Here is a 54,795-nt window from a genome sequence, read left to right as displayed (position 1 = left end):
ACATTGCCTCGAATGTACCGGCATCGCAGTTACCTACCTTCGCAACGCGTTCGTGCGCGGGAATGCGTATTGCCGTGATCCCCGCGTTGGGTGACTGGCCGGTTGATCCGGACGTTGCCGCCAACACCGCCAAGTTGGTGGACACCCTCACTGCGCTGGGCGCACGCGCGGAGATCATCGAAGTCGACTTGTCACGCGCTGCAATCATGCGTGCGGCCGCCATTCACTACGATCACGTGTTCGGTGCATCGATCTCCGCCGAAGCGTCCGCGCACCCCGACAAAGTCACGGAGTACGCGAAGGAATTCGCGCGATGGGCACGCCGCACCCGTGGTGACGCGACTTTCCTCGACGGACTCGCGATCGAAGCCGAACTGTATTCGTCGATCGGATCCCTGTTCGACACCTATGACGCGTTGATCACTCCGGCAGTGGCGACGGAGGGCTTTCTTGCCGGCGACGACTACGTGGGGCACGGAATCAATGTGGCTGGAACAGAATTGGAGTTCTACCTCGAGGCTGTACCGGCCATCACCTTCAACATCCTGAGTAGCTGCCCGGTGCTGACAATCCCCACAGGTTTCGCTCGGAACGGAATCCCCACGGGCACACAGATAGTTACGCGACCGTACGACGACCAGACGGCCTTTGCGATTGGGCTCGCCCTCGAGAAGGTCCTGCCGTATCCCGGCAATCACCCGGACTGCCATGCGGCCCCGCAGGTATTGTTCGGCGTTTGAAGCTAGCTCTGGTGGAGGGTTGACCAGAATGTAGTTAGGTGCCATATTAGTTGCATGGCAGTGGACGGAACCGATCACGACTCACCCACGTTGGATCAGGCGCGGCGGCAGTTGGAGCACTACGGCCTCGGGTCCGATCCGCAGGCGGTGCTGGTTGCGGTGCGGCTGATCTCGGCGGGCGCGCGGCTCGGTCGAGCAACCGAGGTTCACTTCGCGAGGTATGGACTGTCGACCGGCCGTTACCGACTGCTTGCGGATCTGGAAGACCACGACGGGGAGAAATCTCCCTCGCGACTGGCCGCTGATCTCGGCGTCTCGCGAGCCACGGTCACCGGCTTGGTCGATGGGCTCGAGCAGGAGGGTTTGGTCGCTCGACGTCCGTCCGCGGAGGACGGGCGTGGTGCTGTGGTCGTCCTGACTGCTCGTGGCGCTCAGCGGTTACGTGACATGGCGCCCGAACACTTTGCTCGTCTCGAGGAAATGGTCGACGAGCTCACTGTCGACGAGCGTGCGGTTTTTTTGGATCTGCTCTCGCGGGTCGTTCGCGGCATCGGTGCGCTGACTGCGGAGTAGTCGGCTGGGATTACAAGTATTCGCGTAGCGATTCGAATCGTCTTCAATTCTCGACAGAGACTTCTCTCTTCATGCCCAAATAGTTAGTCACCTAATTATAGTCGGAAAGTTGGTCTCCTTCATGTCCGGACTCACCCCGCCGATCCGTCGCGAAAACAAAAGGGAGATAACCGATTCCAATCGAATCGACCCGGTTGCCGATCGTCGCGGCGCACGACCTTTCATCCTGTGGAGAGAGGTGCTGGTCGCCTACCTTGCCCCTGCGCTGATGGCGGGTGCGGGCGGAGTCGCATCCGGCCAATCGGGCCTCACGATGGCGGCATTTACGTCCATCGCGGGCACGTCGGCAGTGGTGGCGTTGCTGATCGGCTCCTGGCTGCAGCGTCGCGGGAGGTCACGGCCGTGGACCACGGCCCTGCCTCGCATCATGGTGGCGGCAATTCTTGCCGTCGGAGCCGCTGTGATTGCTGGTCTCGTCGGATGGTTCGCCTCCCGTTGGCTACCAGCTCACACGAGCGTGGTCGACACTGCTTGGCTTGCTCGCCTGCAACTCGATCTACCGATATCTGCCGCTGTCGCTGCCGTCATCGTCAGCTGGCGATGGCGCCGTCAGAATCCCTGACCGACAACATATGTCAACGATCCCCGGCTTCCCGGGGAAGACCGAAAGGAACACGATGATCGTCATCATGGGAGCGTCCGGAACCACAGGCGGCGCGTTGCTACACAGTCTCGCATCCTCGGGTGTGCCGAGCCGAGCGCTGTCCCGCGACCCGGACAGGCTGCGCGCCCACCTCGGCGACTTGGCCGACGGTTTGGTCGAAGTAGTGCCGGCCGATGCCGCAGACTCAACTTCGCTGCGCACGGCTTTCGAAGGGGCCGAACAACTTTTCCTCGCCATGGCCAACGGCCTCGAACAGGTCGAGCTCGAAACGCGTGTGATAGACATAGCCGCCGAGAGCGGCGTCGAACACATCGTCAAGATCTCCGACCCCGCCGCCGCGGCCGACTCCCCCATCGCTCTCTCCCGCGGCCACCACGCCGTCGGCGAACACCTGCGTGCATCCGGGATCCGCCACACTCTGCTCCGCCCTTATGCGTTCATGCAGAATCTGTTGCTCCTGGCTCCGGCGGTGGCTGCGCAAGGGGTGATTCTGGGCGCGATGCGGGACGCGCCGTGCAACTGGATCGACTGCCGAGATATCGGTGACGTCGCCGCGGCCGTGCTCACACGCGCCGACCTCGCCGGCGGCACCTACGTCCTGACAGGCAGCGAGGCAGTCGGCTATGGCGGCATCGCCGATTCTCTGACCCGCATGCTCGATCGCCCCGTCCAATATATCGACCTGCCACCGCACGAACTGCGGCAAAACCTCGTCGATCATGCCCACATGCCTCCGTGGCTGGCCGAGCACATTCTGGAGATCCAGCAACTTGCCGTCTCGCGCCCGGAGTCACCCACCGACACGGTGGCACGTGTCCTGGGGCGTGAGCCACGAAGCCTGGATGCGTTCCTGCGTGAGCATCTGGACCGTTTCCGCTGATTCACGCTGCGAGAGCAGCGCCGCCAGAAGTCACGCGGTTGATCAACGAGCCCACCGAATCCTGATCGGACCTCGTACGGATTCCGGGTCGACGACTTCGCCGCCCTGGGTGATCTGCACTTCGCCGTCGGCCACCATGTGGCGGGCAGCCTCTCGGACGGATTCCATCAGCGGACGCCAATTGTCGGGTGCCGCTGCGCGGGCCACGTCGGAGGGGCAGATGCTCGACTCGGCCGATCGGGCACTGAGTAGTTCGCGGATCTTCGCCGCCAGTTCTTTCTCTTCCACCGTGTGACCTCAGTTTCCGGTCGTGACCGTAGGCCTTCAACAGAGTATGAACCTTCGGTTCGGCGAGTTGTGGCGAAGGAATGGTGCACATCGATAATTATTGACGGCGTGGAGAATTCGAGTGCAACGCGCCGCGACGTAGTCCGAAAGTCGTATTCGGCCAGATCCCAGGAGTACACGGACCTCTTCGGCTCGATGGATTCGACGCACGTATCTGATCGGGACCTGGTGACCAGCTGGGCCGCCACTTTGACCGGCCCCGTGCTCGACGCCGGGTGCGGGCCGGGGCAGTGGACAGACTTCCTGGCCCAGGCCGGGCTGGCTGTGAGCGGGATCGATCTCGTGCCCGAGTTCGTCGAACGAGCCCGCACCCGATACCCGGATCTTTCCTTCGAGGTCGGGGGCTTCGAGGCATTGGACGCGAAAACGAATTCACTGGGCGGCGTGCTGTCCTGGTACTCGCTCATTCACCATCACCCGCAAGATATCGAGGCACCGCTCGCTGAATTCGCGCGCGTGATCCGCCCAGGTGGTGGGTTGCTGGTGGGCTTCTTCGAAGGCACAACGGTAGAGCCTTTTGATCATGCCGCGACGACTGGTTATCGATGGCCGGTGACCGAACTTGCCGAGGTGCTGGTCACAGCGGGTTTCGACGTGATCGAGACCCATACCCGGACGGGGAGCGGCTACAGGCCGCACGGCGCAATCACTGCCAGCCGGTGCGGCGTCGAATAGCGGATCGAGACAGCGGATCGAGACAGGGCGAGCAATTCTCTTTCATTCATTTCGTGTGAGTGGTGTGCTGGATGAGTCACTTCCCGGCTTTTTCAGCACCGGATCATCCACAGTTGAAAGAAGGCGCCATGACCACGATCCATCTTCACAAGACGACCACTGCGACGCCCGAACAGGTCCTTGCCGGCCTGACCGACTTCGGCCCGGGCCGTGAGGAAATCTTCGGCCGCAGTGCGGACAGCTACCTGAAAGTGCACCAACAAGGACCCCACGATGCTGATGTCACCGAGGGCTCCAGTGGTATCTGGGAGCGTCTGCACTACGACTGGACCGACCCGCACCGCGTCGTGATGACAACCACCGACTCCAACCTGTGGGGCGGGGCGTCGAGCCATACCTACACGCTGACCCGGCAACCGACGGGTCTGACCGATGTCGATGCCGTCGTGGTCCGGGACGGCAAGAACCTCAAGGGAAAGCTCCTGGCGTCGGTACTCGGACTCGTCGGCACCCAAGTGCTGGGAAAGTCGTTCACGAAGTCCATCGACGCCATCGAAGCTCGCAACGGTGGCGCGAGCGGCGGCAACCCACAGTGACAAGAACCTGACGGACGGTCAGAGCGCTTCGAGGGCTTCCGTCATCTTCTTCACCGTCTCCGGTGCCACTTTGGCTTCGAATCCCGCCTTCAGGAGAGGCGACGCAATCTTGGCGGCACCGTTGAACTCGACGTTCGCGTGATACTCGATCTCGGTCGAGTTCGGACCCACCGAAGTCAAGGTGATGTCGTCGGTACTGGTGGCAGTCTTGTTCTTTCCTTCGAGAACAACGTGATTCAGCTCGTCGGTCACCAGCGTGTACGTCAGTTCCGTGGTGACGCCGAACAGCTTCGACACGTTGTGCCATTGGGTTCCGACGCCGACAGGACCGTCGGAGATCTGCGTGCAACTCTCGGTGCCCGGATCCCACGTCGGCGCATTGGCGAAGTCGCGGAGAAACGCCGCAGCCTTCTCGATCGGTACCTCGGCGGTGAATTTGCGGGTGACGTCAACCATGCGGTGGGCCTTTCGGTTCATTTTTCGGCGGTAGTGCCGAGGCGAGACTTCGTTCCGACGCCCGGGCTACCCAAACTCGACGAACGGTAACCGCCTTCAGAAGACTGCGCGGTCCAGTGGACGTGGAAGCGGATCGAGTGCGCCGGTCTCGCGCAGGCGCTCGTACGCCCGAACGACCCCATCGACGGCCCCGATCTGTAGCAACACGCCGCCCGGTAACGCGGCAACGCCTGCTGCCAGGTCATCCGGGATCGCGTCAGCGCGAGCGGACGAGAGGTAGCCGACTCGGCCGATCACGGGATCACCGACGCGATAGTCGGACTCGTCTTCGAGAGCGTCGAGGATGTTGTCGTCGGTGACATCCCCGAAGTCCGGTTCCCACACCGCGGCGAGCATCCGAAGTAGTTCTGTCTCAGGAACTTCGGCGGCGTCCGGCGCGCTGACAGCGAGAATCATCGACTGTAGGACGATTTCCGGTTCGCCGCCGGCCAACCCTGAGAGTTCGAGCCCCCATTCGGGCCCTCCGCCGGATGCGAGCCTCAACCCGATTCCCAGACGATCCGACCAGTCTTCGGCGGCCTGCGCGATCTCGAGCACGTGTGCCAACTGGTCGACGGTCACGGCAGTAGCAGGTCCAGCGGAATGGATCTGTTGCCACGACCCGCCGACCACCTCGGGCAACAGGAATTCGACTTGCTCCAACGTCCGACGCCACCGGGAGGCCACGGCCTGCACCGATTCCGGCCGTCGTCCCCAGAAAACTCGAATAGCGCGTCGTGTCATCGAGTCCTCCGGTAAGGATCGTCCATGGGTAGCCATCTCCCGTCCTCGTGGATTCCGAGATCAGTGACGCCGCGGGTGAGAGCGTCGACGGCCGCGAGAACGGCAGGGCGCGTTTCGTTCTCACGACACAGGAGTGACCACGTCCAGATTGCCGCCGGGTCGATCATCGGGCGTGCCGTGAGATCGCTCGGCAGCGTGATGGTCTGCCCTTTGGGCGAGTTGACGACCGGACGGCCGACGGCACGGACGTGATCGAAGAATGCCGGGCCGGTGATACCACCGTCGTTGATGCGCATGATCTGTGCGCCGGTATCGCGAGCGAATTCTTCGGCGAAGACGTTCCACGAATACCAGGAGGTGGTGTCGTCGTCGACGAGCACGACGACGTCGCGTGCCCGCACCGGTGTGGTGTCCTCTCCGGTGGAGACGGCGCAGAGCCGATCCGCACCGAGCAGTCTGGCGTTCAAACCGTTTTGGGCGACATCGTATTTACGTACCCAGGCGATCGCCAGATCGAGGCTGCCGTCTGCCACCCGCGCGGCCTGTGCGTGTGATGGCACCACCCAGGCGTCGACGTGCAGTTGCGCGACCCCTGAAGTGCGCGCGATCAGATCCGTGGGGAGCCAATTGACGTAGCCGATCCGGACGGGCTCCGCTCCGGACAGACGCTCCGCGCGGCGTCGCAGATTCTCGGCACTCTCGAGTAGCGCACGGACATCAGGGAGCAAGGCCGCGCCGGCTGGCGTCAGAGCGACGGAACGGCGGTCGCGGACGAACAGCTTGACGCCGAGGTCGCGCTCGAGTGCCATGATCTGCTGCGACAATGACGGCCCGGCTATCAGTAGCCGCGCCGCGGCTCGGCCGAAGTGCAATTCCTCGGCGACGACCTCGAAATATCTCAGCTGACGCAGCTCCACGATCCTTCATGCTACGTGCGGTGGGAGGTTGTGCCTATCAGTCAGGAGCAAAGCGGTCGTGGCGGTTCGGCGCGGCCGGGGCACACGATAAGACCATGACCACAATCCACAACGGCGTCTCCCCGCGAGCGCACGCTGTCCAAGCTGCCGCTGCGCTGGCGGCGAGCATGGGAATCGGTCGATTCGTCTACACACCGATTCTGCCGTTGATGCACACGCAGTCCGGTCTGTCCGCCTCGCTCGGCGCCACCCTGGCGACGGCCAACTACGTCGGGTACCTGATCGGCGCGCTCGCGGGAATCCTCATTCCCGGCGTGGTGCGCTCGGCAGCGGTGATGCGTACGTCGTTGGTGGTCCTCATCGCGACTTTGGCGCTCATGCCCACTACCCACGACGGATCCATCTGGTTCGCCCTGCGGCTCGTCGCAGGCATTGCCAGTGCCCTCGTCTTCATGATCGCCGTCAGCGCTTTGCACGCGCACCTTCGGGGGCAGTCCCAATTCCTGGCCGGATGGGGATTCGGCGGAGTTGGGTTGGGTATCGCCCTGTCCGGGGTCCTCGTGTTGGTCGTCCGCTTCATCGGTACCTGGAGTACAGCCTGGCTGGCATCTGCGGCCCTTGCAGTGGTGTGTGCGGTCGTAGCCTGGGGATTGACGCCGGAACCGCGTCCGGCCATCACACCGGACGCGCCGGGAACTCCCACTCCCCAACGCGGGTTCACTGCCTTGTTCATCAGTTATTTCCTGGAAGGCATCGGCTACATCATCGCGGGCACGTTCCTTGTTGCCGCAATCGATCTCGCCGCTCCAGAATGGGTGGGCAGCGGCGCTTGGATAGTGGTCGGTCTGGCCGCATTTCCCTCGTGCGCCCTGTGGGCTTGGCTCAGCCTGCGTTGGTCGAGGCCGACTCTGCTTCTCGTTGCCCTGTTGATTCAGGCGGTGGGCATAGCGCTTCCTGCTGTGATCGGAGGCGTCGGCCCCGCACTGATTTCAGCTTTTCTGTTCGGTGTCACCTTCCTTGGTATCGGGTCAATTGTGTTGGCAATCGGCGCGCACCTGCAGTTCCCACGCGCCGTGGCGTTGCTGACCGCTGGATACAGCGTCGGTCAGATTCTCGGCCCACTCGTTGTCACTCCGTTGCTGCGAGACGGGTATCGCGACGCTCTGCTGTTGGGTGCGGCCGTCGTTCTGGGCGCAGCAGTGGCCGCCACGGTTTTGCGGTTCCGATTCCCTTCCGATCTCGATGCGGACCCTCGGACGGCCACCTCGACTGAGGAGGTAGTTTTTGATGTCAGATGACGAAACCGCCGGAGCACTACCCGACGTAGGACTGGAGATGTTCGAATGAGCGCACTCACAACCGATCTCGACCTGAAGGTCCCTGTCATCGCAGCCCCCATGGCCGGCGGCGCTTCCACGCCGGCACTTGTTGCTGCTGCCTCTCGCGCAGGCGGTCTCGGATTCCTCGCCGCCGGGTACAAGACGCCTCAGGCTCTGTCCGAACAGATCGACGCCGTGCGCGCCGAGGGAGTGTCGTTCGGTGTCAACGTCTTTGCGCCCAACCCGGTGCCTGTCGATGTCGATGCCTACCGTGCCTATGCCAGGGCGATCCAGGTCGAGGCGGATCGCTACGGCATCACACTGGCTGACGGTGAGCCGGTCGAAGACGACGACTACTTCGAGGACAAGATCGATCTGCTCCTGGCCAGCCCGGTTCCGGTGGTCAGCTTCACCTTCGGCTTTCCCGCACCCGGCGTCATCAAGGCGCTGCGCGCTGCCGGTTCACTTGTCGTCCTCACTGTGACTTCGGAGGCAGAGGCGCTCCTTGCCGTCGAAGCCGGTGCCGATCTGCTTGTGGTGCAATCGTCGGCTGCCGGCGGCCACTCCGGAACGCTCACTCCCCTGCAGGTTCCGGCAGAAACACCGATCACCGAACTGATCGCACAAATCCGTCATCGCACCTCTGTTCCGCTATTGGCGGCCGGTGGACTGGCGACCTCCGCCGACGTCGCTGCAGCCTTACGTGCCGGAGCGGACGCGGCAGTGGTCGGTACCGTACTGCTGCGCACCGAGGAGAGTGGTGCCTCGGCTCCGCACAAGGCAGCTCTGGCCGACACGTCACGCGGGAACACGGTCGTCACAAGAGCTTTCACGGGACGTCCTGCACGAGCACTTCGGAACGAGTTCATCGATCGCTACGACGCACGGGCGCCCATCGGGTATCCGGCCATCCATCACCTGACCAACCCGATGCGCAAAGCCGCTGTTGCGCAGGCAGATCCCGAGCGCATGCACCTATGGGCCGGCACCGGCTATCGCCACGCGACGGAGGAACCAGCCGGGGTAGTGCTTTCGCGATTGGCTAACCTGTGACGGCGCGGACACCGGAAGCCGCATTGCCCGAGGTAGTGACATACGACGGGTTGCCCGGGTCCGCCGGTGGTGCACACTCGCTTCGAGTCAAGCGTCCCGATGTTGCATTTCAGCGGCTGCAGACATTCCTGGAATCCTGCACCGAACCAGTGTCGTTGCCGTCGTGGACGTTCGAGATCTACCAGAGGGGGCCATCCGAGCCGACCGCGCAGTTGTCATCGTTCGCTACCGAGCTCTTCGGTGGGCCCCGCTACAAAGCGCAAACCCATACCGAATGGAACGTCCCACCTGGTTCTGTCAACGAAGCGCTCGATGCCCTCGTTGGTTGCGATGCGGTCACAACCCACGGACGTTCTGTGGCGGCGCTGACCTGCAGCGCGCCCGTACGCCTGATCGACCCCAACACCCGCGCGCCGTACCCCGACATCACCCCCGACGCGTTCGGCCGTTTTGCCGTGGATGGATACGGCCGGATTCTCGGCGAGTCAGGCATACGCGCAACCCTCGGCAACGCGACATCCTCACTGTCCCTGTGGCTCAACCTGCCTGCAGACGAACGGTTGTCGTCCGGTGCTCGTCACCTACAAGACCATCTCCCGTTCCGGTTGTCCGCGAAACACTGGCGTCTCTGGCGGCCGAACCGGAGCGGAGACTCGTATCGTTCCAACAAGATTCCGTCGCCGGTTCACGACCGCGTTTGAATCACGCAGCAAGCATTCCGAGTTGCGCACCACCCATACCGCGCGTGGCACGTTGTCAGAATGCGTCTTCCTCGAGTTCCATGATCTCGTTGTCGAGGGAACCCAGGATTTCTTTGGTCGACGCCAGGACGGGCAGGATGTTCTTGGCGAAGTACGACGCGATCACCACCTTGCCCCGATAGAACGACCGGTCCTTTGCCGACGCGTCACGGTCCAAGGCTGCCAACGCGACTTCCGCTTGCACCAACAGGCGCCATCCGATGAGCAGGTCGCCTACCGCGTACAGAAAGCGCACCGAGCCGAGGCCTATCTTGTACAACTCGGAGGGTTGGTCCTGGGAAGCCATCAGATACCCGGTGAGCGTCCCGGCCATCTCCTGCACGTCGGTCAAGGCGATCTCGAGCAGGACTCGCTCGGCCTTGAGTCGACCGTTCCCGGCCTCACTGTCGATGAACTCTCGTATGCGACCGGCTACGTGAGCGAGTGCAACGCCGCGGTCGCGTGCGATCTTCCGAAAGAAGAAGTCCTGCGCCTGGATTGCCGTGGTGCCCTCGTACAGGGTGTCGATCTTGGCATCGCGGATGTACTGCTCGATGGGGTAGTCCTGAAGATAACCGGAGCCGCCCAGGGTCTGCAGGCTCTCGGTGAGCAGTTCGTAGGCCTTTTCGGAACCGACGCCCTTGACGATCGGCAGCAGCAGATCGTTGACCCGCGCCGCCAGTTCGGCATCCGCCCCCGAAACCAACTCGGCGACATCGGCATTCTGGTGTGCAGCGGTGTAGAGGTAGACCGCTCGGAGGCCTTCGGCGTAGGCCTTCTGCATCGCCAGGCTGCGTCGGACGTCGGGGTGGTGCGTAATGGCCACACGGGGCGCGGTCTTGTTTGTCAGCTCGGTAAGGTCTGCACCTTGAATTCGTTCTTTCGCGTACTCGAGGGCGTTGAGATAACCGGTGGACAGTGTTCCGGTAGCCTTGGTGCCCACCATCATTCGAGCGTTCTCGATGACCTGGAACATCTGGGCGATACCGTTGTGGACATCACCCACGAGCCAGCCGACGGCAGGAACGTCCGTCGCTCCGAAGGTGAGCTCACAAGTTGGGGAAGACTTGAGACCCATCTTGTGCTCGACGCCGGTGACGTACACGCCGTTGCGCTCTCCCAGTTCAAGTGTGTCCGAGTTGAAATGGGACTTCGGAACGTAGAATAGGCTCAAACCTTTGGTTCCTGGACCGGCGCCCTCGGGCCGGGCAAGCACCAAGTGGAAGAGGTTCTCGGCCGTGTCTCCGACGTCGCCACCGGAGATGAACCGCTTGACGCCCTCGATGTGCCAGGTGCCGTCGTCCTGCGCGATTGCCTTTGTTCGGCCTGCGCCTACATCGGATCCGGCGTCTGGTTCGGTGAGCACCATCGTTCCGGCCCATCCGCGCTCGAATCCTTCTTTGGCCCAGTGTTTTTGCTGTTCGTTTCCGATGGTGTAGAGCACGCTCGCCATCAGTGGACCCATGTTGAAAAAGCTTGCGGATCCGTTTGCCGCGACCAACATTTCGCCGATCGCCCAGACCAACGGTGCAGGAGCAGGAACACCACCCATGCCTTCTGGTAGGCCGAGTCGCGACCAACCGGCCTCGTTCACCGCCTCGACCGTCTTGCGCAGAGGTTCCGGGACCACAACTGCGTGATTGGGTGCGTCGAATTCGACAGGGTTCCGATCCGCGTCGGCGAAGGACGCGGCGACCGGGCCTTCTGCCAGTCTCGCTACTTCCGCAAGAATGTTGCGCACAGTGTCGGTGTCGAGGTCCCCGTAAGCGCCGACATCCAACAGTTCGCCGATCCCGAGTACCTCGAACAGATTGAACTCGATATCACGCACGTTGCTTTTGTAGTGACCCATTGTTCTCCGACCTTGGTTCGTCAGCAATACGATTCGTCAGCAGATACGGCTCGTCAGCAGTACACAAGAAAGCCTGCCCCACAAGGAATTCAGTACGCAACCGTAGGTAGAGACGAGTGCCGTTGCTACAAAGTAGCGCCGAGTCGCTCTCAATGAAACATTCACTCGTACAATCGGTTTCCGCTGGTGGGGGCGCATATCAGTCGCGTAGCATCCTCTACGATCAAAGCAGCTGCGCACCAATTGAAGTGCCCGTCCTCACCTTCGGCATCATACGCATTCGGTGTGATCAGTGAACATGCTGATCGGTAGACCAAGAGCGCCTCTCGTTGGTAGCCGAGACGTTCCTCGACCGGCGCGTAGAGCCAGTTCTGTTTCGTGAGCCTTTGGTATCGGTCAGAGGGTGAGTAGCACTTTGGTGGCGCGCCGCTCGTCCATCGCCCGGTAGCCTGCGGCGGCGTCCTCCAACGGGAGAGTGAGGTCGAAGACGATACCTGGGTCGATCTGGTCGGTCATGATGAGCTCGATCAGTTCGGGTAGGAATCGCCTGACCGGCGCGGGACCGCCGAGCAGGCTCACCGTCGCGAAGAACAGGTTCATGCCGTCGAGTTCGACGCCGTGGGATACCCCGACGTAGCCGACATGTCCGCCGGGGCGGGTAGCTCCGATAGCCTGCATCATCGATTCTTGGGTACCTACGGCTTCGACGGTCGAGTGGGCGCCGTAGCCGCCGGTGAGTTCCTTGATCTTCGCGATGCCCGCGTCGCCCCGCTCTTCGACGATGTCGGTGGCGCCGAATTGTGTGGCGAGTGCCTGCCGGTCGGCGTGACGTGACATGGCAATGATCCGCTCGGCGCCGAGTTGTCTGGCAGCGAGGATCGCCAAAAGTCCGACTGCGCCGTCGCCGACGACGGCGACCGTTTTGCCAGGTCCGGCTTCCGCAGCTACGGCGGCGAACCAACCGGTGCCGAGTACGTCGGAGGCTGCAAGGAGGCTGCGGGCCTGCCGCTCGGTCGGCTCTCCGTGGACAGGGACGAGGGTGCCGTCCGCGAGCGGGATGCGAGCGTATTCGGATTGGGTGCCGACCGAGCCCATCATGACCTGGTGGATACAGCGAGACTGAAAGCCGGCCTCGCAGATTTCGCAGGTGTTGTCCGACGCGACGAACGAGCCCACGACGAAGTCCCCAACTTCGATGTCGTTGACGTCGGGGCCGACCTGTTCGACGACGCCCACGTATTCGTGTCCCATCGGCGTCGGGCCATTCAGCTCTTCGATGCCGCGGTACGGCCAGAGGTCGGAACCGCAGACGCAGGTGGCTGTAACGCGAATGATCGCGTCGGTCGGTTCGACGATCACCGGCGCTTCGATCTCTTCGACCCGGACGTCGCCGGGGGCATGCATGACGACAGCGCGCATGACGTGACTCCTCACCATCGGTTTTCTCGTGTCACTTCAACCTGATCATGATTTGGCGGCGTGCGGGAGTCCCACGCGATAGTGGTACTGCGAGGGACTCCCTCGCTACCGGTCACTGACTTAGGCTCGATGGCATGGACGATCGAGCGCAAGTACGCGAATTCCTGACCTCGCGGCGCGCCCGAGTCACGCCCGAACAAGTTGGACTTCCGGCCGGATCGAACCGCCGCGTGGACGGTCTACGTCGAAGTGAAGTGGCAACCCTCGCCGGCGTGAGCGTCGAGTACTACACGAGGCTCGAGCGCGGAGCGATCAGCGGCGCATCGCCGGGTGTACTCGACAGTATCGCGAAGGCCTTACGACTCGACGACGCCGAGCGCGCCCACCTTTTTGATCTCGCGCACGCGGCAAGCCCGGTAGCCAGGCCCCCGCGTCGGCGAAATGCGAAGGGCTGGAAGCCCCATCAGAGCCTGCAGTGGGCGCTCGATGCAGTCACCGCGGGACCCGCTTTCGTGCGGAACGGTCGCATGGATCTTCTTGCTGTCAACCCACTCGCGCGTGCGTTTTACAAGGACCTGTACGACATGCCGGGGCAGCCCCCGAACATCGCGCGCTTCACGTTCCTCGACGATAGGGCTTTCGAGTTTTATCCGGACTGGAACGAGTTTGCCGAGGTGACCGTCTCGATTCTGCGAACCGAGGCTGGGCGAGATCCTCACAACAAGGAATTGCACGATCTGATCGGTGAACTCAGCACTCGGAGTGAGGAATTCCGGCGTCGGTGGGGCGCGCACGACGTCCGCCATCACGGCACCGGATTCAAGACTTTTCACCACTCCGCCGTGGGCGAGCTGACGCTTGCCTTCGAAGGTTTGGAGATGGCCGCCGAGCCAGGGTTGACACTCACGATCTACACCGCGGAGCCGGGATCGCCGTCCGCGGAACGGATGCAGCTACTCGCCTCGTTGGCAGCCAGTGAGGATGCGGACTCTGCGCCTCACGTGTCGGAGCGGTCGCTGACGGACGGCTGACGAACTGCGCGACGGTTGATCGGGTCGTCAGTTGACGACTTCGACGGCGGTGCGCTTCGTGCGTTCATTGCGCAACAGGATCATCAGCGGCAGAAAGTAGAGAGCGGCAACGCCGGTGCCTACCAACACCGGCCCAGTGGCACCGAGACTCGAGGCGAACGCGAACCCGGCGATCCAGGAGCCGACCGCCGTGCCCAGATTGAATGACGAGGTGCTGAGGGCAGAAGCCATCGTCGGCGCCTGATCGGCATAACGCACAGCCATCCCGATCAGGATGGGATTGGTCGACATGCCGAACAGTCCCAGCATGACTACGAGAATCACCGTCACGATCACGTTCTGCGAGAAGAGGCAGAGCGCCCCGAGTACGAGAAACGTCATCGCTGCCGAGACGAACAAGACGCCGTACTGATGCTTCGCACCGAGTCGACCGCCGAGATTGGAGCCGACGAACGCACCGAGTCCGTAGCCGACAAGCACTAGCGGCACTGCCGACGCAGCAAGTCCCGTGTTCTCGGTCAACAGCGGAGAGATGAAGCTGTACGCCGCCAGCGACGACCCGCACACGACGGCGCAACCGAACAGAACGAGCCAGATGCGTCCGTCCCGTAGGCTCGCGATCTCCGCTCGCCAGGACGGCACCGCACCGGAGTCGGTGTCGGCGGGTACCAATCGGTGGACGACGGCCGCGGCAACGAGTGCGAGGGCGGCGAGGGCCCAGAAAGGACCACGCCACCCGATGGTCTGACCGGCCAGAGCGCCGAGCGGAACACCGATGACGTTCGCGAGCATGCCTCCGCCCAAGACGATGCCGAGCGCGCGCGAGGAAGACGCCGGGCCGGCCGCTTTTGCTCCGACCACTGCGGCGACTGCCCAGAATGCGCCCGTCGCCACGGCTGTGAGGAAGCGGGCGCCGAGAATGAGTCCGAAGTTGGACGAGAGCGCGACGATGACGTGTCCGATCGCGAAAACAATCAGAGCCGAGCTCAAGGTCACGCGTTGGGGAACCCTGAGTGTCAAGATCGCCATCGCCGGCGTGCCGACGATCATCCCGATCGCGAAGACGGTGATCATCAAGCCGACGTTCGCGATCGACGTCCCGAGGTCACCCGCAATCTCGGGAAGAATGCCGGCGACGACGAATTCGGTTGTGCCCATCAAGAAAACTCCGACGGCCAGCACGTAGATCACGAGCGGCAGGCGGCCGGTTTCTTCGACGGTCGGGGCGGAAATCATGAGGTGGTCAGTTCTCTTTCTGTTGACGACGCGCATGTCGTGGCGCACCCGTCCAGGGCATCACGCCCGTCGCCTGCGAGGGAGTCCCGGTCGTTGGGGGTACTCGAAGGGACTCCCGGTGTGGCCGATTGCGCGCTACCGTCGGCGCAAAGACTGCCTGAACCCGGGAGGCGCGCCCATGACACGACGACAGATCCGGGGGCTCGGCGCCGCCGTGCTTGTCTCGGCCTTGATGACTGCTTGCAGTACCGAGGACGCTGAGGGGCCCGGTCCACAGGCAAGCACGACAACACGATCGGCGCCCGCCGCGGCCTTCGGTGAACCCGAGACCGTCGCCGACGGCTTGGACGCGCCCTGGTCGATCGCATTCCACGGCGATACACCACTAGTCAGTGAGCGCGACAGCGCGCGAATCCTCGAACTCGACGCCGGCGGAAACAGCCGCGAGGTGGGAGTCGTCGACGGCGTCAGCCCCAGGGGTGAGGGCGGTTTACTAGGGATCGCAGTACGTGAAAACCGCCTGTACGCGTACTTCACCGCGAACGGGGAGAACCGGATCGAACGCTTCGACATCATCGGTGCTCCGGGGGAATTCGCGCTCGGGCCGGCCGAGACGATTCTCGACGGGCTCGCTTCGGCCAACTACCACAACGGTGGTCGCATCGCGTTCGGCCCGGACGGGATGCTGTATGCCACTGTCGGTGATGCCGGTAGTCGAGACAGAGCTCAGGACCTCGACTCGATGTCCGGGAAAATTCTGCGCATGACTCCGGATGGTGATGTGCCGCTAGATAATCCGTTTCCTAACTCGTTCGTCTACAGCTACGGCCACCGCAACTCCCAGGGTATTGCCTGGACCGAGGACGGCACGATGTACGCCAGCGAGTTCGGGCAGGACACCTGGGACGAGCTCAACAAGATCGAAGCAGGCGGAAACTACGGGTGGCCCGAGGTCGAAGGGATTGCGGGTGAAGACGGATTCATCGACCCGCTCCAACAATGGTCACCTGACGATGCCAGTCCCAGCGGAATCGCCATCCACGACGGCACGATCTACATCGCCAATCTTCGTGGTGAGCGACTCCGCACGGTGCCCTTGACCGATCCCGCGACCGCCGACGAGCAATTCGTCGACGAATACGGGCGCCTCCGTGATGTTGTAGTCGCACCGGACGGGTCGCTGTGGATACTGACGAACAACACCGACGGTCGTGGCGACCCCAACCCCGGTGATGACCGCATCCTTCGCGTGCCGTTGCGCTGATGTCGATTTCCGGCGAACGCAGTACTTCCAGCCCGAGGGTCCTGGCCGAAGCCTGTGATTCACTAATATCTTTACGACAGGTGCGCCGGGTACGGATCGGAGAGACAGCATGGGGACTTGGGGTTCAGGACCTTTCGACAACGACGTAGCGGGCGACCTGCTCAGCGCAGTACAGGCGGGTGACTACGACATCGACGATTACGCTAGCCACCCCGATGGCGGTTATCTCGATGCCGATGATGCTCAAACAGCAATCGCCGTCGCCGAGATTCTTGCGGTTGCGCACGGCGTTGCGCCGAAGCCTGTGCAGCTGGATGGAATTGACGCCGCCGGGTACGTCAGCACCTTGAGCCCGGAGCAGAAGAGTTGGGTCCTCTCCGCACTCGAGCGTGCAGTTTCCGACAGCGACACTTCGGAGTTGTACGAGTTGTGGGAAGAGAACGGTCCGGAAGACCTCGCAGCTTGGCGGGCACCGATCCTGAGCAGATTGGCCAGCCTCAAAACGGTGGGGTAAGCGTCACTCGTCTGCAGTCCCTTGCTTACTCGGAGTTCGACGAGGACAGACTCCCCTTGACGTACCGGGTGGTGTCGTCAGCGAGGATCTCGGCGAGCCCGCTTTCGATACCGTCCAGTGCTTGCGCGGCGACGTCGGCAGGATCGATCTTCTGTTCGGCGGGTACGCCAGCGGCCATGTCGGTATCCATGTATGCGACATGCAGTGCCGATACGGAGATTTTGCGCGGCGCAAGTTCTTCTCGAACGGCGTCGGTCATCGCCCAGGCCGCTGCCTTCGACGACGCGTAAGACCCGAGCGCGGCTGGATGGAACCAGGACAGCACCGACAGAACGTTGAGTATTGTTCCGCCGTCGTTGTTTTCGATGACGGGAGCAAACGCCCGGGTCACGGCGAGCGGGCCGTAGAAGTTGACGTCCATCTCTCGTCGAATGTCATCGATGTCGCCCCCGATCAAGGGCGCCGAGGTAGAGATACCTGCGTTGTTGACCAGCAAGGTCACATCCGATGCGATTTGCGCGGCGGCGGTTATCGATTCGGCGTCCGTCACGTCCAACCTCAGGGGGATGACGCCGGGTAGATCGACAGTTTCCGGATTGCGCGCAGCCGCGTACACCTTTGCGCCGCGCTCGACGAGTCCCGCAGCCAGATGGCGTCCGAGCCCGCGATTGGCTCCTGTGACGACCGCAACCGTCTTGTTCAGGTCCATGATTCTCCCAGAGTTGTGATTGCTCGTGACGTTTAGATTATGAATCAAATCTAAGTGTCGGCTAGGATAGATGTCAAGTGAAATCCAAACTGGAAGGCGTTGTGATGGGCCGCGTATCGCAGCAACAAGCGGAAGAGAACCGTCGGCGCGTCGTGGAAACCGCAGCCCGACTGTTCCGAGAGAAGGGCACTCACCTCAGCGTCGCCGACCTGATGAAGGCGTCGGGGCTGACCCACGGTGGCTTCTACAAGCAGTTCGCGTCCAAGGACGCTCTCATCGACGAAGCGACCACCCACGCCTTCAAGGAACTGGCTCAGCTGCATTCTGCGGGACTCGAAGAGCATGCAGGGCAACGTGACTCCGCCCGAAAAGCTTTGATCGATACCTATCTCTCGGTGGCGCATCGCGACAACCCGGCAGACGGATGCCCCGCTGCTGCGCTCGCCGCCGACATGGCGCGCGAGCCTGCAGACAGCGAGGCCCGTCGGGTTTACACGGAGGGAGTGGGGGATTTTGCCGCAGCTCTTGCCGACGACGAAGCTGTCGGTCTCCTCCGGCTCTCCACCATGCTCGGTGCACTGGTTCTTTCGCGAGCTACCAAGGGTTCCCCGCTCTCCGAGGAAATTCTCGATTCCGCGCGCGTCGAACTGATCAGAGGGCTTCGAGAGCCGCTGTCATCTTCTTGACGGTCTCGGGTGCCCCTGGCCGCGAATCCCGCTTTCACGAGGTCCAGTGCTCGCGGTTCCGAGAGTCGGACTCTCGATATGTCGATTGAACGCTCTAGTTGATTCCGACGACTTCCTGGGCGATCGCTGCGAGTCTTGCCTGGGCAGCGGATACGACGCCGTGTCGGTTCTTGTGCGCTTCCTCGTACGCAACGATGTCCCGCACCTGTGCGGCGTCGGTCAGTTCCTTCACGGCGGAGACGGCTTGGGTGACGTTGAGTTCGTCGAAGTCTTCGATGGGAAGTTCAGTGGGGTCGAGTAGCCCACTCGACTTCCGTACCGAACGGAAGACGTCGGCGGCACCGTCAGCACCTTCTCGGCGAGTGACCTTCTCAGCCGTGGCGATGGCCGCATCCCTACTGGCCGAGAGTGTTTTCACAGTCACGTCACCGGCATATGCGCCCCAGCTGATCAGCTCACCCAGTACCGGCGGTGAGGTGCGAACAGCGTCGATGGCACGGTCGAGACTGCGGGTGGACCAGGAGACCGGAACGTTGACCAGCCGTATCGCCGCGCCGGTGGCAGCTTGCATCGGTGTGCGGCGCAAAGCTGCCGGTCCACCGAGTGCCTCTTCGGCCAAGACAGTCGTGAGCCAGTCCACGGTCGCGGAGTGTGCAGCGATGAGGCGGTCGGCCAACGCCGCGACGGTCTGATCGCCGCCGGCAGTGGCCAGGGCCTTGAGGTAGCGGGAGCGGTCGAGGAGTTGATGTTCGAGCGCAAGGTCTCCCAATACCGCTTCGTCGAAGGGCTGAGCCTGTTCGACCATCGCTTTCACTCCGGCTGTCGCGCGTCCGAGGAACGGACCGACCAATTCCGGCACGCCCCCCAGATCGCGAACAGTGGACTCTATGGAACTCGCCCTTTCACGGCCGTTCTCTGCGTTTTCCGTCAATTCGCGTCGAACAGCCTCGGTTCTGGCCTGTGCGACGCGCGTTTCGGCGACCTGGATCTCGGTGTGCGTCAGACCGAGGAGGATGCGTAACTGGGTGATCAAGGCGGACGTGGTTTCGGAGTTGCTCATATCGGGGTCGTCCCTTCGTCGGTGCGTGCTTTACGTGATGTTCAGCTTCTGCTCGACGAGTGCTCCGCGGGTCGCGGAGCCACCGCCGCTACGCGGGCTACCCCGACCTACCGCGTAGTAACCACAACGAACAAGTGGGGTCGACGCACCGAGATCGTCGGCGCCAGGACGAGTGAGATCCCGGCCACCCCGAGGTTTCGATTTCTATTCGGCGGGAAGGAGGCATGTGCAGTGCATCCATCCAGAAGCCCACGAGAAACTGCGTCACCTGAGGAGTATCGATATGCCGGACCAGTACGCAATGCAGGACCCGACCACGCGGTTCCCCGCTCCTGTGCGTGAGCGGCAGGCGGAGATCGCACACCCCGGTCTCACCGCAGACATGATTTCTCCTCCCGACCACGGTGAAAACACCTATCGAGGGAGCGGTCGACTCGAAGGAAGGCGTGCGATTGTCACCGGAGCAGATTCGGGCATCGGACGTGCGGTCGCGATTGCATTTGCCAGAGAAGGCGCGGACGTTGTCCTGAGTTATCTCGACGAGGAAGAACAGGACGCTCGGGAAACCGCTCGCTGGGTCGAGGAGGCAGGTCGCAAAGCCGTCTCGGTGCCGGGAGATCTCCGAAGCGAGGAACACTGTTCTGCTTTGGTCGAAACCGCGGTGCGTGAACTCGGCGGACTGGACATCTTGGTGAACAACGCCGCGTTTCAGATGGTGCAGATGGGCGGCATCGCCGATATCACCACCGAACAATTCGACCGTGTGATGAAAACCAACCTCTACGCACTATTCTGGCTCTCCAAAGCAGCGATCGCGCAGATGGAGCCCGGATCGACGATCGTGAATACCTCGTCCATCCAAGGTGCGTCCCCGTCGCCCGAGCTGCTCGATTACGCCACGACAAAGGCGGGCATCATCGACTTCACCAAGGGGCTGGCCGCCGATGTCGCACGGAAGGGAATCAGGGTCAATGCCGTTGCACCTGGACCGATTTGGACGCCACTGATTCCGGCGACGATGCCCAAGGAGAAGTTCGAGACGTTCGGGGACGACGTTCCGCTCGGGCGGGCAGGTCAGCCGGCCGAGCTTGCTCCCGCCTATGTATTTCTCGCCTCTGGCGAATCCAGTTACACCACTGGGGAAGTCATCGGCGTGACGGGTGGAAAACCGCTCACCTGAATGTGCGACTAGACAAGGCGTACGACGACGGCGTAACGGTCAACCGTTGTCGAGGCCCGCGGCGACCATCGCTGCGGCGGTCTCTCGTTCGGAGAATGAGCCCTTCTCCAGACCCCGGATGACGCCGGAGCGATCAGCGGGGGAACGGTTTTGATTCAACTTCGCTTTTCCGTAGACACGGGCCACGTGCAGTTCGATCCCCACAATCCCTCGCAGCTGCGCATCGACGAACTGCGGCGGCGCGTCGGTGACCTTCCATTCGTTCTCACGGCCGGATTCATGTCGAGCTGTCAGTGCGGTGACGTGCGCACGCAGCCACTGCTCGTCGTCGTGCGCAACCAGTTGGCCGTAGACGTAGAGAACTTCGTAGTTCCACGTCGGGACGACCTTCCCGTGGACGCTCTTGCTCGGGTAGAACTCGGGGCTCACGTAGGCGTCGGCGCCGGGGAGGATCACTAGAGACTCCGATGTCCCGGTGTATCGCCAATGCGGATTCGTCCGGGCGAGATGCCCCTCCAACACGTTTCCTTCGGCGTTGTACAGCAGTGGCATCGACGTGACTTCGAGGGTCTCGGGGCCCGGTGTGACCAGGTGTCCGAATCCACCGGCGTGGAGAGAGTCGGCGACCGCGTCGTCGGAGAGGCGGAATTGTCCGGGCAGAATCATGTGTCTCCTCACAGATTTTTTGTCATGTGACAATGTGTCACAGCGTGGAGGTTTTGTCATGTGCTAATAGAGTGAGCCTGTGACCAGCACTGTGGCGGACCAGGTGAGGCTCTATGTCGTCCGCGGGACAGCGGGCGAGATTTCCGAGGGCATCCGCAATCTCATCAGTGCTGGGGTACTGGCTCCAGGGGATGCGTTGCCGCCCATACGGGCCTTGGCCGACGATCTCGAGGTTCACCGGAACACAGTTGCCGGAGCCTATCGCTTGCTCGTGGCGGCGGGAGTTGTGGAGACACAGGGCCGGCGCGGCAGCTTCGTGCGAGCCATACCGTTCCTGGAAGGAGAAGGCGGTATCGCTCTTCCTGGCAGCGTGGATCTCGCCAGCGGAAATCCTGATCCGGCATTGCTGCCTGATCTCAGAGCCTCGTTGGACCGGACCACTTACACGCCCCGGTTGTACGGCGCCGCAGCCACCGAGCCTCTACTCGATTCCTGGGCACGTTCCTCGATCGAGGACGAGGTTCTAAGGCCGTGCTCGATCACCATCACCAACGGTGCCGTTGACGCGGTCGAGCGACTGTTGACCGCTCATTTGACCCGAGGTGACGCCGTCGCGATCGAGGATCCGTGCTTCCTGGCGAGCATCGGAACGCTCAAAGCCAACAGCTTCCGAGCGGTACCGATGGACATCGACACTTCGGGTATTACCCCGCAAGGGCTGCTGCGTGCTCTCGAAAGTGGTGTGCGCGCGATTATTTGCACCCCTCGTGCGCACAACCCCACCGGGGTCAGCATGAGCGCCGACCGAGCGGCGATTCTCGGAAGCATCCTGGCCGAGTTCCCTCACGTTCTGGTAATCGAGGACGATCACTTCTCTGCCGTGTCCAGCAATCGGTACTGTCGGCTCGCTCCGATGAGCACGACGCGGTGGGCGCTTGTTCGTTCCGTGTCGAAATTTCTCGGGCCCGACCTGCGCGTGGCAGTGGTCGCCTCGGACCTCGACACCGGCATTCGGCTGAGCACTCATCTCCGGTCGGGCGCCAACTGGGTCAGTCACCTGCAGCAGCGCTTGAGTGCTGAACTGCTGAGTGATCCGACGGTGATCGACGGCCTCGCCAATGCTCGCGCTGTCTACGAGCGCCGCCGAACCCTTCTGAAATCTGCACTGTCAGAACATGATATCGAGGTTCCTGACACTTTCGACGGACTCAATGTCTGGGTTCCGCTGGATCGGGATTCCGAACCGATTGTCGAGCGACTCGCCGAGTCTGGCTGGCTCGTGCGGGACGGAAGTCAGTTCTCGGCGACGCCGGGTCAGTGCCACCGGGCACTTCGTGTGACCGCCTCCACCATCACCTCTGACCAAGCACGCGAGTTCGCCAGTGCCCTGGCTGAAATATTGGCGAGCCCGTAGTTGTCCAGCTGCACTACGGTGCGAATCTGACTCTCTCGCTTCTCGACGAAACTACCGGCGACGGCTGGATCGATAGGATCGGTTCGAGCGACGACGAAGGGTGTAATTGTGGCGAGGGCGGTTGTTGTCGGTGCGAGCCGAGGTCTCGGTCGTGCTTTGATCGAGGGACTGAGGAGCGACGGCCACGAAGTTCTCGGCATCTCTCGGCGGCGCCCTGACGGGTTCGACGTCTCCGAGTGGATCGAAGTAGACCTGACCGACCCTGTTACGGCGGCGAACTCGATCGATCAGGAGCTTGTCGGAGGTGTAGACACCCTGATCTGCAACGTCGGGATTTGGGAAGGGGACGCCTTCACCACTGACTATGCATTCGCAGAACAATCGGACATGGAAATGCTCGAAATGATCAACGCCAACATCACGGCCACAATTCTCCTGCTCAAGCGCCTGATCCCGAGAATGATCGGCCGTCCTCGACCTCGGATCATCTTGACCGGGTCCACCTCGGGACTCCCGCGAAGCGGTAGGCCGGAGGTTGCGTTCGGTGCATCGAAGTTCGCGATCAACGGCATTGCCGACGCGTTGAGAGAGGGCTACCGGAAGGACAGACTCGCCGTGACTGTCCTTCATCTCGGATATCTCAATACAGAAGACGGACTCGACGTGCCCCGAGACGTCGCTGCCGCCAGGGGAGAGGGATCTCTGGTCCCGGTACATGACGTTGTGGATACGGTGCGCTCGATCTCGAGTTTGTCGTCTTCGACGTCAGTGCGGGAAGTAGTCCTCACTGCGATCGACGATCCGCGATTCTGATTTGCGGCTGTCGACTCAATCTGGTTGCTGAACAGACGTATTCAGAGAATCTAAACCCCGATCAAGAAGTAAGCTCCGGTCAGATACGTCAGGGTGAGGCCCGCCAAGGCCCACGCCATGTACGGCCGGATGTAGAGGCGCCGCAGGCGGTGCAATCGCAGGGAGGCTCGCAAGAACGCGCCCACGGTCCCGAGCAGCAACATCAGGCTCGGGACGAAGACCGCCAGTCGGCGATCCTTCTGTGAGCACAGCAAGGTGTCGGTACCGAAGCATTCGCCCCGCCGGGAGCCCAACCACACGATCGCGATAACCAAAACCGTGGTAGCCAGAACGACTGACACGCCGTACGTCAGGGTTCGCCTGTTGATCTTTCGCTCTCGACGCTGAATTACATCTGACGCGTCAGAACTGTCGGTCATCACACTGGCTCCTGTGCATCGCACCTCACTTCGTGGATCGGCGGTGGGAGAGGGCGTACAGCACTACTCCGACGGCCAAGAGTAATGATGCGCGTAACCACGTCGCAGCGCTCTGCTGGGTGAGCAACGCAACGCACGTACCGAGAGCGAGGATCGGGAAGATGATCGGCGTTCGGAAGTGTTTGTGTTGCACTGCGTCACGGCGCAGAACCAGGACGGCGATGTTGGTGCTGATGAATACGAAAAGCAGCAGGAGTACCACCGTCTCCGCCAGGGCTGACAGCGATCCGGTGACGCAGAGAGCCATGGCAACTGCTGTGGTCGCGATAATCGCCACCCAGGGGGTCCGTCGCTGCGGCAGTACCCGAGCGAAGACGCTCGGGAGCAAGCCTTCCGATGCCATCCCGTATGTCAGCCTGCTCGCCATGATCATTGTCAGCAGTGCGCCGTTGGCGACGGCGACCAACGCGATCAGGCTGAACAGGCGAGGCGGAACGCCGACGTCGGCAGCTGACACAACTTCCAGCAGTGGCCCGGAGGATGCGGCAAGTTCGTCGGCGGGCAGGACCACCGAGACAGCCAGGCCGACAAGGACATAGGCGGCGCCGGCTGTCAGTAATGCTCCGAACAGTGCGCGTGGGTAGACCTTGCTCACGTTCTTCACTTCTTCGGCGACGTTCGCGGACGTTTCGAAGCCGACAAAAGAGTAGTACGCGAGGAGTGCCGCAGCCAGCACCGCGAGTGCAGGCGATCGGCTGTCGTCGAACTCCACGACGCGGCTCAGGGTTCCGTCGCCGCGCCCGAGAACTATGCAAGCGAGGACGACAACGAGGACGAGCCCGGTGACCTCCACGACTGTCATGACGACGTTGGCGCGCATCGACTCCTTGATGCCTCTGGCATTGAGAAGTCCCACCAGGAGCAGGAAGACGAGCGCCGCTGGAACGGTTGGGACGTCGATGAAGGCTTTGAGATAGTCGCCCGAGAATGCGAGGGCGAGTCCCGCCGCACTGGTTACGCCGGCCGCCAGCATCGAGAAGCCGACAAGGAACGAGATCAGTGGTTTCCGATACGCCCGTTGGGCGAATACTGCTGCACCGCCCGCCCGCGGATATTTGGTGACCAGTTCGGCATACGACGTTGCTGTCAGCAATGCCATGACGAGCGCTACGAGCAGTGGTACCCAGACGGCTCCACCAACTTCACCGGCGATGACGCCCACCAATGCGTAGATGCCGGCACCCAGAACGTCTCCGAGGATGAACACGAAAAGGAGTGGGCCGGTTATGGCCCGAGTGAGAACGCTCTTACCGCCGTCTTCATCTCCGCGTGCGGTTTCGTCCACGTTCTCAGCACCCGCGGCGCGTCGCATATGCAAGGTTCGTCCTGTCTTCATGGTGACGTGCCGCCACCTCAGGAGCAGACATGTACCCAGTGGTCGAAGTTTCAAACGTGGGTCGCTCGCCTTCTCGTGCTTTGCTTGTAGGTGAATCGCAGAAGTAGTGACTGGAGGACGACGTGGCTGAAACGACGGTTGCCGCGGTGATGGACGAGCTGGCTGCGCTCGAGGATCCGAAGGCGCGCGCGGTGAACAAGAAACACGGTGACGATCACGGTGTGAACCTCACAAAACTGCGCGCTGTTGCGAAGCGATTGAAGACTCAGCAGGAACTCGCACAACAGCTTTGGGCGACGGGCGATACCGCGGCGCGATTGTTGGCCCTTTTGATCTGCCGCCCGAAGGCGTTCGAGCGTGACGAGTTGGATGTCATGTTGCGAGAGGCCCGCACTCCCAAGGTGCAGGACTGGCTCGTCAATTACGTGGTGAAGAAGAACCCGCATGCCGAGGAGTTGCGGGTGGCCTGGACCGCTGACCCTGATCCTGTGGTCGCTAGCGCCGGGTGGGCTCTGACTACCGAGCGCGTAGCGAAGAAGCCTGAGGGACTTGATCTTTCAGGATCGCTCGACGTCATCGAGGCGGAGATGAAGGATGCTCCTGATCGCCTGCAATGGGCGATGAACCACTGCCTGGCTCAGATCGGGATCGAACATGCCGAGTTCCGGGCCCGCGCAATCGACATCGGTGAGCGTCTGCGAGTGCTCGAGGATTACCCGACTCCGCCGAACTGTACCTCGCCGTTTGCGCCGATCTGGATCTCGGAGATGGTGCGGCGTCAGTCTGTAAAGTAGCTCGATCGCTTGTCGCGGGGCCGGCGTGCGGTTCTTGACCCTATTGGAACTGAGGCAAGGGTAACCTTTGTGCTACGTTTGGCGTCGTCACCCGCTGGAGGTGTCTGAGCAGGTCAATCGGTCGAGAGGTGCTTCAGTGACAAGGATTTCGGGTCGAGCGTCATCGGAGCGGCGCAGCCGTGTCCGCGGGATGGTAGCTGTCCTGGCGGCATGCGGCCTCGTAACTGGAATGGCGGCCTGCAGCAGCAACGACGACGGTGGTGGCACCGAGACTTCGTCCGCGGCGAATGCCGCGTTTCCGGTGACGATCACGTCGGCTCTCGGCACGGCCGAGATCAAGGAGGAGCCCAGGCGGGTCGCAACCTGGGGATGGTCCAATCAGGACGCCCTCCTGGCGCTCGGTGTCGTCCCGGTCGCGATGCCCACTTTCTCCGGACCTCAGTACGGGGCCGACGCGCAGGGCATTCTGAAGTGGGACGCCGAGGCACTCGACAAGCTCGGTGGCGAGCAGCCGATCTTGTTGTCGGGTGACGGAACGGGCGAAGCACCTGTCGAGCAGTTCGCCAAGGCTGAACCAGATCTCATCTTCGCCCCGTACTCCGGGCTCACTCAGCAGGAATTCGACGCACTGTCGAAGATCGCGCCGGTGGTTTCCTTCCAGGACGAGCCGTGGACCGCGTCGTGGCAGGACCAGGTGACCATCGCTGGTCAGGCGCTGGGTAAACAGGCCGAGGCCGGCACGCTCATCGACAAGACCAACGCCGCGATCAGCGCGACGGCTGCGAAGAACCCTGCGTTGCAAGGTAAGACCGTCACCATCGGACTCCCGAACAGTCCGAGCACCTTCGCGGTGAGTAAGAACGCCGACGTGCGTGTCGAGTTCCTCGAGCAGCTGGGTCTGAAGAACGAGCCGACGATCCAGCAGGCCGATCCCGCCAAGGATCCCGAGGCCGTGTACTTCGAGCTGAGCACCGAGCAGGCGCCGCTGATTGCGTCTGACGTGCTGTTCGTGGTGGCCTACGACAAGGACTCTCTGAACGCGTTCCTCGCCGAGCCACTGGTGGCAGCTCAGCCGGTGATCGTCGATGGGCGTACGGCATCCACCAAGGACTTCAGCGTCGACAAGAACTTCGCGTTCGGCGGACTGACGGTCCTGACCATCCCGTACATCCTCGACGACGTCGCCACAGTTCTGAACACCGCTGCCGGCAACGTCAAGGGCTGACCGGCCCGCTAGCGGGAAGTTCGAAACTGCGTCCGGTATCGCTGTGGACTGGTACCGACCAGGTCTCGGAAGCGTTCGCGGAACGTCGTGACGGCATTGAATCCGACCTGTCCCGCAACACGTTCGATCGAGTGGTCGGTAGTCTCGAGCAGAAATTGCGCTTGGCGGAGCCGTGCGTGATGGAGCCACTGCAACGGCGTCGTACCGATTTGTTCCTGGAATCGGCGGTTGAGCGTGCGAGTGCTCATCGTTGCCTTGGCCGCGATTGTCGTGATGTCGAGTTGCTCCCCGAGGTTCTCTTCCATCCAGTTCAGTAGCGGCCTGAGGGTTGTCCCGCTGGGTACGGGAGGCTCGTGGACGATGAATTGTGCTTGCCCTCCGGCACGTTCGAGCGGCATCACACTCAGCCGCGCCGTGTCGGCGGCGACCGCGGACCCGTAGTCCTGACGGACCATGTACAGGCACAGGTCGAGTGCGGCCGCGGCGCCGGCGGAAGTCAGGACGTGCCCGTTGTCTACGTAGAGAACGGCGGCGTCGACGTCGATAGCCGGGTGCCGGCGGGCCAACTCCGACGCAGCCGCCCAGTGCGTCGTCGCGCGAAGTCCGTCGAGCAGGCCTGTGTCGGCGAGGGTGAATGCGCCGACGCACAGTGAGGCGATGCGCGTGCCGCGATCCGCGGCAGTTCTGAGGGCTTCGATGATCTCGGGGTCGATCGGCACATCGAGATCGGCGGTGCCCGGGATGATGATCGTGCTTGCCTGGGCGAGGCGTGAGAGTCCGTGCGGTACTCGCATCGTGAACGTTCCGGTCTCCACCTCCTCGGTGAGCGCGCACACGGAGGTCCGGTACGCCGGTGCACCCGAGGGGAGCCTGCATCGTCCGAAGACTTCGAGGGGTGCCGCCAGGTCCATCGGCACCACCCCGGGCAACGCGAGAACTGCAACGTCATGCATGTCTGAAACGTAGCGTATGTCGCGCGAGATTCGGTGATCTCGTGTCGTGAAATATCCTCTCAACTGGTATTTCGCAGAATATGTGAGGTTGGCTGAAATCCGTCGAAGGTTGGCTTTCAGCCGTCGCCATAGAGGTCAACTTCCTCCTACTGTCGTGGGAACAGCGACGTGCACAGGAGCGCGTCGCACAAAATCGGAGGTTGCAGTGCACGCGCAGATCGTGTTGTTCGACGGATTCGATCCCATGGATGTCGTGGGTCCGTACGAGGTGCTCTACGCCGGGGGTCTCGCCAGCGGTGGGGCGTTGAGTGTCGAACTCGTCAGTGCGGAGGGGCCTGGGACCGTCCTGAGCGGAAGTGGTGAACTCGCTATGACCGCCACTGCAACCCTCGATGTCGAACACGCGGATCTGATCATCGTTCCCGGAGCATCGGGTCTCTTCGAACCCGATGCGGACCAGCCGGGCACCAGTTTGCCGGAAAGACTCGCGGCCACAACGGAAACCGAACTGCCTGTCATGATGCGGCGTGCACTCGACGATCCTGGTGTTCTTGTTGCGACCGTCTGTGGAGGATCTTTGGCGCTGGCGATGGCGGGGCTTCTCGAAGGGCGCCGCGCCGTGACACACCATCTTGCCGTGGACGCACTGGCGGCCGGCGGCGTTATTCCGATCCAGGCGCGAATCGTCGACGACGGTGACCTGATCACCGCCGGCGGTGTGACATCCGGTCTCGACCTTGGCCTGTACCTGTTGGAACGATGCCTCGGGCCCCGGATAAGTCTCGAGGTCGAAGCGCTCTTCGACTACGAGCGTCGTGGAACGGTGTGGTCGGCCAAGGGCGCCGAGCCTGTAATCACCTTCGCCCCGGACGCTGCGTGAATACGCTTGTGCGTACCGAAACGCGAGAAATCCCATGACCGGAATCCTGCTGTCCCTCCACGTGATTGCGGCCATTCTTGCCATCGGCCCCGTCGCTGTGGCGGCGAGTATGTTCCCGGTGGCGAGCCGCGCCGCGCTCGCCGATCCGGACAGCGCCAGTGTTGCGACGACGGGCATGCTGCATCGCATCGTTCGGGTGTATGCCACGATCGGCGTTGTCGTTCCGATGCTCGGTGTCGCCACCGCCGTCAATCTCGGAGTGCTCGGTGACCTGTGGATCCTCACCTCGATCGCACTCACTGTCGTTGCCGCCGTGATACTCACCGCGGTCGTGCTTCCCGCCCAACGGCTGACAATGGCGGCGATCGAAGGAACCGGGTCCGTTGTGGATGTCGCAACGCGGCTCACCCGTCGACTGGGCACAGCGACGGGGATCTTCAATCTGCTCTGGGTCGTTGTCGTCGTGTTGATGATCTTTCGGCCAGGATCGACAACCGGCGTGTGATCCGAGGCGATATTTCCCGTGTCGGAGACAGCGACGCTTGACCTTGACACAGTGACAAGGACTCCAATGGTCGACGAAGGAGGTGGTTGTCGTGAACACAACCAACCATGGTGGACAGAATGCTCACCTCGTCGACGCATTGGCCGCGGCTGATCCCTCGGTTCGGCTGCGCGCCGCGCTCGCTGTCGGCACGCGCCCGGACCCTGAGCTGACGGATGCCCTGATCGATCGGTGCGCCGTCGAGCCGGACTTCTTCGTCCGCGACATGCTGACCTGGGCATTGTGCCGCTTGCCGGCCGAAATTACGGTGCCGAGGCTGATCCGTGAGCTCGGGTCCGATGGTTCGCAAGCCCGCAGTCAGGCGCTCCACACCTTGTCCAAGATCGGCGATCCGATCGCGTGGCCCGAGGTCTCTGCGCTGGTGCACGACCAGGACGACGAGGTCGCGCGCAGTGCGTGGCGCGCCGCAGTGGCACTCGTGCCGGCAGGAGTCGAGGGTGCATTCGCAGCGGATCTGGCGACCGAACTCGGGCGGGGTGAACTGCAGATGCAGCTCAGTCTGAGCCGTGCTTTGACCGGGCTCGGCGAGGCTGTACTCCCGGTGCTCGACGCGGCCGGAATGAGCCCGAATCCGCGTGTCCGGGCGCATGCTGATGCCACAAAGCAACTCTGGCACGACCCCGACGGTGGGTTCGCACTCTCACACGAGTTGGCGAAGCGCGTCGCGGCAATCGGCCCGGACGCGTAGGAAGGGGAGACGGATGTTGATCGGCGAGGTCTCGCGGCGTTGTGGTGTCAGCACACGGATGCTGCGTCACTACGACACCTTGGGACTGGTGAAGCCGACGGGCCGCACGTCCGGCGGTTACCGGGAGTACTCCGCCGACGACATCCGTCGACTCTTCCACGTCGAGAGCTTGAGGACGTTGGGGCTCTCGTTGAACGAGGCCAAGCGTGCACTGGACGAACCCGACTTCGCGCCGGCCGATTTGGTGGGTGAACTCATGCAACACACTCGGCAACGGATCGCGGCGGAGGAGGAATTGCTGACCAAACTCGAAAGGGTCGATGCCAGCGCCCCTTCGGAGTGGGACGACGTCCTGCGCATGGTCTCACTGTTGCGTGCACTCGAATCCGAGTTCGCTGCCCATCGTCAGCAAGCGATCCTGTCGCAGGAGCTGAATGCGGCGTTGCCCGTCGACGCACTCGTCGAGGCCATCCTGTCGGAGAAGGATGCCAACGTGGCCGGAGCGTTGCAGTGGGCGTTGGCGAGGACCGAAGGTGCGGGCCTTGCAGGTCTCACGAAGGGCCTCGAATCGGAGGACGTCGAGGTTCGACGCCGCGCGACGTCGGCCATCTCCGGGATCCACACCGAGGAAGCAACTCGGGCGCTGAAGGGAGCTCTCGATGATTCGGACGCGATAGTCCGCGCTGATGCCGCTCTCACCCTCGGATCTCGCGGAGAGGCCGTCTCGATGCCCGCTCTCCTCGAGATGGTCGCCGACGGGCGACGCGACGTCGAGGCCGGAGAGGTGCTCGGTCTTCTCGCGGAGCACTCACCGACAAGCGGTGAGGTCGTCGATGCCGTGCAGGCAAGACTCGACGGCACTGACGACGCCCCGACGAGGTTGCGAATCACGCAGGCACTCGCTGAGATTCCCGGCGCGGCGGCCCGGGAAGCGCTCGCCCGGCTGACACGCGACGACGACAAGACGGTCGCGTCCACGGCAGCCGCGATCCTCGAGATGCGGGACCGTGGACCACGCCGGCGCGAACGACCGCGTATCGGGAACTGAAATCGGAGAACTAGGGCACCTCTGACAAATGCGGGCCCGGGTGGTCAGCGCCGCAACGATTTTGCCGCGGCGTTGCCCTTCAACGCTGCACAGAGCAGGACAAGGAGCACCGCTAGAAACACGACTGTTGAGGCGACAGCCGACACCACAGATCCGAAACCTGTCACGACACCGATGGCGACCTGCATGCACAGTCCCACTACGGCTGTCCACACCGTCCGGCGTAGAAGGGGCCACGCAATCCGATGGGCCAATTGCCACGCCTCGGGGCTCGAGATCGTCGCCTTCGTGCGTATGCCGACAACGGGATTCGGTTCATCACCGACGAGTCGCGGCATGAGCCCAGCAACGAACGCGAGGATAAGCGTCGACGACGTCAGTGAGACCGTCAGACCCAGTAAGTCAGGCGATTCCATCCGTCCAGCCCCCAATCGGCAGATGTTGACGCAGCGGACATTCCAGTCTGGGGTGCCGCTGGGACACATCCGACTGTATGCGAACGAATGTATGTACTGCTGATCGGGTGACGCACTTTCAGGCTTTGTCGGATGAGCAGTGGACTCGATCTCGGACTAGTTTTCAGACAAGCCCTAGTGTGGATTGCCTAGGCAGAAAAGGTTTCCCGCCGGATCTGCCAACACGTGCCGGATGATCCGCCCGAATCAAGTCGAGGTGAACCGTATTCCTTTGGCTGCGAGCCTGATCGATCTCAGGCAAAGCCTCGAAGCTGCTGCGCACCCGCTGCGCGGTGATCAACGGATATGGTTTCTCACGTGGTGGATCAACGGCGAATGAGTTTGCGACGCAGGTACCTGAGCCTCGGTCTTGGCGAACTGGCGGCCGCGGCCGTATTTGCCGCTGTGGCTGTCGGCGTCGTGATGCCTCGGCTCGAAGGTCCGAAAGACTCCGCTGCGTTGTGGTCGGCGCTGGCCCCACTGCTTGTGATACTCGTACAAGCAGGTGTCTACTGGCTGCTTGCCCGAGGCTGGGTCGAGCAGGCACCGATGCCGGCCCGCCTCGCAGCGCTCTACCGCGTGTTTCGGGTCCTCGATGTTCTCTTGTTGGCGATAGCTCTTCTCGGCGTTGTCATCTGGCTACCAGATCACTCCGGCGCGGCCGTGGGCGTGGTGGCGGTGTGGGCTTTCGGCGTCGCCGAGTACGCCAACTACTTCGTGGCTCGTCTCGCCTACCCGCTGCAGCGGTGGCCTTTCGAGGTCGGCAAGTTGCGGAGGCCCCAACTTGTGCACGACCTGCATTCGGCGCGGTGATACCGGCGATGAAGCCTGCCTTTGCCGCAACGGCAAAATTTGATGCGGGATCGGAGTGAATTCGGAAGGATCGGTTCTGCCCACCCAGGAATGAAGCCTCTATGTCGTTCTTCACCGAGTAAGGAGAACCACCATGGCAGCGTCGCGTCGCAGCCGCCGTGATGCCCCACCACCCCGGTCCGGAAACAGCGAGGTCGATACGCTACGCGCGTTTCTCGACTACTTGCGTGATTCGATCGCTGCCAAGGTCGAGGGTGCTCCGGAACCTCAGGTGCGCACCACAATTGTTCCGTCGGGGACAACCTTGCTCGGGCTGGTCACTCACTTGACCTTTGTCGAACGATCGATGTTTCTCGCAGAAAACGTGGCGGATTGGAAAGCGACGTTTCAGCCGTCATCGGAAGACAGCGTGGACGGTGTCGTCAGTCGCTATCGCGAGACGGTCGAGCGTGCCAACGCAGTTCTCGACGGATGCACAGATCTTGCCGCGCCCATCCCGCGACCGGGGGCGAAACGACCCGCTCCCAGTGTCCGCTGGGCGCTCGTGCACATGATCGAAGAGACCGGGCGCCATGCCGGGCACGCTGACATCCTCCGCGAACTTATCGACGGTTCGACCGGTCGGTGACATCGCAACATCGATCACAACAGTGGTTCGAAGTCGTCCGTCTCGCCGACAGCTTCCGCGCTTCATTGAGGCGAATGTCCGCTACCGAAATCGGGGCCCACAGGTATCGGGTCGGTCGCTCCGTCGGGAGTTGTTACTTCCCAGTGCAGTTCGGATGCAGTCGGGGGAACGAGCGCGCCGATCCACTCGGCAACGACACCGACGATAACTTTCTCGAGTTCCGTGCGTGACCACTCTCGCGGACGAGGGGGAACCGGTGGCTCCCAGCCTTCCTCACCCCAGATCACGCCGAATAGCTCTCTCTCGTCACCGATTTGCTGATTCAGGCTGAATGCGTCAGGACCCTCGAATCGTGCCCAGACGCCGAATGTTCCCTCGCCGTCCTGATCGACCGAGACATCGATGACGATCCCTTCGGTGCGCGGGGTTGCCGCGTGGTGAATCGCAGCCAGTCGATCGCTCACTACCGCCGACACGGTATCGAGGACAGACCTCAGCGCGCCGCTGTCCTCAGCAGGTTCCATCGGCACAGGATATAGAAATTCAGGCAATCGACTTCGAAGTCAGTGCCCCCGACATGGCCGCCCATTGAAGAAGAATAACCGTCTTACCGTCGACGATTTCTCCGCCGGAGATCATGTCGTGTGCCGTGTCGAACGGCAACTCCAGGACTTCGATGTCCTCGCCTTCGTCTGGCACCCCGCCACCACTGCCGGTTCTGTCCGCCGGGCTGTATCGGCCGGCGAAGAAATGCACTCTCTCGGTGACGGATCCGGGGCTCATGTACAGATCGAACAGATGCTGCACCTCACCGATCGCGACGCCGAGCTCTTCGCTCGTCTCTCGCCGAATGGCTACTTCCGGCGTGTCGGCATCGAGCAAACCGGCTGCGGTCTCGATCAACATTCCGTCGGGGTGTGCGTTGACGTAAGCGGGAAAGCGGAATTGCTTCGTCAACAGGACGGTGCGCCGTTCGGGGTCGTACAGCAAGATCGTCGCGCCGTTCCCACGGTCGTAGGTTTCTCGTTGCTGTGTCTCGAGAGTGCCGTCCCTTCGCCGATACGTGAAGGTGCTGCGACGCAACACATGCCAACCGTCTGAGGTGACCTCGACTCGTTCGACCTCGACGTTCGGATTACCGTGCAGCCCGAGACCTGTTCGGTCGAGGCCGGTGCGACCCCGGCTGTCCGGAACGTCGACGCCGGCGCAACCCGCCGTTGCAGTCGGGTGTATCAGCTTGTCGCTGTCAGGTTCGGTCATGTCATCCACCGTAGCGAAGATCGGCACCTCGCCGTTATTGGGCAACAACAGCTTCAGCGTTGAGCGGCGTCGCGGCGGAAACTCTCAGTCCAACTGAGAAGTCCCGCCCCCGTCCGGAGACGGGAGCGGGACTCGGGTGTCAGCGAACTCGGCAGCGCGTCAGACTGCTTCCTTTGTCGCCTGCGCTGCGAGGGTGAGCGCGATGTCGACGATCATGTCCTCCTGACCACCCACCAGACGGCGGCGTCCAGCTTCGAGCAGCAGTGTGCGAACGTCGATTCCGTAGCGCTCCGACGCAGCCTCCGCGTGGCGCAGGAAGCTCGAGTACACGCCGGCGTAGCCAAGTGTGAGGGTCTCTCGATCGACGCGGACCGGCCGGTCCTGCAGCGGTCGGACGATGTCGTCGGCGGCATCCTGCAGGGCGAACAGGTCGCAGCCGTGCTCCCACTCCTCGATGTTGGCGACGGCGATGAAGGCCTCGAGGGGGCAGTTGCCGGCACCGGCGCCGTGACCGGCAAGCGAAGCATCGACGCGGGTGACGCCGTTCTGCACGGCCACAACAGAATTGGCAACCGAGAGTGAGAGATTCTCATGGGCGTGGATACCGATTTCGGTGCCCTCGTCGAGGATGTCGCGGTATGCACGAACACGATCCGCGACGTCGTTCATCACCAGACGTCCACCCGAGTCAGTGACGTAGACGCAGTGCGCGCCATACGATTCCATCAACTTGGCCTGCTTCGCCAGTTCCTCGGCAGGCGCCATGTGGCTCATCATCAGGAAGCCCGAGACGTCCATGCCGATCTCGCGGGCGGTTTCGATGTGCTGCGCGGAGACGTCGGCCTCGGTGCAGTGCGTGGCAACGCGAACCGAGCGCACACCGAGGTCGTAGGCATGCTTGAGTTCACTGATCGTGCCGACACCCGGAAGTAGCAGCGTGGTGAGACGAGCGTGCTCGAGTACCTCGGCCGCTGCTTCGATCCATTCCCAGTCGGTGTTCGAGCCGGGGCCGTAGTTGAGCGAGCCGCCGGCGAGGCCGTCACCGTGTGCTACTTCGATCGCGTCGACGCCGGCAGCGTCGAGAGCTGTGACGATCCGCTTGACGTCGGTGGGCGAAATGCGGTGGCGGACAGCGTGCATGCCGTCGCGAAGGGTGACGTCCTGGACGAAGATCTTGCGGTTGCTCACTTGGTTGCTTCCTTCTGCTGGGCGATGCGCTCCGCGATCTGCATTCCGGCGGACGTCATGATGTCGAGATTGCCGGCGTACGCAGGCAGGTAGTGTGCAGCACCCTCGACCTCGAGGAACACCGACACCTGATGGGTGGGGCGATTGCCGTCGACGAGCAACGTCTCGACGGGCTGGTCGGCCGGGATCTCGGTGATCTGGACTTCCTGCTTGAGCCGGTAGCCGGGGACATACGCGGACACGTCGCCGACCATCTTCTCGATCGACTGACGGATCTCGTCGTGAACAGCCGGGTCCGGTGCGTCGACGAGGCAGAAGACCGTGTCGCGCATGATGAGCGGCGGCTCAGCGGGGTTGAGGATGATGATGGCCTTGCCGCGACGAGCGCCGCCGACTGCCACGATCGCCTCGGACGTGGTCTCGGTGAACTCGTCGATGTTGGCGCGCGTTCCGGGACCGGCCGACTTGGAGGCGATGGACGCGACGATCTCCGCATACGCCACCGGGACGACCCGAGAAACAGCGGCAACCATCGGGATGGTGGCCTGGCCGCCACACGTCACCATGTTGACGTTGGGTGCGTCCAAGTGCTCGTCCGCGTTGACAGCCGGTACGACGTACGGTCCGATCGCGGCAGGCGTCAGGTCGATCATGCGCTTGCCGAGGGGAGCCAGCCGCGCGTTGTTGGCCACGTGAGCCTTTGCCGAGGTGGCGTCGAAGACGATCTCGATCTCGTCGAAGTTCGGCAGACCGACAAGGCCTTCGACGCCTTCTGCCGTGATCGGCACGTTCAGACGCGCGGCGCGAGCGAGGCCGTCGGACGCGGGGTCGATACCGACCATCGCGCCCATCTCCAGGTAGTCGGAGTTGCGCAGCACCTTGATCATCAGATCCGTGCCGATGTTGCCCGATCCGATGATCGCGACCTTGACCTTGCTCATGCGTTGTCCTCTTCGCTGGAGAAACTGGTGGTGACGGAACCGAGCCCGGAGACGGTCACGGTGACTACGTTGCCTGCGGTGACCGGTGCCATGGGGCCGAGAGCGCCGGACAGGATCACCTGCCCTGCGGTCAGCGGCTGCCCCAACTCACGTGCAGTGCGGGCGAGCCAGACGACGGCTTCGATCGGATCGCCCAGGCAGGCGGTTCCGACGCCGGTGGACACCTCGGTGCCGTCGACGGACATCGACATGACGACGCCGGCGGGTTCCACCTCGTCGAGGGTGCGTCGTTCGGTTCCCAGGACGTACACGCCCGAGGACGCATTGTCGGCGACGGTGTCACCGAACTTGATGTCCCACGACTCGATGCGGCTGTCGCAGATCTCGATCGCGGCGACGGCATAGTCGATCGCACCGCGCACCTGCGCACTGTCCAGCGGTCCGTCCACGAGGTCGGCACCGAGCACGAAGGCAACTTCCGCTTCGACCTTGGGCTGGATCAAACGGCTCATGGGGATGGCGCCGCCGGCGGGGAACTCCATGTCGGCGTACAGCACGCCGAGGTCGGGCTGGTCGACACCGAGCTGCTGCTGGACTGCCACCGAGGTCAGGCCGATCTTGCGGCCTACGACCACGGCCCCCGCCTGCCGACGGATTTCGTCGACGCGGCGCTGGACGGCATAGGCGGCGACGAGGTCGTCGGCGCCGATCAGATCGCGCACGGGCGCGCAGGGAGTGCCGCTCGCGATGGCGGCTGCGAGGCGGTCCGCAGCAGCTGCGATGTCGGTCTCGCTAGCTGTACTGGTATTCGTGGGCTGGCTCATGGCCACTACTTTCGCCGCGGCACCGAGATTGCGCCAGGGAACTGTCTCACTCAGCGATACGCTGGGGAGGTGACTGGCAGCGCAAACCTCGACACCGTGCTCGGCAAGGCGGTGACGATCCTGCGCGCCTTCCGGGCCGACGACCACGTGTTGCCTCTGGCCACCCTGGTCCAGCGGACGGGCCTGCACAAGGCGACGGTGCACCGCCTGGCCAACGAACTGGTCGCGAACCGGCTACTCGACCGTATCGACGGTGGCTACCGGCTCAGCGGCGGCCTCTTCGAACTCGGCATGCTCGCCTCTCTCGAACGTAGCCTCCTGGAGATGGCGATGCCGTTCCTCCAGGACCTGTACGAGCGGACCCACGAGACAGTCCACCTGGGGGTCCGTGACGGCCACGACGTCGTATACGTCGCGAAGATCGGCGGACACCGGCAAGCCAACTCGCCGTCCCGGACCGGTGGCCGGATACCGCTGTATTGCACCGCAATCGGCAAGGCGCTCCTGGCATTCTCCGACAACGAGTTTCGCCGCGAGGTGCTGTCGGAGCCGATGACGCGCCGGACCCCGCACACAATTGTTGCGCCCGGCATTCTCAACACCCAACTGAACCGAGTGGTCGAGACCGGTATTGCGTTCGAGCGCGAGGAATCAGCGCCGGGTCTCGCATGCGTTGCGGCGCCGGTATTCGGAACCAATGACAAACCCGTCGCGGCCATCAGTGTCACCGGTCCCACCAGTCGCTTCGTCCCCGAGAGCCAGGTGTCCTACGTGCGCGCTGCTGCCGAAGGCCTACACAGCACGATCGCTCGCCGCGAACGATTGCGGTGATCTGGCCGTCCCGACCCGGACGAGCCCGGTCAATGCGTGCGGCAATGGCCCCTCGTGTAAGACGCCGAGACGTTGGGTCGCGCGGGTGAGGGCGACATAGAGTTCAGACGCACCGCGTGGGCCGTCGGCGATGATTCGCTCCGGTTCCACGACGAGCACGGCATCGAACTCGAGGCCCTTCGTTTCCGAAACCGGCACAGCGCCGGGCACACTCGCAGGTCCGATGACGACGCTCGTACCCTCGCGTCCGGCCTCGTCCTGATTGAATTCGTCGATGGCGGAGGCTAGTTCGTCGGCGGAGATTCGCTTGGACCACGGTTGGACCCCGCAGGCGCGGACGGACTCGGGTGGCTGGACGTCTGGCGCGAACTCGGCGAGCAAGGCGGCGGCGACGCTCATGATCTCGGCGGGGGTGCGATAGTTCACCGACAGGGATCGGTAGATCCAGCGGCCGGGGACGTACGGCTCCATCATCGTCGCCCACGAGCGAGCACCTGCGGGTGAACGTCGTTGCGCGAGATCACCTACCACCGTGAAAGACCGGTCCGGGCAGCGGCGCATCAGGACTCGCCAGTCCATCTCGGACAGCTCTTGTGCCTCGTCGACCACGATATGCCTGTACGTCCAGTCTCGGTCAGCAGCAGCGCGTTCGGCGAGCTCCCGGGTATCGCGTTCGACGAAACGATCCGCCAGGTCCTCGGCGTACAGCATGTCCTGGGCGAGGAGATGATCCTCGTCGTCCATCAAGTCTTCACGACTGATCATCATGTCCAGCACGCCCGCTGCATACGCAGCCTCGTCGCGGCGTTCACGTTCGGCACTCTGGTCGACGGGCTTGTCCCGGCCGAGCATGTCCACCAATTCGTCGAGAAGCGGAACGTCGGACACCGTCCAGGCATCGCCCTCTCGGCGCAACAGTGTCTCGTCTGCGCCTGCCTTGCGTAGGCGTTCCGGCGAAGTAAACAGCTGTGTCAGTAGCTCTTTCGGTGTCAAGATCGGCCAGAGTGCGTCGAGTGCGGCGGCAAACGCGTCATTCTCCGCCAACTCTGCGGTCAGATCTGCGCGCACTTGTTCCCAGGCTTCACGGTCACTGCGTGTCAACCATCCCTTGCCGATCCGCGCTATCGCCCGCTCGGTCAGTGCCCAGGTGACGATTTCGGTGAACACAGTCCGAGCGTCGTTGTGGGGGAGTCCGCTCGAACGAGCTTCTTCTCGAGCCCACTCCGCAGTTTCGGCGTCGATTCGCACTGTGACGTCCGCCAATTCGATCAACAACGGGTTCTCGGGCAAGCGCTGATGATCGGCAATCGCTGCGCCGAGAACGTCCAGGATCTTCAGCGAGCCTTTGAGCCCAGCGGCCTCCGGAGTGTCCTCTGCAGTGACGCGTAGACCGGGAACGAGATCACCGGTGGTCATGAACACCACGTCGGACTCGCCCAGCGAGGGCAGCACGCGGCCGATGTGGTTCAGGAACGCCGGGTTCGGCCCGACCACGAGAACGCCGTGACGTTCCATTCGCTCTCGCTGCGTGTAGAGCAGGTAGGCGACGCGGTGCAAGGCGACGACGGTTTTCCCGGTACCGGGGCCACCTTCGATCACCAGCACCCCGGGGTGTTCGAGTCGGACGATGTCGTCCTGCTCGGCCTGGATCGTGGCCACGATGTCGCGCATGCCCTCACCTCGCGGTGCGTTAACCGCAGCGAGCAAGGCGGAATCGCTGTGGGTGTCGTGTTCTGCGCCGTCAGGGCGCCCGAGTACCTCGTCGGTGAAATCGACCACGTGTCGACTGCGTGTGTGGAACTGACGGCGTCGACGCATGTTCTCCGGGTTTGCAGCGGTGGCAACGTAGAACGGGCGAGATGCCGGCGCCCGCCAATCGAGCAGCACCGGTTCGTAGTCGTTGTCCGCATCGAGAAGGCCGATTCGGCCGATGTACGAAGTCTCACCCGACAGCGAGTCCAACCGGCCGAAGCACAGGCCGTTGTCGGCTACGTCCAGCCTCTTCACCTCTTTGGCGAGCGCGCGCACCTCTGCATCGCGTTCCATGAGTGCTTCGCCGTTTCCGCGCAGAGCGGTGCTGTACCTGCCCTTGACTCGGGCGCGCTCCGCATCGAGGCGTGCGTAGAGTGCCTCCACATAGTTCCGCTCGGATCGCAGTTCTTCTTCGTATCCCTGGGTTGGCACGTGCCCTCACTTCCGCTGGCTGTTCCGATCCCGTAGTGGGTCGTGCGGGATCGGAAGAGCCATTCTGCGGCACTACCCGGGCCTTGCCGCAAGGCCCCCGGTACGATATACATTGATAGTGGAAGGGAGTGTCGATCCTCCCTCGGCTTTTTCCCACAGATCCTCTCGCGACCCCCCAGTCTGATGCACGGCTCCCAGCCTGGTCGATGTTTGGACCCCGAGTGTCACGGGTACAAATCCAGTGACCGGTGTTCCAAAAACGGTTCCCCTCATGAACTTACGTGGATCGAGGGATTGTGAAGGCGATACTGGCAACGGCCGCGAGCATCCTTCTGGTGGTTGCCTTGGCCGTCGCCGTCTTGCTTCTCCTTTCCGGATCACCGCGCGAAGGTACTTCGCACGAGCTCGCCGATACGGTTCACACGATCGGTGGGAAGCCGACAACCTGCACCGAGTTGTTCGGTGAAACATGCAGCTTTGCTTTGCAGTCGGACTACAACCAGTGGGGACAAAACCTCGAGGGTTTTGCCAATGCCGGGACCCTCGGACCTTTCGCCCGCAGTATCGGCTTCGTGGCGGAGGCGAAACTGAGCTTGCAGGCATGCGAGGTCAGCGCAACCGCCGGGCGGACGATTCTCGATTTCTACACTCTCGCCGAGATCGACCACCCCACGGCCACCACCACCGACCTCTTCCCCTTCTGGAACGAGTCCCGCCAATTCCTGTGCCCGGTAAACAGTTTCTGAGAATGCTGTTTGCTATTTGAGATGTTCGAGACGCGTCGCTCGCTCGGAGCCAGGTTGGGCGCAAGCGCGCGAATCGTGGACAGCGTTCCGCCCACGGGGGGGATCGGTCTGTAACTGGCTCATGAGCACTGAATAACACACGAGAGTGAACGGCACTCCCCTCGGTGGCCGCTTCTTGTACGCGTTGCGGAGTGTCGGTGCACGGATGTTTATGCGAATTTCGACGGGGTAGGGCCTTCTGTGGGGGATTCCTACCTGTGTGGGATTCCTGAGCAACAATCCGAAACGTATTGGAGGGTCAACGTGCCAGATGACAAGAGCGGTCCCAGCGAGGGAATCAAAGGCGTCGTAGAGGACGTCAAGGGTAAGGCCAAGGAAGCCGTGGGTGCGGTTTCCGGAAACGACAGTTTGACCCGAGAGGGCCGCGCCCAGCAGGACAAGGCCGAAAGCCAGCGAGAAGTCGCGAAGAAAGAGGCAGAAGCCGAGAAGGCTCGCGCAGAAGCGGCCGCGGACGAAGCGCGACAGAAGTCCGAGCAATAGCCCTGACGCACTCGTCACCCTCGGCCTGGGATTGATCCCAGCCGGGGGTGAGTCGTGGCTCCGCGTTCAGTTTGAAATCTCTACTTACATAAGGCGTAACAAGATTCTTGCGCCCAGCATGACGATCAAGAGGAGCTGTTCGATGCCTTCATCTCAGTCCGTCCCAGGTGCACCGGCCCCGAAAGCGCCGGACCTGAAAGAGCCGGTCAAGCCTCGACAGCCGTTGCCGCCCAAGGATGACCAGCGGCAGCCGGAGGTGCGTACCGTCGCGGGTGCCGAGGAGAAGGTGAAGGGAAATGGTCGCGGCCAGCGGGGGGAGTACCTCACCACCGCAACCGGTACACGTCTCTACGAGACCGACCACTCACTCACTGCCGGCGAGCGTGGCCCGACTCTTCTTCAAGACCACCACCTGCGTGAGAAGATCACACACTTCGATCACGAGCGAATTCCGGAGCGCGTCGTCCACGCCCGCGGGGCGGCCGCACACGGAACGTTCCTGGCGAATGGCGCGGCCGAAAACATCTGTAAAGCATCGGTGTTCGCTTCCGGTGCTCGAACCCCGGTGTTCGTGCGGTTCTCGACGGTGCTGGGTTCACGAGGTTCGGCGGACACCGTACGCGACACACGCGGTTTCGCCACCAAGTTCTACACCGACGAAGGTGTCTTCGACCTGGTGGGCAACAACATCCCGGTGTTCTTCATCCAGGACGGCATAAAATTCCCGGACATCATCCATGCCGCGAAGCCCCACCCGGACCGCGAGATCCCGCAGGCGCAGAGCGCGCACGACACATTCTGGGATTTCGTGTCGCTGCACACCGAGGCCACGGCGCACACATTGTGGAACATGTCCGATCGCGGCATCCCGCGCTCCTATCGCATGATGGAGGGCTTCGGTATTCACACGTTCAGGCTCGTGAATGCCGACGGCGAGACGAATCTGGTGAAATTCCACTGGAAGCCGGCCGCCGGAGTGCATTCACTCGTGTGGGAGGAAGCGCAGATCGCCGGCGGTGTGGATCCGGATTTCCATCGACGCGATCTTGCCGACGCCATCGAGGCGGGCGCATATCCGTCCTGGGATCTGGGCGTGCAGGTGTTCCCTGATACCGAAGACGAAATGTTCGAAGGCATAGATCTATTGGATCCCACCAAGATCGTGCCCGAAGAACTCGCGCCGGTTCAGGTCATCGGAACGATGACACTCGACGCCAATCCGACGAACTTCTTCGCCGAGACCGAGCAGGTTGCATTCCATCCGGGTCACTTGGTTCCGGGTGTCGACATCACCAACGATCGTCTCCTGCAGGCGCGTTTGTTCTCGTACCTCGACACCCAGATCACGCGACTCGGTGGCCCCAATTTCGATCAGATCCCGATCAACCGGCCTCACGCGCCTGTCAACGACATGCTTCGCGACGGCTTTCATCAGGACGGTGTACATACCGGAGTTGCGCCGTACCATCCCAATTCGTTGGACGGTGGGTGCCCGTTCTTGGCCTCGGCGGAGAGCGCGGCCTATATCGAGGTGCCCGAAGAAGTTTCAGGGCGAAAGGTGAGGCAGGCGCCGGCATCGTTCGACGATCACTTCTCGCAAGCTCGACTCTTCTATCGCAGTCTCTCCCCTGTCGAACAGGAGCACGTCGCGCAGGCGTATACCTTCGAATTGGGTAAGTGCTACGAGGAGAACATCAAGACCCGGAATCTGGGCATCTTGGCAAATATCGACGCGGGTCTCGTGTCGATCGTCGCAGGGGGGCTTGGCCTTCCGGTTCCCGAACCGACCGAGCCGTTGAGTGATCCGGAGCTCAGCCCTGCACTGTCCCAGGTTGGTGCGGAATGGCCGGTAGACGGAAGGATCATCGCACTACTGGTCGATGAGAACTCCGATCTCGAAACGGTTGTCGCCGTTCGAGACAAGATCTTCGACGCCGGCATGGTGCCGCTGATCCTCGGCCCGCACGGCGGAACCATCGGGGACGGTGACGACGCGGTGACGGTGCAGCGAACCTACCTCACAGCTCGTTCGATCGAATTCGATGCAATCCTGCTGAGTGGCGACGTTTCTCGGATCGGCGAGGGCAAGTTGGATCCACGGGTGGAGACTCTGCTGAACGAAATGTATCGTCACAGCAAGGCGATTGGTGGTTGGGGAGAAAGCATGAGTGCGCTGGCTGCGGCCGGTATCGACGAGTCTGCATTGGGAGTCGTCGTCGATGCAGACGCGGAAGGAGCGCTCGCCTCGCTGGTTCAGCTTCTGAAGACGCACCGCGTGTGGGGGCGTTTCGAGGTGCCGCCTACATCCTGAGTGCCGACGTAAGTTCGAACCTGCGGTGTGGCCGAATTGCCAGTTCGGCCACACCGTCGGAGTGAAGACGAGTGAAGGGACGAAACAGTGGCTCGCAAGGACTCACAACCTCAACTCAAGGATCAAGAACTCTACGAAGAGCTACGCGAGAAGGGCGATTCCAAGGAGAAGGCGGCCCGAATCTCCAATGCGGCCGCCAATCGAGGGCGGTCGAATGTCGCCAAGTCCGGCGGACAATCCTCGCCGTACGAGGAGTGGACAGTCGACGAGCTGAAGAAACGTGCCAAGGAACTCGATCTGCACGGCTATTCGAAGCTGAACAAGGGTGAGCTGATCGAGCAGCTCCGCACTCACTGAGCTGTGTTCTGCTCGAGTCGTATTCTGCTTGAGCAGAATACGACTCGAGCGGTCGGTTCAGTGCCCTTCTTGATCGAAGAGTTCCTGACCTTCCAGTCGTTTGACCCGTCGGTGTTCCATCAAGATGGCCAGTGTTCCGACGATGAAGGACACCACACACACGACGCCGGCAATGACTGCCCAACCACGAAATCCGTAACCTGCTGCCACCAAGGTCAATCCGAGTGTTGCCAGACCCAGCCCGATCAGCAGGTATCCGGGATAGTTGCGACCGTCGCTGATTGCCTCCCCTACGTGCGATCGATTTGTGTGTTCGTCATCTACCGGTGAACTTTCGCTCGCGTTTGTCACGGCACACTCCATCCTGAGCTCATGAAGACTTGCGATTCTTCGCTCGTCGTCGGTCCACAGGGCAACTACCCGATCGGTGACTGGATGAAACGGTCGGAGTAGTGCCGAAAGGGGTAGAAGGTCGTACGCTCGAAGTATCGGATGTGGATGAAAACCGGTGCGAGGAAGCCCTATGAACGCGAAGCCGACTCCCGACATATTCTCGGTAGGTACACCGACTCTCGGTGTCGAAGAGGAGTTCTTGCTCTGCGATCCGCAGACTGGACATCCCACTCTGCGCAACTCCGAGGTTGCTGCCGCCGGGCGGGAACTCGGTATCTCGCTGCAACTCGAACTCACGCGCTGTCAGGTGGAGACGTCTACGTCGATCGGAAACCATATTCGTGATCTTCGTGATCAACTCTGTGAGTCGCGTGCCGTCACCGCCGACGCCGCTGCCCGTGTGGGTTGTCAACTCATCGCAGTCGGGACGCCGTTCTACGATCCGCCGGTGGACGAGATCACTCAAACGTCGCGATACCAGCGAATGGCCGGTCAATTCAGAGCGATCACCGAAGGTGTGATGTGTGGTTGCCACATTCATGTCGGTGTGGAAGATCGAGAACGATCGGTCCAGATCATCAACCATCTGCGCCCATGGTTACCGACCTTGTTGGCACTGACGGCGAACTCTCCGATCAGCGCCGGTCGCGATACCGGTTATGCGAGTTGGCGTTACGTTCTGTTCGGCCGATGGCCCAGTTCGGGTCCGCCGCCCTACTTCGAGTCCGTGGCGCACTACGAAGATGCTGTTGCAGCAATGCTGGAGACAGGGGTCATTCTCGATCCACACATGGTCTATTGGGATGTGCGCATGTCGGATCACCTTCCCACCGTGGAGATTCGGATCAGCGACGTGCCCGCCACCGTGGAGGAGACGATGACTCTGGCCACACTGGTGCAGGCACTCGTCGGTACCGCATCCGCCGCGATCACGAAAGGTGAAGCAGCGCCTGCTGTCGATCACGAGCTACTCCGCGCGGCTTGCTGGCGGGCGGCGCGTGACGGACTCGACGGGAGGTCGCTCGACGTGGAATCCGTGCGCTTGCTGACTGCACACCAGGCGGTTCGGCAATTGGTGGATCACGTCGAACCTGCGTTGACTGCATTCGGAGAATTCGAGCAGGTCACGGCCTCCTTGGGCAAGGTGTTCAGTAACGGAAACGGGGCGATCGTGCAGCGCCGTGAACTCACGCGTCGGTCACGTGTAGCTGATGTGATCGAGGAGTGCGCTCGACGCACTTTCGAAGGGTGCAGTTCGCAAGGGGGCAGTGAGCTGTAAGGCACGGTTGGAATGGGCATTCGAGAACTTTCAATGTCTTGTCGAAGTCACCGATCGGACTGCAGGAGGAGGAACATATGAATGGCGATCCACGACCCGAGCTTCCGTCGGACAAGGATCTCGACGATATGTGCAGGCAATTGGCTGCGGCAGTAGAGGAACACGGTCTGTCGGTGGCGACGGCGGAATCGTTGACTGCCGGGAACATCGCCGCACATCTGGGAAAGGCGCCGGACGCCGGATCGTGGTTTTGTGGTGGGATCGTCGCGTACACCCGCGAGGTGAAACATTCCGTACTTCATGTTCCGGACGGGCCAGTGGTCTGCGAAGAGGCAGCCAGGGTCATGGCGCACAGCACCGCCACTCTGATGGGTGCGTCGCTGGCGCTGGCCGTCACCGGTGAAGCCGGCCCTGATACCCAGGAGAACGTTCGACCCGGAACTGTGTGGTTCGGAGTCGTCGACCATGGGACCGCCGAAACGGAGAAGCAGGTTTTCTCGGGCGACCCCGAAGCTGTCCTCGGTGCAACTGTCGAGCACGCGATCCAACTACTTCTGCGTCACGCATCCGGTCGCCACACGCCGAGTTCGAGAGTTGTGAACTAGTCGAGTTTTCAACTCTTCGAACGGTTCTTCTTGTGACGACCTGTGTGTTTCGCAGGCGCCTGCGCGGTTGGAACCAGATGACCGTCGGCCGTGTATTTTTCGACTACGAGGTTCTTGCTGACTCCTCGGTTCGCATCCACTGCGCAAGTGATTGCTTCCTTGTCGGAATTGAAAGGTTCCTCGGTCGAAGAGCCGTCGGGCATCGTGATTTTGTACCGATCCATACATCGACTATTGCGGGTTGATCCGTCTCCGACAACCCGAGTTCACGGAAATATCGGTCTGGGAATCAGGCGGATCAGCGGGTCCAATACTCTTCGGGACGTTGACCCGGACGGAATCCGTAGTGCGCGAGCATCGCGGTCGCTTCCGGAAAATTGGCTGCCAGAGCTTCGGGCACATGTGCATCGCTGCCGAATGTCACCGCTTTACCTCCCTCTTCGCCCCACCATTGGGGTATCCAGGGCAACAGCCGACGGGTGTTCATCTCGAGGATCCGGTCGCTGTCGGCGATGGCGCGCATCGCATTTCGGAATCCCTCTTCGAATCGACGGGGATCGAAAGGTCCGGCACTTTCGATCGGCCATGCACGCACCGCGTAGTCGATATGGGCGAACACCTCGAAGGTCCGAGAGCCAGCCACCATACGCGGGATCTCATCGAGGTATGCCCACATGACTTCGTCGGCACTCCACTTTCGAAACAGAGTGTTCGGTTCACTCCGATCGTCGCCGACTTCGAGCGTGTGCAAGGAACCCAATACCCGGTCGATGACACCGAGATCAAGGAGGTGCGACGCCTGCGCTTCGTGCAGGTGCGGTTGTCCGAACTCGACGCCGGTGAGTATCCGCAATTCAGGAAAACGGTGTCGGCATCGTTCGATGCTGTCGAGATAGCCGTCGACGTCGAGGATCGGTGCGCGGACATAGCCGTCGGTGCTCAGCAGGTGATGTTGATGGGGCATCAGATCTGCGGCGGTTGTGCGCCACCGAGCATCGAAGTCGAGATGCTCGGTGAACACCAACGCCGGCAATCCGATTGCTTCGGCACGCGCGCAAGTCTGTTGCATTCGTCCGGATGCGTGCGACAGCGGTCCGCCGGTGTCCCACGACCACTCGCTGTGAACATGACTGTCCGCGGGTAGTTGCATGTTCAGTTCGTACCAGAGCCGGGAGTTTCGAGGGGCGGTTAAAGCTCGGACTGTCGCGCGAATTCGCTCTGTGCAGTGGTTCCCCAGATCTCGGAGGACTGAGTCTCGGGCTCGCTGTCCAGCTTTCGGACGTCGTGAATGAACTCCACACCGTGCAGTTCGTCGGACGGAACCGACAGAAGCTTGCACGTGGTGCTGACGAAGAATCGCTGGACATCTTCCAACTCGAGACGCCCACCGGGCCGGTACCAATGCGCGACCCCGGTACACATCTCGAGTATCGCGAGTCGGCTCAATGCCAGATCTTCGATGTCGAAGGCGCCCACGCGTTGTCCGCGTTCGAGGATCTGTCCGAAAAGTTGCTCGTACTCGTCGCGCAGGGTCTGCAACTCGATGCGGTTGTCTCCGGTCAACCCGCGCATCTCGTACTCGGCGACGCGGGCAGTCAGTTGGTTGACGGCGGTAATGCCGACGTGTGACGACACCAGGCCGGCGAGCTGGACTACGGGATCGGCGCTTCGGCGCATTGCCCGCTCTCCCGACTGCGTCAGCTCGTCGAGGCAGGACCGAATGATCGAGGCCAACAGTGACTCTTTGCTGCCGACGTAGTGGTAGAGCGTTGCCGAGTTGATGCCGGCTTCGGCTCCGAGCTCACGAATGCCGGTGGCGGCGAATCCTTTCGTCGCGAACAGCGTGACTGCCGCCCGTTGAACGCGCCCCAGGTCCATGATCCTCATTTCGGTTGGTTGCCCAATCATGCTAGCATCGCCGCCGAAATCGACCGGCTGTCAATCAGTCGATTGATAGCTGTTTGTGAACTGGCAAATTGCATCTCAACTAATCAATCGATCGATTGAAATACGCTTGACTGTGCCCTGGGTCACTGCATAGTCTCCTTGTCGAGCCTCCCTCTCGGTGCGAGAGCTAACAGGGCACTCCATACAAGGAGCAATGACATGAACGACGCGAATCCCCCATCTCCCGCAACTGTCGACAGGCCTGCCCTGCGGCGTGTGGCCGGATCGGTTCTGGTCGGCACCACGATCGAGTGGTACGACTTTCAGATCTACGGCGCCTCCGCCGCGTTGGTCTTTGCGCCGCTGTTCTTTTCGGGCGCAGACCCCGCGCTGGCGACAATTCTTTCCTTCGCCACCTTCGCTGTCGGCTTCCTGGCGCGGCCACTCGGCGGTGTTGTGATGGGCCACTTCGGCGACCGCATCGGACGCAAGAAGGTCTTGGTGCTCGCACTTCTCTTGATGGGAGCAGCGACGTTCCTGGTCGGCGTCCTTCCGACCTCCGCCCAGATCGGTGTGTGGGCCCCGATTCTTCTCGTATTGCTGAGACTGATTCAGGGCTTCGGCGTCGGGGGTGAGTGGGGCGGTGCAGTTCTGACTGCTGTGGAATACGCACCCAAGAACCGCCGCGGTTTCTACGGCAGTATGCCGCAGGTCGGTGTGCCTGCTGGCCTTCTGCTGGCGACGGCCGTCATGTTCGGCACCAAGGCGCTCACCGGGGACCAATTCCTGGTGTGGGGGTGGAGAATTCCCTTCCTGCTGAGTATCGCGTTGGTCGCCGTCGGGCTTTACATTCGCACCGCGTTGGAAGAGACTCCCGCATTCGCTCGCGTGAAGCAGCAGAACACTGCGGTCAAGATTCCGATGGTCGACGCGTTCAAGAACTACCCTCGTCAAATCATTCTTGCCGCAGGTTCGATGATCAGCACGGGCGCTTACTTCTACATCCTCAACACCTACAGCCTGACCTACGCCGATCAGTTCGATCTGCTGTCCGGAAACCTCATGCTCGGAGCGGTCATGGTGTCCGCGCTCGTTGCAGTCATCTTCATTCCGATCTTCGGTCAACTGTCCGAAAAATTCGGCCGACGCCGGATCCTGATGGTCGGCATCACCGGCATGGGAGTGTGGGTCTTCGTTGCATTCGCCGCGATAGATACCGGCAACTTCTGGATCACCACCGGCGCATTGGCAGTCGGCGCATTCATGCTCAGCATCTCGTACGGGCCGCAGGCGACGTTCATCGCGGAACTGTTCGACGCACGGGTGCGGTACAGCGCAGCGTCCATCGCTTTTCAGATCGGGGTGCTCTTGGGTGGTGCAATCGCGCCGATGGTTGCCGCCATGTTGGTTCGCGCAACCGGTGGATCGCTTGCGGTCGCTGTGTATATCGCTGCCCTGTCTGTTATTTCGCTGATCAGCGTCTACTTCGTCCGTGACACCGACCTCGACGAAGGAAGTCGCGACATGTACATCGATGACAACGGGGCGTATCTGCCGCCGGTCGATCAACGCTCCACGGTTGTCAACTAATAGAGGAAACTTCAATGATCACAAAGAGTTTCGAAGAGATCTCTGTCGGAGACATTGCGGTGACGGACCCGCGGGTCGTCACCGAAGACTATGTGCGAAGTTTCGCCGACCTCACCTGGGACCGCCATCCCCTTCACCTCGACCCCGACTACGCGCAGCAGACGCGCTTCGGTCGCCAGATCGCCCACGGTGCCCTCATGTTGTCCACCTTGCTCGGTCTGGTGGAGTTGGACCCCCGTTACCTGCAGTGCTTCTACGGGCTCGATCAGGTCAGATTCCACCGGCCGACTTACCTCGGCGACTCGGTGCATGCGGTGTCGGAAGTGCTGTCGGTGCGCCCTCGCTCGGACGGTGAGACCGCGATCGTGACGTCGAAAGGCTCACTCGTCAACCAAGACGGAGACCTTGTCTTCTCCGGCGAATTCTCATTCCTGGTAGGCGAGACCCATTCCCTCGACCTCGAAGTGGGTGCTCGGTGAGTTCTCGGCGGCATATGTCATGGTGGCAGGACCTCGAAGCAGAACACTTCGAATGGGCTGTGCCAGAGCACTTCAACATTGCGCACGCATGTGTCGATGTACAGAATCCCGATGATCTGGCCCTCGTCGTAGACACCGGTGGGCACTGGGCGCGGTACACATTCGGTGAAGTCGCCACGATGAGCCGAAAGTTCGCGACCGTGCTCGCGGATCTCGGCCTGGTCTCAGGCGATCGCGTCGGTGTGATGGTCCCACAGGGAATCGAGGTTCTGGCGACACATCTGGGCGCCTTCCGATCCGGAATGGTCACCGTTCCACTTTCGGTCAAGTTCGGATCGGATGCGTTAGTACATCGGATGCGTGACTCCGGCGCGAAAGTTCTTGTGGTCGAGAAGGACTGCTATGAAAGAGTTGCCGACGGAATCGGTGAGATGCCGGGTCTCGAAGCCGTAATCGTGGTCGGAAGGCTCGATCGGCTCTCCGATTCGACGCCCGTGCAAATCCTCGATTTCCACAGCCTCGTCGACGATGCCGCAGAAAGTAGTGAACTGGTAGCCACGGGCCCCGATTCACATGCCATCATCATCTACACCTCAGGGACGACCGGGAATCCGAAAGGCGCGCTCCACGGGCACCGAATTCTCCTGGCGCACATGCCCGGTATGCGGACGGCGTTCGACAATGCTCCGCAGCTGGGAGACGTCTTCTGGACGCCGGCAGACTGGGCCTGGATCGGTGGTTTGTTCGACGTACTGTTCCCCGCACTTGCGTTGGGGTGCCCCGTAGTTGCGACGCCCGACAAATTCACGCCTTCGCGTGCGGTCGAGATTCTGAGCCGTCACAAGGTGACGGGCGCCTTCATTCCTCCCACTGCCCTCAAGCAGATGCGAAGCATCGGCGTCGACAAGACTGCTGCGCGTGGTATTCAGCTGCGGGCATTGGGAACCGGTGGTGAGGCACTCGGTGACGCGCTGCAAGCCTGGGTTGCGAGCACTCTCGGCGTAGCTGTCAACGAGTTCTACGGGCAGACGGAAATGAATCTGACCATCGGCACGTCGCGGTCGAAGTGGAGTCCCGCCAGCGGTTCGATGGGCCGCGCCTTCCCCGGCTTCGAAGTCACCCTCCTCGATCCACTCGGCGAGCCGGTCGAGATTGGTGAGGTAGGCGAGATCTGTGTGAAGGCAGGCAACCCCGGACAGTTCCTCGGATATTGGAACCAGCCGTCGAAGACCGATGAAAAGGTGTACGACGGTTGGATTCACACCGGTGATCTGGGTCGGACTGATGACGCCGGGAACTTCTGGTACCAGGGACGTGCCGATGACGTCATTTCGTCCGCGGGGTACCGAATCGGCCCCGGAGAGATCGAAGAGTGCCTGCTCTCGCACGACGAGGTAGCCATGGCAGGTGTCATCGGTGTTCCGGATCCGTTGCGCGGCGAAGCGGTTCACGCTTTTGTCGTACTGTCCGAGGGGTCGAACTCCTCGGAGGAGCTCCGTTCGGAGTTGCAGACCCACGTGAAAAGTCGCCTTGCTTTCTACCAGTACCCGAGGGAGATCACGTTCATCGACAGCTTGCCGCTCACCACTACCGGCAAGATCCTCCGACGTGAACTCCGAGCGCTGGCCACCTCCGCGAACGGACTCGGCTAGCAGAGGGCTACATGTTGGGTAGGACCACGACGAAGAACCAGCCGCTCAGTGCCAGACCGATGAATCCGGTGAAGAGGCCGACTATTGCATCCCATGGCAGCTGGCGGGCATTCGAGAGCAGATGCCCGCCAGACTTCTTCGGGTGACGTCGGAGCGCGAAGATTCCTGTTGTGATCGCGCCGACGCCCAGCAGGATGCCGAAGCCGAAAGCCCAGAACAGGAGTACCGACAGCGCGCCGAGCATCTCAGACCGCTCACTCCAGCGTGCGATGCGCTGTGTTTCGGTGGGCGGAGGCCACTTGTGTGAAGGCGACAGAGCTGCTCCGAAACGGCGGGTGTGGTGACGAATTGACTGGTCGCTGAGAAACATTGTCCACCACGCCTGGAGTTGAGTCGATGTGCCGCTGGTATGTACTCGTCTACCCCGTCTTCGCGGATGTATTCCGCTGATTTCGAGGCTAGGTGGTTGCCGCTTCTTCCCAGGAGTTTCCATTCCACACGATGGAGATGGGGTATTCGTTGTTGACCCCGTTTTCCCAGTAGTCGATGACGCCGTGGCGCTCCGATTCGAGTTCGATCCAGCCGATGCTGAATCCCCCTCGAAGTACGCGTTGAGCCCGGCGGTCGATCTTGTCCAGGGAACTGCAGAGTCCTCGCACGCGGGAGTCGATCCAGCCCGCAGAGGCATCAAGAACGGTGATCTCGACGATGCTCGCGTCGCTCAGCGGAATCTCGATGAGAAGCTCGCCGGAATCTCGTACCTCTCGAGTCGATCGATTCTCGTAGGCGTGCAACAGCTCTCGCGGTTCGAGCACCGAAGGGTCGCCGTCGGACCGTCGAGACCAACCGAAACGCTGCACGGACACATTGTCTCCCACGAATTGCAGGAATGTCATTCGATGTGAATGAGGCCGTCCAGGGCGTCCAGTACCCGGTCCAGCCCGAACTCCCAGGCCGCCTCGGGGCTGTACGGGGAGTTCTTGGCCTCGCCGGCCGCCCCTCCGACTCGCTGCGCCAGCGGGAAGTCGTCGCCGAGATAAGCAGCCAGACGCTGGTTCCAGGACGACCACACCTCGGCCATGTCGGCTGCTCGGGGGTCAGGGCGCCGCGCTTGCGCCGAGGATCGGGCGAAGTCGGCGACAAATGTCAGGGCGGAGTCCCGGTCGATGTCGCTCAGTCCCGTGCCGTCGAAGGCGTGAAGTTCGTGGTCGTACTTCGCGATAGTTCCCGGACCCAACGCGGAGCGCTGATCGGAGATGTCCAGGAGCCACCAATGCTCCGTATAGAGGGCAAGTTCTTCCTCGGCGACCCGACGCACACGTTGGCGCCAGGTCATGTTCCCGTACGGCAGGAGTGGGCTGTGTCCGTGTACGGCGTCGACCATGAGCACCAGCAGATCGTCGCGGGATCCGACGTGGGTGTACACCGCCATGCCCGAGATTCCGAGTTCGGCGGCCAATCGGCGGACCGTCACGGCGTCGAGGCCGTCGGTATTCGCGACGGAGATCGCGACGTCGACCGCCTGTGAGGTGGTGACCTTCGCTCGCGGGCCGCGGGTGCCACCCTTCGGCGCGAGGGGGTGATCGCGCCAGAGCAGGTCGATCAGTTCGCGTGCCATCAGTCGTCTCCAGAAATCGGGAATACCTCAACGGTGGTATACCTTATACGGTGCATACTGTATGCACTGCATAAGGTTTATCGATCATGGGAGGCCCACGATGAAAATCACCAGCACTGCTCTGTCCTTGAACGTCGCCGACACCGACGCATCGGCAGACTTCGCGAAAACCCATTTCGGTTTCACCGAGGCCATGGCCGATGACGGCTTCGTTTCCCTGAATCATCCGGATGCCGGGGTCAACGTGGTCTTCCTGCGCACCGGGCTCGGGACGTTCAAGCCCGACTTCGTCGCAGGTCCGGCCGGTCAAGGCTTGCTCATTGCATTCGTGGTCGACGATGTCGACGCCGAGTTCGCCCGCATCGCTGCTGAAGGTGCCTCCGTCGTCACCGAACCGGAGACGGAACCGTGGGGTGAGCGTTACTGCCAGTTCGTCGACGCCAACGGAATCGTGTGGCAACTCGTTCAGTGGGTGTGAAGAACCCGAGCGCTCGGCTCCGCGGCGCGCGGCACAGAACGTAACCAGAGGGCGCGTTCGACGGACTGGGCTTGGAAGCGCTGCGGTGAGATCCCGTGCGCAGTGCGAAACGCTCGGCTGAATGCGGGCAGGTGCGCGTAACCCAGGTTCCTCGACACCGTGCCGGGTGCAACCCCGAGT

62 protein-coding genes (2 of these 62 running past the window's edge) are annotated in these 54,795 nt (G+C 62.2%); 35 read left to right on the top strand and 27 right to left on the bottom strand.

The window, feature by feature from the left end; all coding sequences use genetic code 11:
* From ACN50D_RS10645 to ACN50D_RS10630, 4 genes are all read left to right on the top strand, one after another.
* Window positions 1-740 carry the 3' portion of an amidase gene (locus ACN50D_RS10645; RefSeq protein ID WP_211921752.1) on the top strand. It extends 721 nt beyond the left edge of the window, so 740 of the gene's 1,461 nt are visible here — the last part of the coding sequence; the start codon falls outside the window, past its left edge; its stop codon occupies window positions 738-740.
* A 54-nt stretch (window positions 741-794) separates the two neighbouring features.
* Complete coding sequence (locus tag ACN50D_RS10640) at window positions 795-1,313, top strand: MarR family winged helix-turn-helix transcriptional regulator (protein WP_003943230.1); 519 nt, start codon at window positions 795-797, stop codon at window positions 1,311-1,313.
* A gap of 121 nt (window positions 1,314-1,434) precedes the next feature.
* On the top strand, window positions 1,435-1,935 hold the full coding sequence (locus tag ACN50D_RS10635; protein ID WP_211921750.1) for a hypothetical protein: 501 nt from the start codon (window positions 1,435-1,437) through the stop codon (window positions 1,933-1,935).
* Window positions 1,936-1,990: 55 nt separating this feature from the next.
* Entirely contained in the window at window positions 1,991-2,857 is an 867-nt protein-coding gene (locus ACN50D_RS10630) for an NmrA family NAD(P)-binding protein (protein WP_116058258.1), read from the top strand.
* 42 nt (window positions 2,858-2,899) lie between these two features.
* Here the strand turns inward: ACN50D_RS10630 and ACN50D_RS10625 are convergent, their stop codons facing one another.
* Window positions 2,900-3,145, bottom strand: coding sequence for a DUF3253 domain-containing protein (locus ACN50D_RS10625; protein ID WP_050654941.1), 246 nt, complete (start codon window positions 3,143-3,145; stop codon window positions 2,900-2,902).
* Window positions 3,146-3,253: 108 nt separating this feature from the next.
* Between ACN50D_RS10625 and ACN50D_RS10620 the strand changes: the two genes are divergently transcribed.
* Together ACN50D_RS10620 and ACN50D_RS10615 are read left to right on the top strand one after the other, a co-directional pair.
* Window positions 3,254-3,880, top strand: coding sequence for a class I SAM-dependent methyltransferase (locus ACN50D_RS10620; RefSeq protein ID WP_211921748.1), 627 nt, complete (start codon window positions 3,254-3,256; stop codon window positions 3,878-3,880).
* A 128-nt stretch (window positions 3,881-4,008) separates the two neighbouring features.
* Complete coding sequence (locus ACN50D_RS10615) at window positions 4,009-4,476, top strand: hypothetical protein (RefSeq protein WP_031331426.1); 468 nt, start codon at window positions 4,009-4,011, stop codon at window positions 4,474-4,476.
* A gap of 18 nt (window positions 4,477-4,494) precedes the next feature.
* Here ACN50D_RS10615 and ACN50D_RS10610 read toward each other — a convergent pair whose 3' ends face one another.
* From ACN50D_RS10610 to ACN50D_RS10600, 3 genes are all read right to left on the bottom strand, one after another.
* A complete protein-coding gene (locus tag ACN50D_RS10610; RefSeq protein ID WP_007735601.1) occupies window positions 4,495-4,932 on the bottom strand; it encodes an SRPBCC family protein in 438 nt (145 codons plus the stop codon).
* Window positions 4,933-5,028: 96 nt separating this feature from the next.
* Entirely contained in the window at window positions 5,029-5,715 is a 687-nt protein-coding gene (locus ACN50D_RS10605; RefSeq protein WP_054188336.1) for a hypothetical protein, read from the bottom strand.
* Window positions 5,712-6,632, bottom strand: coding sequence for a LysR family transcriptional regulator (locus ACN50D_RS10600; RefSeq protein ID WP_211921746.1), 921 nt, complete (start codon window positions 6,630-6,632; stop codon window positions 5,712-5,714). The genes ACN50D_RS10605 and ACN50D_RS10600 overlap by 4 nt, the downstream gene beginning before the upstream one ends.
* A 95-nt stretch (window positions 6,633-6,727) precedes the next feature.
* On the opposite strand from ACN50D_RS10600, the gene ACN50D_RS10595 reads away from it, so the two are divergent.
* The 3 genes from ACN50D_RS10595 to ACN50D_RS10585 are packed head-to-tail and all read left to right on the top strand — an operon-like array spanning window position 6,728 to window position 9,705.
* On the top strand, window positions 6,728-7,930 hold the full coding sequence (locus ACN50D_RS10595) for a YbfB/YjiJ family MFS transporter (protein WP_192712688.1): 1,203 nt from the start codon (window positions 6,728-6,730) through the stop codon (window positions 7,928-7,930).
* 45 nt (window positions 7,931-7,975) lie between these two features.
* A complete protein-coding gene (locus tag ACN50D_RS10590; RefSeq protein WP_211921744.1) occupies window positions 7,976-9,004 on the top strand; it encodes an NAD(P)H-dependent flavin oxidoreductase in 1,029 nt (342 codons plus the stop codon).
* Window positions 9,001-9,705, top strand: coding sequence for a hypothetical protein (locus ACN50D_RS10585; protein WP_099697240.1), 705 nt, complete (start codon window positions 9,001-9,003; stop codon window positions 9,703-9,705). The genes ACN50D_RS10590 and ACN50D_RS10585 overlap by 4 nt, the downstream gene beginning before the upstream one ends.
* A 55-nt stretch (window positions 9,706-9,760) precedes the next feature.
* On the opposite strand, the gene ACN50D_RS10580 is transcribed toward ACN50D_RS10585, so the two are convergent.
* A complete protein-coding gene (locus ACN50D_RS10580) occupies window positions 9,761-11,596 on the bottom strand; it encodes an acyl-CoA dehydrogenase (RefSeq protein ID WP_058227806.1) in 1,836 nt (611 codons plus the stop codon).
* A gap of 396 nt (window positions 11,597-11,992) precedes the next feature.
* A complete protein-coding gene (locus tag ACN50D_RS10575) occupies window positions 11,993-13,015 on the bottom strand; it encodes a zinc-dependent alcohol dehydrogenase family protein (RefSeq protein ID WP_030537173.1) in 1,023 nt (340 codons plus the stop codon).
* Window positions 13,016-13,149: 134 nt separating this feature from the next.
* Here ACN50D_RS10575 and ACN50D_RS10570 point away from each other — a divergent pair, with 134 nt between their 5' ends.
* Entirely contained in the window at window positions 13,150-14,046 is an 897-nt protein-coding gene (locus ACN50D_RS10570; RefSeq protein ID WP_064113728.1) for a helix-turn-helix transcriptional regulator, read from the top strand.
* A gap of 27 nt (window positions 14,047-14,073) precedes the next feature.
* On the opposite strand, the gene ACN50D_RS10565 is transcribed toward ACN50D_RS10570, so the two are convergent.
* The gene (locus ACN50D_RS10565) at window positions 14,074-15,282 is read right to left on the bottom strand and encodes an MFS transporter (protein ID WP_064113732.1); all 1,209 of its coding nucleotides are present in this window, start codon (window positions 15,280-15,282) and stop codon (window positions 14,074-14,076) included.
* 178 nt (window positions 15,283-15,460) lie between these two features.
* On the opposite strand from ACN50D_RS10565, the gene ACN50D_RS10560 reads away from it, so the two are divergent.
* A complete protein-coding gene (locus ACN50D_RS10560; protein ID WP_211921742.1) occupies window positions 15,461-16,546 on the top strand; it encodes a PQQ-dependent sugar dehydrogenase in 1,086 nt (361 codons plus the stop codon).
* A gap of 109 nt (window positions 16,547-16,655) precedes the next feature.
* The gene (locus ACN50D_RS10555) at window positions 16,656-17,060 is read left to right on the top strand and encodes a DUF4259 domain-containing protein (protein ID WP_003942974.1); all 405 of its coding nucleotides are present in this window, start codon (window positions 16,656-16,658) and stop codon (window positions 17,058-17,060) included.
* A gap of 25 nt (window positions 17,061-17,085) precedes the next feature.
* Here ACN50D_RS10555 and ACN50D_RS10550 read toward each other — a convergent pair whose 3' ends face one another.
* Window positions 17,086-17,769: an SDR family oxidoreductase gene (locus tag ACN50D_RS10550; protein WP_007735616.1), complete on the bottom strand. Its 684-nt coding sequence runs from the start codon at window positions 17,767-17,769 to the stop codon at window positions 17,086-17,088.
* Window positions 17,770-17,846: 77 nt separating this feature from the next.
* Here ACN50D_RS10550 and ACN50D_RS10545 point away from each other — a divergent pair, with 77 nt between their 5' ends.
* Entirely contained in the window at window positions 17,847-18,455 is a 609-nt protein-coding gene (locus ACN50D_RS10545; RefSeq protein WP_007735618.1) for a TetR/AcrR family transcriptional regulator, read from the top strand.
* A 94-nt stretch (window positions 18,456-18,549) separates the two neighbouring features.
* Here the strand turns inward: ACN50D_RS10545 and ACN50D_RS10540 are convergent, their stop codons facing one another.
* A complete protein-coding gene (locus ACN50D_RS10540; protein WP_047272359.1) occupies window positions 18,550-19,515 on the bottom strand; it encodes a hypothetical protein in 966 nt (321 codons plus the stop codon).
* A gap of 283 nt (window positions 19,516-19,798) precedes the next feature.
* On the opposite strand from ACN50D_RS10540, the gene ACN50D_RS10535 reads away from it, so the two are divergent.
* Window positions 19,799-20,695 (top strand): SDR family oxidoreductase, encoded by an 897-nt coding sequence (locus ACN50D_RS10535; protein ID WP_007735622.1) that lies wholly within the window; start codon window positions 19,799-19,801, stop codon window positions 20,693-20,695.
* A gap of 39 nt (window positions 20,696-20,734) precedes the next feature.
* On the opposite strand, the gene ACN50D_RS10530 is transcribed toward ACN50D_RS10535, so the two are convergent.
* On the bottom strand, window positions 20,735-21,361 hold the full coding sequence (locus ACN50D_RS10530) for an FMN-binding negative transcriptional regulator (RefSeq protein ID WP_030537447.1): 627 nt from the start codon (window positions 21,359-21,361) through the stop codon (window positions 20,735-20,737).
* 79 nt (window positions 21,362-21,440) lie between these two features.
* Between ACN50D_RS10530 and ACN50D_RS10525 the strand changes: the two genes are divergently transcribed.
* Window positions 21,441-22,775: an aminotransferase class I/II-fold pyridoxal phosphate-dependent enzyme gene (locus tag ACN50D_RS10525; RefSeq protein ID WP_225320193.1), complete on the top strand. Its 1,335-nt coding sequence runs from the start codon at window positions 21,441-21,443 to the stop codon at window positions 22,773-22,775.
* A gap of 108 nt (window positions 22,776-22,883) precedes the next feature.
* Entirely contained in the window at window positions 22,884-23,588 is a 705-nt protein-coding gene (locus tag ACN50D_RS10520) for an SDR family NAD(P)-dependent oxidoreductase (RefSeq protein WP_003943023.1), read from the top strand.
* Between the two features lie 50 nt (window positions 23,589-23,638).
* Here ACN50D_RS10520 and ACN50D_RS10515 read toward each other — a convergent pair whose 3' ends face one another.
* Both ACN50D_RS10515 and ACN50D_RS10510 read right to left on the bottom strand, forming a co-directional pair.
* Entirely contained in the window at window positions 23,639-24,007 is a 369-nt protein-coding gene (locus ACN50D_RS10515) for a hypothetical protein (RefSeq protein ID WP_064113535.1), read from the bottom strand.
* Window positions 24,008-24,032: 25 nt separating this feature from the next.
* Window positions 24,033-25,379: an APC family permease gene (locus ACN50D_RS10510; protein WP_198035674.1), complete on the bottom strand. Its 1,347-nt coding sequence runs from the start codon at window positions 25,377-25,379 to the stop codon at window positions 24,033-24,035.
* Between the two features lie 146 nt (window positions 25,380-25,525).
* On the opposite strand from ACN50D_RS10510, the gene ACN50D_RS10505 reads away from it, so the two are divergent.
* Together ACN50D_RS10505 and ACN50D_RS10500 are read left to right on the top strand one after the other, a co-directional pair.
* On the top strand, window positions 25,526-26,197 hold the full coding sequence (locus ACN50D_RS10505; protein WP_285181584.1) for a DNA alkylation repair protein: 672 nt from the start codon (window positions 25,526-25,528) through the stop codon (window positions 26,195-26,197).
* A gap of 136 nt (window positions 26,198-26,333) precedes the next feature.
* Window positions 26,334-27,422, top strand: a complete 1,089-nt coding sequence (locus tag ACN50D_RS10500; RefSeq protein WP_307850507.1) for an ABC transporter substrate-binding protein — start codon at window positions 26,334-26,336, stop codon at window positions 27,420-27,422.
* A gap of 8 nt (window positions 27,423-27,430) precedes the next feature.
* On the opposite strand, the gene ACN50D_RS10495 is transcribed toward ACN50D_RS10500, so the two are convergent.
* Window positions 27,431-28,375, bottom strand: coding sequence for a GlxA family transcriptional regulator (locus ACN50D_RS10495; protein ID WP_047889416.1), 945 nt, complete (start codon window positions 28,373-28,375; stop codon window positions 27,431-27,433).
* 205 nt (window positions 28,376-28,580) lie between these two features.
* Here ACN50D_RS10495 and ACN50D_RS10490 point away from each other — a divergent pair, with 205 nt between their 5' ends.
* From ACN50D_RS10490 to ACN50D_RS10475, 4 genes are all read left to right on the top strand, one after another.
* The gene (locus tag ACN50D_RS10490) at window positions 28,581-29,255 is read left to right on the top strand and encodes a DJ-1/PfpI family protein (protein WP_065351620.1); all 675 of its coding nucleotides are present in this window, start codon (window positions 28,581-28,583) and stop codon (window positions 29,253-29,255) included.
* Between the two features lie 34 nt (window positions 29,256-29,289).
* Window positions 29,290-29,760, top strand: a complete 471-nt coding sequence (locus ACN50D_RS10485) for a DUF2269 family protein (RefSeq protein ID WP_003943264.1) — start codon at window positions 29,290-29,292, stop codon at window positions 29,758-29,760.
* Between the two features lie 82 nt (window positions 29,761-29,842).
* Window positions 29,843-30,508: a HEAT repeat domain-containing protein gene (locus ACN50D_RS10480; RefSeq protein ID WP_192712704.1), complete on the top strand. Its 666-nt coding sequence runs from the start codon at window positions 29,843-29,845 to the stop codon at window positions 30,506-30,508.
* A 13-nt stretch (window positions 30,509-30,521) separates the two neighbouring features.
* Window positions 30,522-31,556 carry a HEAT repeat domain-containing protein gene (locus ACN50D_RS10475; protein WP_204855225.1) on the top strand — a complete coding sequence of 345 codons (1,035 nt, stop codon included), beginning with the start codon at window positions 30,522-30,524 and terminating at the stop codon, window positions 31,554-31,556.
* A gap of 44 nt (window positions 31,557-31,600) precedes the next feature.
* Here ACN50D_RS10475 and ACN50D_RS10470 read toward each other — a convergent pair whose 3' ends face one another.
* Window positions 31,601-31,972: an SdpI family protein gene (locus tag ACN50D_RS10470; protein ID WP_064443539.1), complete on the bottom strand. Its 372-nt coding sequence runs from the start codon at window positions 31,970-31,972 to the stop codon at window positions 31,601-31,603.
* Between the two features lie 375 nt (window positions 31,973-32,347).
* On the opposite strand from ACN50D_RS10470, the gene ACN50D_RS10465 reads away from it, so the two are divergent.
* Both ACN50D_RS10465 and ACN50D_RS10460 read left to right on the top strand, forming a co-directional pair.
* Window positions 32,348-32,824 carry a hypothetical protein gene (locus ACN50D_RS10465; RefSeq protein ID WP_082900928.1) on the top strand — a complete coding sequence of 159 codons (477 nt, stop codon included), beginning with the start codon at window positions 32,348-32,350 and terminating at the stop codon, window positions 32,822-32,824.
* A 133-nt stretch (window positions 32,825-32,957) separates the two neighbouring features.
* On the top strand, window positions 32,958-33,452 hold the full coding sequence (locus ACN50D_RS10460) for a DinB family protein (RefSeq protein ID WP_064113542.1): 495 nt from the start codon (window positions 32,958-32,960) through the stop codon (window positions 33,450-33,452).
* A 62-nt stretch (window positions 33,453-33,514) separates the two neighbouring features.
* Here ACN50D_RS10460 and ACN50D_RS10455 read toward each other — a convergent pair whose 3' ends face one another.
* The 5 genes from ACN50D_RS10455 to ACN50D_RS10435 all read right to left on the bottom strand — a co-directional run bounded on the left by ACN50D_RS10455 (window position 33,515) and on the right by ACN50D_RS10435 (window position 37,665).
* On the bottom strand, window positions 33,515-33,976 hold the full coding sequence (locus tag ACN50D_RS10455) for a DUF6389 family protein (protein ID WP_211921740.1): 462 nt from the start codon (window positions 33,974-33,976) through the stop codon (window positions 33,515-33,517).
* Between the two features lie 19 nt (window positions 33,977-33,995).
* A complete protein-coding gene (locus ACN50D_RS10450) occupies window positions 33,996-34,712 on the bottom strand; it encodes an NUDIX domain-containing protein (RefSeq protein WP_042448262.1) in 717 nt (238 codons plus the stop codon).
* Between the two features lie 159 nt (window positions 34,713-34,871).
* Window positions 34,872-35,900: a 4-hydroxy-2-oxovalerate aldolase gene (gene dmpG / locus ACN50D_RS10445; RefSeq protein WP_020909650.1), complete on the bottom strand. Its 1,029-nt coding sequence runs from the start codon at window positions 35,898-35,900 to the stop codon at window positions 34,872-34,874.
* On the bottom strand, window positions 35,897-36,841 hold the full coding sequence (locus ACN50D_RS10440) for an acetaldehyde dehydrogenase (acetylating) (protein WP_003943168.1): 945 nt from the start codon (window positions 36,839-36,841) through the stop codon (window positions 35,897-35,899). Before ACN50D_RS10440 ends, dmpG begins: the two co-directional genes overlap by 4 nt.
* Window positions 36,838-37,665, bottom strand: coding sequence for a 2-keto-4-pentenoate hydratase (locus tag ACN50D_RS10435; protein WP_007735684.1), 828 nt, complete (start codon window positions 37,663-37,665; stop codon window positions 36,838-36,840). Before ACN50D_RS10435 ends, ACN50D_RS10440 begins: the two co-directional genes overlap by 4 nt.
* 69 nt (window positions 37,666-37,734) lie before the next feature.
* On the opposite strand from ACN50D_RS10435, the gene ACN50D_RS10430 reads away from it, so the two are divergent.
* On the top strand, window positions 37,735-38,496 hold the full coding sequence (locus tag ACN50D_RS10430; RefSeq protein ID WP_003942865.1) for an IclR family transcriptional regulator: 762 nt from the start codon (window positions 37,735-37,737) through the stop codon (window positions 38,494-38,496).
* Here the strand turns inward: ACN50D_RS10430 and helR are convergent.
* Window positions 38,458-40,680 carry an RNA polymerase recycling motor ATPase HelR gene (gene helR, locus ACN50D_RS10425; RefSeq protein WP_211921738.1) on the bottom strand — a complete coding sequence of 741 codons (2,223 nt, stop codon included), beginning with the start codon at window positions 40,678-40,680 and terminating at the stop codon, window positions 38,458-38,460. The genes ACN50D_RS10430 and helR overlap by 39 nt on opposite strands.
* 281 nt (window positions 40,681-40,961) lie before the next feature.
* On the opposite strand from helR, the gene ACN50D_RS10420 reads away from it, so the two are divergent.
* The 4 genes from ACN50D_RS10420 to ACN50D_RS10405 all read left to right on the top strand — a co-directional run bounded on the left by ACN50D_RS10420 (window position 40,962) and on the right by ACN50D_RS10405 (window position 44,634).
* Complete coding sequence (locus ACN50D_RS10420) at window positions 40,962-41,426, top strand: hypothetical protein (protein ID WP_307850506.1); 465 nt, start codon at window positions 40,962-40,964, stop codon at window positions 41,424-41,426.
* A 303-nt stretch (window positions 41,427-41,729) separates the two neighbouring features.
* Window positions 41,730-41,966, top strand: coding sequence for a CsbD family protein (locus tag ACN50D_RS10415; protein WP_003943084.1), 237 nt, complete (start codon window positions 41,730-41,732; stop codon window positions 41,964-41,966).
* 142 nt (window positions 41,967-42,108) lie between these two features.
* The gene (locus ACN50D_RS10410; RefSeq protein ID WP_064113547.1) at window positions 42,109-44,277 is read left to right on the top strand and encodes a catalase; all 2,169 of its coding nucleotides are present in this window, start codon (window positions 42,109-42,111) and stop codon (window positions 44,275-44,277) included.
* Window positions 44,278-44,364: 87 nt separating this feature from the next.
* Entirely contained in the window at window positions 44,365-44,634 is a 270-nt protein-coding gene (locus ACN50D_RS10405) for a DUF7218 family protein (RefSeq protein ID WP_003943161.1), read from the top strand.
* Window positions 44,635-44,691: 57 nt separating this feature from the next.
* Here the strand turns inward: ACN50D_RS10405 and ACN50D_RS10400 are convergent, their stop codons facing one another.
* Window positions 44,692-44,997 carry a hypothetical protein gene (locus tag ACN50D_RS10400; RefSeq protein ID WP_007735689.1) on the bottom strand — a complete coding sequence of 102 codons (306 nt, stop codon included), beginning with the start codon at window positions 44,995-44,997 and terminating at the stop codon, window positions 44,692-44,694.
* A 160-nt stretch (window positions 44,998-45,157) separates the two neighbouring features.
* Between ACN50D_RS10400 and ACN50D_RS10395 the strand changes: the two genes are divergently transcribed.
* Both ACN50D_RS10395 and ACN50D_RS10390 read left to right on the top strand, forming a co-directional pair.
* Window positions 45,158-46,306, top strand: coding sequence for a glutamate--cysteine ligase (locus ACN50D_RS10395; protein WP_064113548.1), 1,149 nt, complete (start codon window positions 45,158-45,160; stop codon window positions 46,304-46,306).
* Between the two features lie 77 nt (window positions 46,307-46,383).
* Complete coding sequence (locus ACN50D_RS10390; protein WP_007735692.1) at window positions 46,384-46,911, top strand: CinA family protein; 528 nt, start codon at window positions 46,384-46,386, stop codon at window positions 46,909-46,911.
* A gap of 298 nt (window positions 46,912-47,209) precedes the next feature.
* On the opposite strand, the gene ACN50D_RS10385 is transcribed toward ACN50D_RS10390, so the two are convergent.
* Window positions 47,210-48,061 (bottom strand): PHP domain-containing protein, encoded by an 852-nt coding sequence (locus ACN50D_RS10385; RefSeq protein ID WP_073512494.1) that lies wholly within the window; start codon window positions 48,059-48,061, stop codon window positions 47,210-47,212.
* A gap of 38 nt (window positions 48,062-48,099) precedes the next feature.
* Entirely contained in the window at window positions 48,100-48,798 is a 699-nt protein-coding gene (locus tag ACN50D_RS10380; protein WP_225320187.1) for a TetR/AcrR family transcriptional regulator, read from the bottom strand.
* Window positions 48,799-49,017: 219 nt separating this feature from the next.
* Between ACN50D_RS10380 and ACN50D_RS10375 the strand changes: the two genes are divergently transcribed.
* The 3 genes from ACN50D_RS10375 to ACN50D_RS10365 are packed head-to-tail and all read left to right on the top strand — an operon-like array spanning window position 49,018 to window position 52,519.
* Entirely contained in the window at window positions 49,018-50,388 is a 1,371-nt protein-coding gene (locus tag ACN50D_RS10375) for an MFS transporter (RefSeq protein ID WP_007735697.1), read from the top strand.
* A gap of 14 nt (window positions 50,389-50,402) precedes the next feature.
* Entirely contained in the window at window positions 50,403-50,867 is a 465-nt protein-coding gene (locus tag ACN50D_RS10370; RefSeq protein WP_003943225.1) for a MaoC family dehydratase, read from the top strand.
* Between the two features lie 14 nt (window positions 50,868-50,881).
* On the top strand, window positions 50,882-52,519 hold the full coding sequence (locus ACN50D_RS10365; protein WP_064113550.1) for an AMP-binding protein: 1,638 nt from the start codon (window positions 50,882-50,884) through the stop codon (window positions 52,517-52,519).
* Window positions 52,520-52,526: 7 nt separating this feature from the next.
* Here ACN50D_RS10365 and ACN50D_RS10360 read toward each other — a convergent pair whose 3' ends face one another.
* The 3 genes from ACN50D_RS10360 to ACN50D_RS10350 all read right to left on the bottom strand — a co-directional run bounded on the left by ACN50D_RS10360 (window position 52,527) and on the right by ACN50D_RS10350 (window position 54,137).
* Window positions 52,527-52,889 (bottom strand): hypothetical protein, encoded by a 363-nt coding sequence (locus ACN50D_RS10360; protein WP_225320185.1) that lies wholly within the window; start codon window positions 52,887-52,889, stop codon window positions 52,527-52,529.
* Between the two features lie 88 nt (window positions 52,890-52,977).
* On the bottom strand, window positions 52,978-53,415 hold the full coding sequence (locus ACN50D_RS10355) for a hypothetical protein (RefSeq protein ID WP_064113551.1): 438 nt from the start codon (window positions 53,413-53,415) through the stop codon (window positions 52,978-52,980).
* Window positions 53,412-54,137 (bottom strand): TetR/AcrR family transcriptional regulator, encoded by a 726-nt coding sequence (locus tag ACN50D_RS10350; protein ID WP_007735703.1) that lies wholly within the window; start codon window positions 54,135-54,137, stop codon window positions 53,412-53,414. Before ACN50D_RS10350 ends, ACN50D_RS10355 begins: the two co-directional genes overlap by 4 nt.
* Before the next feature lie 100 nt (window positions 54,138-54,237).
* Here ACN50D_RS10350 and ACN50D_RS10345 point away from each other — a divergent pair, with 100 nt between their 5' ends.
* Window positions 54,238-54,615, top strand: coding sequence for a VOC family protein (locus ACN50D_RS10345; RefSeq protein ID WP_030537422.1), 378 nt, complete (start codon window positions 54,238-54,240; stop codon window positions 54,613-54,615).
* Here ACN50D_RS10345 and ACN50D_RS10340 read toward each other — a convergent pair.
* Window positions 54,603-54,795, bottom strand: the end of a protein-coding gene (locus tag ACN50D_RS10340) for an AraC family transcriptional regulator (RefSeq protein ID WP_064113552.1). Its footprint extends 1,424 nt past the window's final position; the window shows 193 of its 1,617 coding nt (coding positions 1,425-1,617); its start codon lies off the right edge, out of view; its stop codon occupies window positions 54,603-54,605. The genes ACN50D_RS10345 and ACN50D_RS10340 overlap by 13 nt on opposite strands.

It is taken from the genome of Rhodococcus sp. SB1D (assembly GCF_048573875.1).
Taxonomy (GTDB): Bacteria; Actinomycetota; Actinomycetes; order Mycobacteriales; family Mycobacteriaceae; genus Rhodococcus_F; species Rhodococcus_F qingshengii.
This window is presented reverse-complemented; position numbering and strand designations above follow the sequence as displayed.

What these genes read in the sequence shown, in the direction of transcription:
- ACN50D_RS10640 (WP_003943230.1), top strand. Translation starts at nt 795, where the DNA reads ATGGCAGTGGACGGAACCGATCACGACTCACCCACGTTGGATCAGGCG.
- ACN50D_RS10635 (WP_211921750.1), top strand. Translation starts at nt 1,435, where the DNA reads ATGTCCGGACTCACCCCGCCGATCCGTCGCGAAAACAAAAGGGAGATA.
- ACN50D_RS10630 (WP_116058258.1), top strand. Translation starts at nt 1,991, where the DNA reads ATGATCGTCATCATGGGAGCGTCCGGAACCACAGGCGGCGCGTTGCTA.
- ACN50D_RS10615 (WP_031331426.1), top strand. Translation starts at nt 4,009, where the DNA reads ATGACCACGATCCATCTTCACAAGACGACCACTGCGACGCCCGAACAG.
- ACN50D_RS10610 (WP_007735601.1), bottom strand. Translation starts at nt 4,932, where the DNA reads ATGGTTGACGTCACCCGCAAATTCACCGCCGAGGTACCGATCGAGAAG.
- ACN50D_RS10605 (WP_054188336.1), bottom strand. Translation starts at nt 5,715, where the DNA reads ATGACACGACGCGCTATTCGAGTTTTCTGGGGACGACGGCCGGAATCG.
- ACN50D_RS10595 (WP_192712688.1), top strand. Translation starts at nt 6,728, where the DNA reads ATGACCACAATCCACAACGGCGTCTCCCCGCGAGCGCACGCTGTCCAA.
- ACN50D_RS10590 (WP_211921744.1), top strand. Translation starts at nt 7,976, where the DNA reads ATGAGCGCACTCACAACCGATCTCGACCTGAAGGTCCCTGTCATCGCA.
- ACN50D_RS10580 (WP_058227806.1), bottom strand. Translation starts at nt 11,596, where the DNA reads ATGGGTCACTACAAAAGCAACGTGCGTGATATCGAGTTCAATCTGTTC.
- ACN50D_RS10575 (WP_030537173.1), bottom strand. Translation starts at nt 13,015, where the DNA reads ATGCGCGCTGTCGTCATGCATGCCCCCGGCGACGTCCGGGTCGAAGAG.
- ACN50D_RS10570 (WP_064113728.1), top strand. Translation starts at nt 13,150, where the DNA reads ATGGACGATCGAGCGCAAGTACGCGAATTCCTGACCTCGCGGCGCGCC.
- ACN50D_RS10565 (WP_064113732.1), bottom strand. Translation starts at nt 15,282, where the DNA reads ATGATTTCCGCCCCGACCGTCGAAGAAACCGGCCGCCTGCCGCTCGTG.
- ACN50D_RS10560 (WP_211921742.1), top strand. Translation starts at nt 15,461, where the DNA reads ATGACACGACGACAGATCCGGGGGCTCGGCGCCGCCGTGCTTGTCTCG.
- ACN50D_RS10555 (WP_003942974.1), top strand. Translation starts at nt 16,656, where the DNA reads ATGGGGACTTGGGGTTCAGGACCTTTCGACAACGACGTAGCGGGCGAC.
- ACN50D_RS10550 (WP_007735616.1), bottom strand. Translation starts at nt 17,769, where the DNA reads ATGGACCTGAACAAGACGGTTGCGGTCGTCACAGGAGCCAATCGCGGG.
- ACN50D_RS10540 (WP_047272359.1), bottom strand. Translation starts at nt 19,515, where the DNA reads ATGAGCAACTCCGAAACCACGTCCGCCTTGATCACCCAGTTACGCATC.
- ACN50D_RS10535 (WP_007735622.1), top strand. Translation starts at nt 19,799, where the DNA reads ATGCCGGACCAGTACGCAATGCAGGACCCGACCACGCGGTTCCCCGCT.
- ACN50D_RS10530 (WP_030537447.1), bottom strand. Translation starts at nt 21,361, where the DNA reads ATGATTCTGCCCGGACAATTCCGCCTCTCCGACGACGCGGTCGCCGAC.
- ACN50D_RS10515 (WP_064113535.1), bottom strand. Translation starts at nt 24,007, where the DNA reads ATGACCGACAGTTCTGACGCGTCAGATGTAATTCAGCGTCGAGAGCGA.
- ACN50D_RS10510 (WP_198035674.1), bottom strand. Translation starts at nt 25,379, where the DNA reads ATGCGACGCGCCGCGGGTGCTGAGAACGTGGACGAAACCGCACGCGGA.
- ACN50D_RS10495 (WP_047889416.1), bottom strand. Translation starts at nt 28,375, where the DNA reads ATGCATGACGTTGCAGTTCTCGCGTTGCCCGGGGTGGTGCCGATGGAC.
- ACN50D_RS10485 (WP_003943264.1), top strand. Translation starts at nt 29,290, where the DNA reads ATGACCGGAATCCTGCTGTCCCTCCACGTGATTGCGGCCATTCTTGCC.
- ACN50D_RS10475 (WP_204855225.1), top strand. Translation starts at nt 30,522, where the DNA reads ATGTTGATCGGCGAGGTCTCGCGGCGTTGTGGTGTCAGCACACGGATG.
- ACN50D_RS10470 (WP_064443539.1), bottom strand. Translation starts at nt 31,972, where the DNA reads ATGGAATCGCCTGACTTACTGGGTCTGACGGTCTCACTGACGTCGTCG.
- ACN50D_RS10465 (WP_082900928.1), top strand. Translation starts at nt 32,348, where the DNA reads ATGAGTTTGCGACGCAGGTACCTGAGCCTCGGTCTTGGCGAACTGGCG.
- ACN50D_RS10460 (WP_064113542.1), top strand. Translation starts at nt 32,958, where the DNA reads ATGGCAGCGTCGCGTCGCAGCCGCCGTGATGCCCCACCACCCCGGTCC.
- ACN50D_RS10455 (WP_211921740.1), bottom strand. Translation starts at nt 33,976, where the DNA reads ATGGAACCTGCTGAGGACAGCGGCGCGCTGAGGTCTGTCCTCGATACC.
- ACN50D_RS10450 (WP_042448262.1), bottom strand. Translation starts at nt 34,712, where the DNA reads ATGACCGAACCTGACAGCGACAAGCTGATACACCCGACTGCAACGGCG.
- ACN50D_RS10440 (WP_003943168.1), bottom strand. Translation starts at nt 36,841, where the DNA reads ATGAGCAAGGTCAAGGTCGCGATCATCGGATCGGGCAACATCGGCACG.
- ACN50D_RS10435 (WP_007735684.1), bottom strand. Translation starts at nt 37,665, where the DNA reads ATGAGCCAGCCCACGAATACCAGTACAGCTAGCGAGACCGACATCGCA.
- ACN50D_RS10410 (WP_064113547.1), top strand. Translation starts at nt 42,109, where the DNA reads ATGCCTTCATCTCAGTCCGTCCCAGGTGCACCGGCCCCGAAAGCGCCG.
- ACN50D_RS10400 (WP_007735689.1), bottom strand. Translation starts at nt 44,997, where the DNA reads ATGGAGTGTGCCGTGACAAACGCGAGCGAAAGTTCACCGGTAGATGAC.
- ACN50D_RS10395 (WP_064113548.1), top strand. Translation starts at nt 45,158, where the DNA reads ATGAACGCGAAGCCGACTCCCGACATATTCTCGGTAGGTACACCGACT.
- ACN50D_RS10390 (WP_007735692.1), top strand. Translation starts at nt 46,384, where the DNA reads ATGAATGGCGATCCACGACCCGAGCTTCCGTCGGACAAGGATCTCGAC.
- ACN50D_RS10385 (WP_073512494.1), bottom strand. Translation starts at nt 48,061, where the DNA reads ATGCAACTACCCGCGGACAGTCATGTTCACAGCGAGTGGTCGTGGGAC.
- ACN50D_RS10380 (WP_225320187.1), bottom strand. Translation starts at nt 48,798, where the DNA reads ATGAGGATCATGGACCTGGGGCGCGTTCAACGGGCGGCAGTCACGCTG.
- ACN50D_RS10375 (WP_007735697.1), top strand. Translation starts at nt 49,018, where the DNA reads ATGAACGACGCGAATCCCCCATCTCCCGCAACTGTCGACAGGCCTGCC.
- ACN50D_RS10370 (WP_003943225.1), top strand. Translation starts at nt 50,403, where the DNA reads ATGATCACAAAGAGTTTCGAAGAGATCTCTGTCGGAGACATTGCGGTG.
- ACN50D_RS10365 (WP_064113550.1), top strand. Translation starts at nt 50,882, where the DNA reads ATGTCATGGTGGCAGGACCTCGAAGCAGAACACTTCGAATGGGCTGTG.
- ACN50D_RS10360 (WP_225320185.1), bottom strand. Translation starts at nt 52,889, where the DNA reads ATGTTTCTCAGCGACCAGTCAATTCGTCACCACACCCGCCGTTTCGGA.
- ACN50D_RS10355 (WP_064113551.1), bottom strand. Translation starts at nt 53,415, where the DNA reads ATGACATTCCTGCAATTCGTGGGAGACAATGTGTCCGTGCAGCGTTTC.
- ACN50D_RS10350 (WP_007735703.1), bottom strand. Translation starts at nt 54,137, where the DNA reads ATGGCACGCGAACTGATCGACCTGCTCTGGCGCGATCACCCCCTCGCG.
- ACN50D_RS10345 (WP_030537422.1), top strand. Translation starts at nt 54,238, where the DNA reads ATGAAAATCACCAGCACTGCTCTGTCCTTGAACGTCGCCGACACCGAC.